The 57,671-nt window shown below is 71.7% G+C and carries 23 protein-coding genes (2 of these 23 cut by a window edge); 12 read left to right on the top strand and 11 right to left on the bottom strand.

Annotation, left to right across the window (positions count from 1 at the left end; all coding sequences use genetic code 11):
* From NOO62_RS34990 to NOO62_RS34980, 3 genes are all read right to left on the bottom strand, one after another.
* Nucleotides 1–288: the 5' portion of an ABC transporter substrate-binding protein gene (locus NOO62_RS34990; RefSeq protein WP_268774805.1), read on the bottom strand. 969 nt of this gene lie to the left of the window's left edge; 288 of the gene's 1,257 nt are visible here — the first part of the coding sequence; it begins with the start codon at nt 286–288; the stop codon falls past the left edge of the window.
* Nucleotides 289–354: 66 nt separating this feature from the next.
* Nucleotides 355–1,497 (bottom strand): ROK family transcriptional regulator, encoded by a 1,143-nt coding sequence (locus NOO62_RS34985; RefSeq protein WP_268774804.1) that lies wholly within the window; start codon nt 1,495–1,497, stop codon nt 355–357.
* Nucleotides 1,498–1,633: 136 nt separating this feature from the next.
* Complete coding sequence (locus NOO62_RS34980) at nt 1,634–2,734, bottom strand: amidinotransferase (RefSeq protein WP_268774803.1); 1,101 nt, start codon at nt 2,732–2,734, stop codon at nt 1,634–1,636.
* A 315-nt stretch (nt 2,735–3,049) separates the two neighbouring features.
* Between NOO62_RS34980 and NOO62_RS34975 the strand changes: the two genes are divergently transcribed.
* The 3 genes from NOO62_RS34975 to NOO62_RS34965 all read left to right on the top strand — a co-directional run bounded on the left by NOO62_RS34975 (nt 3,050) and on the right by NOO62_RS34965 (nt 6,282).
* The gene (locus NOO62_RS34975; RefSeq protein WP_268774802.1) at nt 3,050–4,138 is read left to right on the top strand and encodes a mechanosensitive ion channel family protein; all 1,089 of its coding nucleotides are present in this window, start codon (nt 3,050–3,052) and stop codon (nt 4,136–4,138) included.
* A gap of 80 nt (nt 4,139–4,218) precedes the next feature.
* The gene (locus NOO62_RS34970; RefSeq protein ID WP_268774801.1) at nt 4,219–5,145 is read left to right on the top strand and encodes a cation diffusion facilitator family transporter; all 927 of its coding nucleotides are present in this window, start codon (nt 4,219–4,221) and stop codon (nt 5,143–5,145) included.
* 147 nt (nt 5,146–5,292) lie between these two features.
* Nucleotides 5,293–6,282: an esterase/lipase family protein gene (locus NOO62_RS34965; protein ID WP_268774800.1), complete on the top strand. Its 990-nt coding sequence runs from the start codon at nt 5,293–5,295 to the stop codon at nt 6,280–6,282.
* Between the two features lie 22 nt (nt 6,283–6,304).
* Here NOO62_RS34965 and NOO62_RS34960 read toward each other — a convergent pair whose 3' ends face one another.
* Nucleotides 6,305–7,681: a phenylacetate--CoA ligase family protein gene (locus NOO62_RS34960; protein ID WP_268774799.1), complete on the bottom strand. Its 1,377-nt coding sequence runs from the start codon at nt 7,679–7,681 to the stop codon at nt 6,305–6,307.
* Between the two features lie 919 nt (nt 7,682–8,600).
* Here NOO62_RS34960 and NOO62_RS34955 point away from each other — a divergent pair.
* Together NOO62_RS34955 and NOO62_RS34950 are read left to right on the top strand one after the other, a co-directional pair.
* Nucleotides 8,601–9,416: a thioesterase II family protein gene (locus NOO62_RS34955; RefSeq protein WP_268774798.1), complete on the top strand. Its 816-nt coding sequence runs from the start codon at nt 8,601–8,603 to the stop codon at nt 9,414–9,416.
* Nucleotides 9,413–10,213, top strand: coding sequence for an AfsR/SARP family transcriptional regulator (locus NOO62_RS34950; protein WP_268774797.1), 801 nt, complete (start codon nt 9,413–9,415; stop codon nt 10,211–10,213). Before NOO62_RS34955 ends, NOO62_RS34950 begins: the two co-directional genes overlap by 4 nt.
* Nucleotides 10,214–10,295: 82 nt before the next feature.
* On the opposite strand, the gene NOO62_RS34945 is transcribed toward NOO62_RS34950, so the two are convergent.
* Nucleotides 10,296–11,546 (bottom strand): cytochrome P450, encoded by a 1,251-nt coding sequence (locus NOO62_RS34945; RefSeq protein ID WP_268774795.1) that lies wholly within the window; start codon nt 11,544–11,546, stop codon nt 10,296–10,298.
* A 314-nt stretch (nt 11,547–11,860) separates the two neighbouring features.
* On the opposite strand from NOO62_RS34945, the gene NOO62_RS34940 reads away from it, so the two are divergent.
* The 7 genes from NOO62_RS34940 (at nt 11,861) to NOO62_RS34910 (ending at nt 32,975) form a co-directional block, all read left to right on the top strand.
* Nucleotides 11,861–16,774, top strand: a complete 4,914-nt coding sequence (locus NOO62_RS34940; RefSeq protein ID WP_268774794.1) for a type I polyketide synthase — start codon at nt 11,861–11,863, stop codon at nt 16,772–16,774.
* 122 nt (nt 16,775–16,896) lie between these two features.
* On the top strand, nt 16,897–28,071 hold the full coding sequence (locus NOO62_RS34935) for a type I polyketide synthase (RefSeq protein ID WP_268774793.1): 11,175 nt from the start codon (nt 16,897–16,899) through the stop codon (nt 28,069–28,071).
* On the top strand, nt 28,068–28,502 hold the full coding sequence (locus NOO62_RS34930; protein WP_268774792.1) for a nuclear transport factor 2 family protein: 435 nt from the start codon (nt 28,068–28,070) through the stop codon (nt 28,500–28,502). Before NOO62_RS34935 ends, NOO62_RS34930 begins: the two co-directional genes overlap by 4 nt.
* A 78-nt stretch (nt 28,503–28,580) precedes the next feature.
* A complete protein-coding gene (locus NOO62_RS34925; RefSeq protein WP_268774791.1) occupies nt 28,581–28,994 on the top strand; it encodes a nuclear transport factor 2 family protein in 414 nt (137 codons plus the stop codon).
* Complete coding sequence (locus tag NOO62_RS34920) at nt 28,991–30,475, top strand: NAD(P)/FAD-dependent oxidoreductase (RefSeq protein WP_268774790.1); 1,485 nt, start codon at nt 28,991–28,993, stop codon at nt 30,473–30,475. Before NOO62_RS34925 ends, NOO62_RS34920 begins: the two co-directional genes overlap by 4 nt.
* A gap of 201 nt (nt 30,476–30,676) precedes the next feature.
* Entirely contained in the window at nt 30,677–31,894 is a 1,218-nt protein-coding gene (locus NOO62_RS34915; RefSeq protein WP_268774789.1) for a S1 family peptidase, read from the top strand.
* A 130-nt stretch (nt 31,895–32,024) separates the two neighbouring features.
* Nucleotides 32,025–32,975, top strand: coding sequence for a hypothetical protein (locus NOO62_RS34910; RefSeq protein WP_268774788.1), 951 nt, complete (start codon nt 32,025–32,027; stop codon nt 32,973–32,975).
* A gap of 277 nt (nt 32,976–33,252) precedes the next feature.
* Here the strand turns inward: NOO62_RS34910 and NOO62_RS34905 are convergent, their stop codons facing one another.
* The 6 genes from NOO62_RS34905 to NOO62_RS34880 form a co-directional block, all read right to left on the bottom strand.
* The gene (locus NOO62_RS34905; protein WP_268774787.1) at nt 33,253–33,648 is read right to left on the bottom strand and encodes a hypothetical protein; all 396 of its coding nucleotides are present in this window, start codon (nt 33,646–33,648) and stop codon (nt 33,253–33,255) included.
* 121 nt (nt 33,649–33,769) lie between these two features.
* Nucleotides 33,770–36,124, bottom strand: a complete 2,355-nt coding sequence (locus NOO62_RS34900) for a helix-turn-helix domain-containing protein (RefSeq protein ID WP_268774786.1) — start codon at nt 36,122–36,124, stop codon at nt 33,770–33,772.
* A gap of 269 nt (nt 36,125–36,393) precedes the next feature.
* A complete protein-coding gene (locus NOO62_RS34895; protein ID WP_268774785.1) occupies nt 36,394–37,023 on the bottom strand; it encodes an ATP-binding protein in 630 nt (209 codons plus the stop codon).
* Nucleotides 37,020–42,086, bottom strand: coding sequence for a type I polyketide synthase (locus NOO62_RS34890; RefSeq protein ID WP_268774784.1), 5,067 nt, complete (start codon nt 42,084–42,086; stop codon nt 37,020–37,022). The genes NOO62_RS34895 and NOO62_RS34890 overlap by 4 nt, the downstream gene beginning before the upstream one ends.
* 17 nt (nt 42,087–42,103) lie before the next feature.
* Nucleotides 42,104–54,442, bottom strand: coding sequence for a type I polyketide synthase (locus NOO62_RS34885; RefSeq protein ID WP_268774783.1), 12,339 nt, complete (start codon nt 54,440–54,442; stop codon nt 42,104–42,106).
* A gap of 49 nt (nt 54,443–54,491) precedes the next feature.
* On the bottom strand, nt 54,492–57,671 hold the final stretch of the coding sequence (locus NOO62_RS34880) for a type I polyketide synthase (RefSeq protein ID WP_268774782.1). 8,886 nt of this gene lie beyond the right edge of the window; only the last 3,180 of its 12,066 coding nucleotides appear in the window; the start codon falls outside the window, past its right edge; it ends in the stop codon at nt 54,492–54,494.

The raw sequence follows: 57,671 nt of genomic DNA, 5'->3' as shown, positions 1-57,671 counted from the left end.
GTTGACGGCGTTCATCCAGAACACGTCGGGTGCGGTGCCGCCGCGCATGGACGTCTTCAGGGTCGTCCAGTAACTCGCCCAGGGCGTCAGCTGGATCCGCACGGATATCTGCGGGTTCCGTTTCCGGAACGCGGCGATGATCTTCTCCATGCCCGGCAGCTGCGCCGGGTCCCACATGCCGTACGAGAGCGTGGTCCTGCCACCGCTGTCGGTGCCGCCACCCCCTCCGGAGCAGGCGGCGAGCAAGGGGGCCGCCACCGCCCCGCCGAGCAGAGTCCTTCTGCGCATGTGCGCCTTCGCCTCCCGATGAGTCGCCGGACGCCCCACGGCCCCGCCCGCACGGGCGGCAGGCCGTTACGACGCCTTGTCCGTGAGCAGGTCCTCCTCCACCCGGTCGAGCGCCTTGCGCACGGCGCCGATGGCCACGCCCCGCTCGCCGAGCGTGCTCAGAGCGATGCGCGGGACGTGCAGGGTCATGGGCTGCAGCCGCTCCTCGAGCAGCGGCAGCAGATGGCGGCCGACGGGGGTCGCTCCGCCGGTCAGCACGATCAGTTCCGGGTCGACGGCGAGCGCGAGCGCCGCGATACCCGGGGCGAGGCGGTCGGCGAAGCCCGCGACGGCGGCCAGCGCCCGCGGGTCCGCGCCGTCGGCCGCGCGGGCCAGCGCGGCGACCTCGGACTCGCCGGGGCGCCGCCCGTCGGAACCCTCGGGCCACTTCAGGGCTTCCTGCGCGGTGCTCATGCCGAGCAGGGGCAGCATGCCGAGTTCGCCCGCGCCGCCGCGCCCGCCCCGGTGCAGCCGCCCGCCGATGGTGAGGCTGCACGAGACGCGGTGCCCGGTCAGGACGCAGACGACGTCGTCCGCGAGGGTGGCGGCGCCCTGCCAGCGCTCGGCGAGCACCGCGAGGTTCACGTCGTTCTCGACGAGGGTGTGGCCCGGTCCGCCGTCCTGGAGCAGCCGTCCGAGGTCGACGCCGGACCATTCGGGCACCACGACGGAGGTCACGACGCCGCTCGTGTCGACGACGCCCGGCACGCCCACGCAGCGGGCGAGGACGGCGGCTCGGCGCGGGACGTGGGCGTCGAGGAAGGTCTCCGTGGTGTGGCGCAGCAGGTCGAGGCGGGCGCTGCCGCCGAGCTCCGGGTCGATGTCGCCTCGGTGGGCGGCCAGGACGGTGCCGCCCAGGTCGGCGAGGAGCAGCACCATTTTGTGCAGGCCTATGTCGGCGCCGAGGACGTGTCCGGCTTCGGTGCGGAAGCGGAAGCGGCGTGCGGGGCGGCCCGGCGCGCGCTCCCCCGTCTCCGCCGCGGACTCGCCGACGAGTCCCCGTTCGGCGAGTTCCTCGACGGCTGCTTCGACGGTGGGTCGGGAGAGGCCGGTGCTCGCGGCGAGTTCGGCGAGGGTGCGCGGGCTGCGGTGGTGCAGGGCGCGCAGCACGACGGTGGTGTTCAGCCGCCGCAGGGCGATCAGATCGTGCCCCCGAGCCGCGTTTCGCATCAGTCTTCACCCCGGGCCCGTGCGGCGGCAGCCCGGTTGACGGGCCACGACGTCCGACGCCGCACGGAATTAGGGAGGAGATTTGCATAACTGTCGCGCCGGGGGAACCCCTCCGGCAACGATCCGCCGGTCGAAGTCAGTCGACGTACGTTTCGAGCGTGCCGCGTCGCCGGACGTCGAGGGTCGCGCAGTGGAACGAGCCGCCGAACGGTGCGTAGTGGAGCAGGTCGCACGGGATCGGCTCGAACCCCCACGCTTCGAGCGCGCGCAGCATGCCGGTGTGGTGCCGCTCCGCGATGACCCGCTTCTCGTCGATCATCAGCACGTTCATGCTGAGCCACTTGCCGCACAGCGAGGTCATCTTCAGCAGCCGATCGTCGATCGGATCGGGCTCCGGGGCGACCAGGACGTCCCATGAGCCGAGCACGTCGGGGAGGCGGTCGACATCGACGTACTCGGGATTGACGAGCACCTTGCCGGGTGCGAGCAGGACGAACGTGGTGTCGATGTGCATGGGCGTACGGCAGCGGCTCTCGATCTCGTGGATGCGGTACTCCGGGCCGAGATGGCGGCGCAGCCATTCGATGCCCATCAGGTTGGTGACGTTGCTGCGCGTCACGAACAGGTCGCGGCCCGCGCGCATGAAGTCCGCGGCGTCGAAGACCGGTTCGAACTCGGTGAGGACGTAGCGCATGGGCTCGCCGTCCTCCGGGGGGCGGAAGTCCTTCTCGAACAGCGCGTCGGTCAGCTGTGGCTTCGGCGCGGACGTCCAGCGCGCGCCGCGCCGGAAGTAGTCCTTGAGGAGTTCGCGGTAGGAGTGCGTCTCGAAGTACCGGCACGGCCAGGCCATCGGCGTCTCGATGATCTCGTCGCCGACGACGAGCATGCCGTCCCGCGGGCAGGTGTTGCAGAAGCCGCGTGACTCCCAGTCAGGGGTGGCGAAGCGGTGCTTGTGCTCGACGGCGGCCGGGCGGGTGACGGTGACGCCGAGGGACTCCAGGAGCGCGACGAATCGGTCGAGTTCGTCCTGTGCCGGTTCGAGCAGGCGCTTCGGGTACGTGTGGCCCGCGGCGAGGCCTTGCAGGCGTGCCGCCCAGGGCGGGATGTTGCAGGCCACGACGGGGTGACTGGACGGGATGGTCGCGCCGTCGAGGCGGCCGACGACGACTTCCTCCAGCGGGTCCCACTCGTTGTGCGAACTGACGGGCGATACGAGCGTTTTGTGCACTTGCGCCATGCCCAATGCTCTACCACGCGTGGCCCGCGCCACTCGACAGACGTGGCCGATCTGTGAAGATCCAGGTAGGGGTACGCGCGCCTGCTGTGCCCGGATGGGGCAGGATGACGTCCGCGCCGGGCGGAGCTCGCGGAGGCAGTTGTCGTAGCTCCCGCCCCTGGCGTGACCGCACTCCCCGAATCGAGCAGGTACCCACGTGACGACACATCACATACGCAGCACACAGGCGCGTATGCAGGCGCACTCCCCCCGTACGACCCGTACGACCCGTATGAGCCGTGCAACCCGTACGACCCGTACGACGGGAGTGACCCGATGACCCGTGCGCTCACCCTGCACGACTGGATCGTGGCCGGCATCGCGGTGGCCGCGGGCGTCGTGGCCGGACTGCTGCTGCGCGCGCTCCTGCGGTGGCTGGGCGAGCGGGCCAGCCGGACGCGGTGGAGCGGCGACGACGTCATCGTCGACGCCCTGCGCACCCTCGTCCCCTGCGCGGCCATCACCGCCGGACTCGCCGCCGCGGCGGGCGCGCTGCCCCTCACGCCGCGCACCGGGCGCAACGTGACGACGGCACTCACCGCGCTGCTCATCGTGGCGGGCACGCTGACGGCGGCCCGGATCGTCACCGGCCTGGTCAGGAGCGTGGCGCAGTCCCGCTCCGGGGTGGCCGGGTCGGCCACCATCTTCGTGAACATCACGCGGGTCGTCGTACTCGCGATGGGCTTCCTCGTCGTCCTGCAGACCCTCGGCATCTCCATAGCGCCGCTGCTCACGGCGCTCGGCGTCGGCGGTCTCGCGGTCGCCCTCGCCCTTCAGGACACGCTCGCCAACCTCTTCGCGGGCGTGCACATCCTCGCGGCGAAGACCGTGCAGCCGGGTGACTACATCCAGCTCAGCAGCGGCGAGGAGGGGTACGTCGTCGACATCAACTGGCGCAACACGACGGTGCGCCAGCTCTCCAACAACCTCGTCATCATCCCCAACGCCAAGCTGGCGAGCACCAACATGACGAACTACAGCCGCCCCGAGCAGGAGCTGTCGATCACGGTGCAGGTCGGGGTGAGCTACGACAGTGACCTGGAGCAGGTCGAGAAGGTCACGACCGAGGTCGTGGACGAGGTGATGACCGACATCACGGGTGCGGTGCCCGACCACGAGGCGGCCATCCGCTTCCACACCTTCGGCGACTCGCGGATCAGCTTCACGGTGATCCTCGGCGTCGGGGAGTTCAGCGACCAGTACCGCATCAAGCACGAGTTCATCAAGCGCCTGCATCAGCGCTACCGCGCGGAGGGCATCCGGGTGCCCGCTCCGGCGCGCACGGTCACGGTTCAGCAGGGGGAGCTGCCGCCGCCGCTGGGGATTCCGCATCAACGGGACGGGTCCATGTCGACGCTGCACTGACCGGCCGTACGGATCCGCGGTGGGCCGAGTGGCCGACCGCTCGGTGGCGGGCCGCCGGGCCCCGTGTTCCACTCGCGGGCATGGGGCACGACCACGGTCCGTCCGCGGCGACGGCGGGCGGCACGCTCAGCGGCACGTACCGCGGCCGCCTGCTGTGGACCATCGGCATCAGCGCGTCGATCACCGTCATCCAGGTGGTCGGCGCCCTGCTGTCCGGCAGCCTCGCGCTGCTCGCCGACGCGGCGCACAGCCTGACCGACGCGGTCGGCGTGTCGCTCGCGCTCGGCGCGATCACCCTCGCCCAGCGCGCGCCGACACCGCGGCGCACGTTCGGCTTCTACCGCGTGGAGATCTTCTCCGCGGTCCTGAACGCGCTCCTCCTCGTCGCCATCTTCGTCTGGGTCCTGTGGTCGGCGATCGGCCGGTTCAGCGAACCGGTGGAGGTCAAGGGCGGCCTGATGTTCGTGGTCGCGGTGGGCGGGCTCCTCGCGAACCTGGTGGGTTTGTGGCTGCTGCGGGACGCCAAGGACAAGAGCCTCAACCTCCGGGGCGCGTATCTGGAGGTGCTCGGGGACGCGCTCGGCTCGGTCGCGGTGATCGTGGGCGGCCTCGTCATCCTCCTGACCGGCCGGCAGGCCGCCGACCCCATCGCCTCGATCGTCATCGGCCTGCTGATCGTGCCGCGCGCGTACGGGCTGCTGCGGGACTCCGTGCACGTCCTGCTGGAGGCGACCCCGCAGGACGTCGACCTCGACGAGGTGCGGCGACACCTGCTGGCGGAGCGGGGCGTGCTCGCCGTACACGACCTGCACGGCTGGACCGTCACCTCCGGGATGCCGGTGCTCACGGCGCACGTGGTGGTGACGGACGCGGCGCTGTCCGACGGGTACGGGGAGCTGCTCGGGCGGTTGCAGCGGTGCGTCGGGGGTCACTTCGACGTGGCGCACTCGACGCTGCAGCTGGAGCCGGAGGGACACAAGGAGGAGGGCGGGGCGCTGCATACGTGACGCACGCCGATGCCGGTGCCGTCCTCAGAGTCACCTCAACTCACGTTGCCCTTGGGGGCGTTGCGCACCCCGTGACGGTTGACGTTCGTGTGACCGCGTTTCAGGATGGAGGGCTCGCCCCCACCCCCCGCGGAGGTCACAGTGCGCTTGTCCTCATGGGTCGGTGGCCTCGCGGCCACCGTGCTCGCCCTGACCGTTCTCCCCCTCTCCGCCGCCCGCGCGGACACCGCCGAGCCCTCGCCGCCGCTGGAGATCCCCGCCGCCGAGCTCACCGAGGCCCTGCACTGCGGGACAGATCTGGGCGACCTGCGCGAGGCCAGTGACAAGCCGACCGTCCTCTTCGTTCCAGGCACCGGGCTCAAGGGCGAGGAGAACTACGCCTGGAACTACATGGCCGAGCTCAAGAAAAAGGGCTACCAGTCCTGTTGGGTGGACTCCCCCGGGCGCGGGCTCAGGGACATGCAGGAGTCCGTCGAGTACGTGGTGTACGCGACGCGCGCCATCCACGAGGCCACCGGCCGCAAGGTCGACCTCGTCGGGCACAGCCAGGGCGGGCTCCTGACGGCCTGGGCCCTGCGGTTCTGGCCGGATCTGCCGGAGCGGGTGGACGACATGGTCACGTTGGGCTCGCCGTTCCAGGGGACCCGGCTCGCCAGTGTCTGCCGGCCGATCGGCGAGGTCGCGGGCTGCCCGGCGTCGGTGTTGCAGTTCGCCCGTGACTCGAACTGGTCGAAGGCTCTCGGCGCCGACGGCACGCCGATGCCGGCCGGCCCCTCGTACACCACCGTCTTCTCCTACGCCGACGAGTCCGTGGTCGCCGACGGGCAGCCCCCGTCGCTGCCGTCCGCGCACCGCATCGGCGTCCAGGACATCTGCCCGGGGCGCCCGTGGCCGACGCACATCGCCATGGTCGTGGACCAGGTCAGCTACGACCTCGTAGCCGACGCGGTCGACCACCCCGGGCCCGCCGACGCCGCCCGCGTCGACCGCGCGCACTGCGTCAAGCCGATCATGCCGCTCAACAGCGAGGAGGCCGTCAACGCGCTGCCCGGCCTGCTGAACTACCCGATCGAGCTGCTGATCCACAGTCAGCCGTGGGTGAAGGAGGAGCCCGCGCTGCGCGAGTACGCGCGCTAGGGACTCTTCCGCCCCACTTCTCTCACACCGGCAGCGGAATGACCGTCCGGTACTTCCCGCCCGACGCCTGCTTCGGCGGCTCCTCCGCCCGCTCCACCGTGACGTTGTCCAGCTTGTTGTCGGCGAGCAGGTGGGTCAGGCCGTCGTGCGCCTTGCGCCACACGTGGTCCGCGTCGGCGCCGGGCGCCTTGACCATGCGTACCCGCAGTGTGGCCGGAGCGGTCTGCTCGATCTGGAAGAGCTCGACGCCCGGCATGCGGTCGAACAGGCTGCTGAAGGCCAGGGGGGTGAGCCGGACGTCGTGGTCGCCGCGGCCGGATGGGAAGGTGAGGATGTCACCGGCCCGGCCCTGGACGCGGATCGCCGGGGACGACGTGCCGCACGGGCAGGGGTCGGGGCGCAGCATGACGCTGTCGCCGAGGTCGTAGCGGAGGAAGGGCTGTACGCGGTTGGCGAGGTTGGAGATCAGGACCGTGTGCGAGAACTCGCCCGGCGGGGTGGGCCGGTGGTCCTCGTCGACGGGTTCGAGCACGGCCCAGTCGTCGTTGACGTGGTACCAGCCCTCGGCGCAGCCGTGGCTAAGGTAGGTGCACTCCGTCGCGCTGTACATCGTGCGCACCTTGGCGCCGAAGGCCCGCGCGATGCGGTCGGTGTCGCTGTCGGTCATCGTCTCGCCCGCGGGTTCGACCAGCACCGGGTCGATGTGCAGTCGGCCCGCCTCCTGTTCGGCGGTGAGCAGCATGATCGTACTCGCGTAGCCGATGACGAAGGCCGGTCGGTACTCGTTGAGTTGGGCGACCAGGTGTGACAGCGGTTCGTGCACGGAGAACGCCCGGAGCAGCTTGCTGCGGCCGCCGCCCTCCTGGGCCATGCGGGAGTATCCGGCGAAGCCCACGTAGTGCCCCTCGGTGGCGACGAGTTGGGCGAAGCGGCCGCCGTGGACCACGGCCCGGGCGATGCCGAGCGGACCGAGCCAGGAGGCGAGCACCCGGGAGGAGACGGCGGAGGACACGTTCATGTACCGGTCGTCGAGCACGAACAGGCCGCGCCTGCCGCTGGTCCCCGAGGTGGTGGCGACCAAATACCGGCCGAGGAAGCGGCGGCCGATCAGGCCGGGATCGTCGGTGAACGCGCGGACCTTGTCGAAGGTGATGTCCCGGTCGGTCGCCCAGTCGTCGAAGCGGTCCATCAGTTTCTTCTTGTCGGTGACCGGCAGCAGCGTCGGGTCGTCGACCCGCTCGGGCAGACCGCGGTAGAGCTCGCGGTAGTACGGCGACGCGGAGCGGGCGCAGGCCACCAGGTCCGCCAGTCGGTCGCCTCGACGCCGCGCGACCGCGGCCGCGCCCTGCTTGCGGGCCTTGCGGATGTCCCGCGTCAGCCACGCCATGCTCTCGCTCATCGTCCTGTGCTCCTTCGGTGGCAGCTCCGGCCCGCGGCCGGCTTGCCGGGGGGCAGCGGGCACCCATGCCACGACCTTCGCGGATGGGCCGCCGGACAGCACACCTTGAACAAGGCATAGTCACCCCAAAAGGTGACAACCCCGCCCCGCGGAGCTCGCGGTGGCCCGATGGTGACCCCGGAGCCCGCGGCGGCCCGCAAGTGCCCCCGTACTGATCGTGTGGCCAACTGCCGCCGGTTCACACGGGGCTGGTTCCGGCCACGCGGCACTCCTTCTTCGGCCCCGTCACCTCCCCCGCATCGGTGCCCCCACATGGGACGCGGGCGCTTCGAGGGCCCGGCTCAAGACCCGTCCCGACCGGTCCAGGCGGCAAGAAAACAACAAGCCAGAATCGGGGCACCGGTCTTTGGGCGCGGGTGTCCGGCAGGGGAAACCGACTGTTTCCTTTATATGGCGAGAAGGGGAAGGAATAGCGCAGGCCAGGGACGGTCGGAGGAGTCAAACCAATAGAGCGTAATGTTCCCGCAAAGGTTGTCGCGGCGTCGGTCGAGCTCGGTTCCAGGAGAGCTCCACCGGATCCGGAGCAGGGTCGGCGTCGACGCGCCCTGCAAGCCCACCGCTCTGACCTGCCACTATGTCCGATCCGACGTGCGTACGTCCGCATATGCCGACACCCCACGCCGAGCGAGGTCAGGGCTTTACCCGGTACGTCGTTAAGCATTCATATTGAAATTTACCCTAATCTTGCGGCCGGTGATTTGATCAAGCAAGTATCACTGCATAAAGCATGGGGAATGTCTCATTCCGCCCTGGTGCCGGTATATCGACGTTGCCCTTTAAACTTTGAGCTGTGCATGATCAGGAGCGGCTGTGCTATGCGGCGACACCGTTGTCAGCGCTCCTGGCGAAGGGATTGATCTTGCCTGTCTCCCCCCCACCCCATACATCGGACCCATGGATACGTCGTTTCCGGCCCCGGCCTGAAGCCGACGTACGCCTCGTCTGCTTCCCCCACGCGGGCGGCTCGGCCTCCTACTTCCACCCCCTCGCGCAATCCCCCACCCTGTTGCCCGACACCGAGGTCCTCGCGGTGCAGTACCCGGGACGGCAGGACCGGCGCAGAGAGCGGCTCCTGGACGGCGTCCCGGAGCTGGCCGACCTGATCACCGAGGCACTCGCCGCGTTCGACGACGACCGTCCGCTGGCGTTCTTCGGACACAGCATGGGCGCGGTGCTCGCCTTCGAGGTCGCCCAGCGGCTGCGGGAGGGCGCGGGCGGCGAACCCCGCGCGCTGTTCGTCTCGGGCCGCCGGGCCCCGTCCCTCTACCGGCGCGGCACCGTACACCTCCTGAACGACGCCGACCTGGTCGGTGAGCTGCGCAGGGCCGGAGGCACGGACCCGCGGTTCCTGGACGACGAGGAACTGCTCGCGGAGATCATCCCGGTCGTCCGCAACGACTACCGGGCGGTCGAGCTGTACCAGTGGACGCCGACGTCCCCGCTGAGCTGCCCCATCACCGCTCTGGTGGGCGACCGGGACCCGCAGGCCCCGGTCGCGGACGTGGAGGCCTGGCGGCAGCACACGGACGGGCCGTTCGACCTCAACGTCTTCTCCGGCGGGCACTTCTATCTCAACACGCACCAGCGGGGCGTCGCGGACGTCATCACCGAGGGCCTCAAGGCCCTCGCGGGCAGCGCGCAATGGCCCGCAACGGCAAGGGGGAATGCTCGGTGAGGTACGAGATGCTGGGCCCGCTCCGGATCAAGGACGGCACCGACTACGCCACCATCAACGCGCAGAAAGTGGAGATCGTCCTCACGGTCCTCCTCATCCGCGCCGACCAACTGGTCTCCCTGGAACAGCTGATGCGGGAGATCTGGGGCGAGGACCTGCCCCGGCGCGCCACCGCGGGGCTACACGTGTACATTTCCCAGCTCCGCAAGTTCCTGAAGACGCCGGGCGCGGCAGGCAACCCGGTCGAGACGCGCGCGCCGGGCTACGTCCTGCACAAGAGCCCCGAGGACCGGATCGACGCCCAGGACTTCCCCGAACTGGTCGACTCGGGAAGGACGTTGCTCCGCGAGAAGCGCTACGACGAGGCGGCTTCCTGTTTCGGGCAGGCGCTCGCTCTCTGGCGCGGCCCGATCCTCGGACAGGGCGGAAACGGTCCGGCCTCCAACGGCCCCATCCTCGACGGGTTCTCGACCTGGCTGACCGAGATCCGCCTGGAGTGCCAGGAGATGCTGGTCGAGTGCCAGCTCCAGCTCGGCCGTCACCGGGAGGCCGTGGGCATGCTGTACGCCCTCACCGCCGAGAACCCGATGTGCGAGGCGTTCTACCGCCAGCTCATGCTGGCGCTCTACCGCTCCGAGCGGCAGGCGGACGCGCTGAAGGTGTACCAGTCGGTGCGCAAGACGCTCAACGACGAGCTGGGGCTCGAACCCGGGCGCCCGCTGCAGGACCTGCAACGGGCGATCCTCTCCGGTGACATGCACCTGATGAGCCTACCGCTCGCGCTGTCCGGCCACTGACGGGGCGAGTGCGCCCGGCGGGTCGTACGTATGCGGAGGAGACGTACGTACTCAGAAGGCGCGCCCTGCAATGTGGCATGTGTCAGAAGGCGCATTGAAGGTGCTTGATGCCCTCGATGAAGCTGGAGTCCAGCCTGCGGGGCTGCCCCACGGCACGAATGTGGGGCAGCGCCGCGAGCAGTTCCCGGTACAGGACGGTGATCTCCATCCGGGCGAGGTGGGCGCCGAGGCAGACGTGCGGCCCCACCGCCCCGAAGGTCACGTGGTTGTTCGCGCCGCGCGTGATGTCGAAGCGGTACGGGTCCGGGAAGGCGCCCTCGTCCCGGTTGCCCGACCAGTAGAACAGGAAGATGCGGTCGCCCCTGCGGAACCGGTGGCCGTTCATCTCGCAGTCGCGGGCGGCGACGCGGCGCATCCAGTTGATGGGCGTGGAAACCCGGAGGATCTCCTCGACGGCGTCCTTCGCGTACGTGTCGAAGTCCGAGAGCAGCAGCTGCTTCTGCTCGGGGTGCTCGGTGAGCAGCACCAGGGCGTGCGAGATGGCGTTGCGGGTGGTCTCCATCCCGGCGATGACGAGCAGGATGAAGAACGACACGAGTTCCTGGCGGGTCAACTGTTCGCCGTCGGCCTGCACTTGGACGAGCTTGGTGATCAGGTCGTTGCCGGGCGCGGCGAGCCGCTCCTCGCGGAGCCCCGCGATGTAGTCGCCGAGTTCGCGGGAGGCCTCGATCACCGCGCGCTCGGAGTCGGCGCGGTCGGGCACGTAGTCCGGGTCGAGTGGTCCGACGATCGTGTTGGACCGGTCGAAGAGGAAGTCGTGGTCCGACTCCGGTATCCCCATCATTTCGCTCAGCACGGCGATGGGCATCTCCGCGGCGACGGGCCTGATGAAGTCGCCGGGCCCGCGCGCGACGAGGTCGGCGATGATGCGCCGCGCGGTGCGCGTCGCCACGGCCTCGAACTCGGGAACCATGTTGCGGCCGAACGAACGCGACACGATGCGGCGCAGCCGGGAGTGCTCCGGGTTGTCCATGTTGATCATCGAGCCGTAGTACTCGTCCAGCTCGGGCGGCAAGCCGACGATCGTGGTGGCACCGTTCGACGAGAAGTCCTGCGGCCGACGGCTGACCTCCGCGATGTCCGCGTACTTCACCAGCGCGTGATACCCGAAGGCGAACGGCACCCCGGGCATGCTCTGCTGGATGAACGCCGGATGCGGCATCCCGCGCATCTCCTCGAACAGCGCCACGCGTTCCTCGTACGGCCGCGCCCAGAACGACGGGTCGACCAGGTCGGGGAATGTGGCGGCCGGCTTGTTATCCGTGATGGGCACGATGCCTCGCTTCGCGTTGTCCGGACCGACACCGGGACACGTTGGCAGGGGGGTCTTAAGCGTTCCTAAGAAGCACATCCCGCCGCTCGGCCGCCCCTGCACTGCCCTGCCCCGGTCCGACCCGACCCGACCAGTGACGACGGCGCGGGGACGGCGCCGTACAGAGCCGAGTATTAGGAGGGCTTTAGCGTCGTCGACGAGTCTGCGGTCCGGCGGGGGCCCCGCCTGCCCGATGCTCACGCCGGTCGCCCGGCTGACCGGTCATCGGGTCAGGGGCTCTGCCGTTCTCGCGGAGAGGGGCGGTTGTCACCGGGATGGCGCACACCGAAGAGAAGCTTCTTGAATACCTCAAGCGTGTCACTGCGGACCTGCGTCAGACCGAACGCCGGCTCCAGGACGTCGAGTCGGCAGGCAGCGAGCCGATCGCCGTCATCGGCATGGCGTGCAGGCTGCCGGGCGGGGTCCGGTCTCCCGAAGAGTTCTGGGAGCTGATCTCCACGGGCGGCGACGCCGTCGCCCCGCTGCCCGGTAACCGCAACTGGGACCTCGACGCCCTCTACGACCCCGACCCGGAGAGCACCGGCACCAGTTACGTCCGCGAGGGCGGCTTCGTCTACGACGCCGGCGATTTCGACCCCACCTTCTTCGGCATCGGCCCCACCGAGGCCCTGGCCATGGCGCCGCAGCAGAGGCTCGCCCTGGAGACGGCCTGGGAGGCCATCGAGCGCGCCGGCATCGACCCGCTGAGCCTGCGCGCCAGCGCCACCAGCACCTTCATCGGCTGCGACGGCCTCGACTACGCCCTGGGCGCGTCGGAGGTGCCCGAGGGCACGGCGGGCTACTTCACCATCGGCAACTCCGGCAGCGTCACCTCGGGCCGCGTCGCCTACACCCTGGGCCTCGAAGGCCCGGCGGTGACGGTCGACACCGCGTGTTCCTCGTCGCTGGTCTCCCTCCACCTGGCCGCCCAGGCCCTGCGCACGCAGGAGTGCTCACTGGCCCTCGCCGGCGGTACGTACGTCATGTCGTCGCCCGCCCCCCTGATCGGGTTCAGCGAACTGCGCGGCCTGGCCCCCGACGGCCGCTGCAAGCCCTTCTCGGCGGGCAGCGACGGCATGGGCATGGCGGAGGGCACGGGTGTCGTGCTCCTGGAGCGCCTCTCCGACGCGCGCCGCAACGGCCACAAGGTTCTCGCGGTGATACGTGGTTCAGCGGTGAACCAGGACGGCGCGAGCAACGGTCTGACCGCCCCGAACGGCCCCTCACAGGAACGCGTCATCCGCGCCGCCCTCGCCAACGCCCGCCTCACCGCCGAGGACATCGACGCCGTGGAGGCCCACGGCACGGGCACGACGCTCGGCGACCCCATCGAGGCCGGGGCCCTGATCTCCGCGTACGGGCAGGAACGCCCCGAGGACCGGCCGCTGTGGGTCGGCGCCGTGAAGTCCAACATCGGGCACACGCAGATCGCCGCGGGCGTGGCGGGCGTCATCAAGATGGTCATGGCCCTCCAGAACGACCTGCTGCCCGCCATCCTCCACGTCGACGCGCCCTCGCCCCATGTGGAGTGGGACGGCAGCGGGCTGCGCCTGCTCACGGAGCCGGTGAAGTGGCCCCGCGGTGAACGCCCGCGCCGGGCGGGGGTGTCCTCGTTCGGCTTCTCGGGGACGAACGCGCATCTGATCTTGGAGGAGGCGCCGGAGGACGGGGTCTCGGCCGGTCGTGTTGCGTCGGTGCCGGACGGTTCGGTGGTGCCGTGGGTGGTTTCCGGGCGGACGCCTGATGCGTTGCGGGAGCAGGCGCGGCGGTTGGGTGAGTTCGTGGCCGGGGATGTGGAGGCGGCGCCAGGTGACGTCGGCTGGTCGCTGGCCACGACGCGGTCGGTGTTCGAGCACCGGGCCGTGGTGGTCGGTCGGGGGCGCGATGAGCTGGTGGCCGGGGTGGCGGCGCTGGCTGCCGGTGAGGTGTCGGCGGACGTGGTGTCCGGCGCGGTTGCCTCGGCCGGTGCGGGCCCGGTGCTGGTGTTCCCGGGGCAGGGGTCGCAGTGGGTGGGGATGGGGGCCCAACTGCTGGACGAATCACCCGTGTTCGCGGCGCGGATTGCTGAGTGCGAGCAGGCCTTGTCTGCGTACGTGGACTGGTCGTTGCGTGAGGTGTTGCGCGGGGAGGGGAGTGAGCTGGCGCGGGTGGAGGTCGTGCAGCCCGTGTTGTGGGCGGTGATGGTCTCGCTCGCCGCGGTCTGGGCCGATCAGGGGATCGTCCCGGCCGCTGTGATCGGGCACTCGCAGGGCGAGATGGCCGCCGCCTGCGTTGCGGGCGCGCTGTCGCTTGAGGATGCGGCACGGATCGTGGCGGTACGTAGTGACGCGCTGCGGCAGTTGCAGGGGCACGGCGACATGGCGTCCCTGGGGACCAGTGCCGAGCGGGCCGCGGAGCTGATCGGTGACCGTCCTGGTGTGAGTATCGCCGCCGTCAACGGGCCCTCCTCGACCGTCATCTCGGGGCCGCCCGAGCATGTCGCGGCCGTTGTCGCCGACGCGGAGGCCGCCGGGCTGCGCGCCCGCGTCATCGACGTCGGCTACGCCTCCCACAACCCGCAGATCGACGCACTCCACGACCTCCTCACCGAACGCCTCGCCGACATCCGGCCCGTGTCGACGGATGTGGCGTTCTACTCCACCGTCACCGCCCAACGCCTCGACGATACCCAAGTGTTGGACACCGACTACTGGGTCACCAACCTGCGCCAGCCCGTCCGCTTCGCCGACACCATCAACGCCCTCCTCGCCGACGGCTACCGCCTCTTCATCGAAGCCAGCCCCCACCCCGTCCTCAACCTCGGCATGGAAGAGACCATCGAGCAGGCCGCCGCCACCGCCACCGTCGTTCCCACCCTGCGCCGCGACCACGGCGACACCGCCCAGCTCGCCCGCGCCGCAGCCCAGGCCTTCACCGCGGGCGCCGACCTCGACTGGCGGCGCTGGTTCCCCGCCGACCCCACCCCCCGCACCGTCGACCTCCCCACCTACGCCTTCCAGCACCAGCACTACTGGCTCGAACACTCCACCAGCACCGGAAAGACCCTCGGTGCCGAGCACAGTGCGGCCGAGTCGCAGTTGTGGCAGGCGGTGGACGAGCTCGACCTCGGGCTGTTGGCGGAAGCGTTGCGGTCGGAGGAGGGCAGTGAGGAGGCGGTGCGGGCGCTGGAGCCCGCGTTGCCGGTGCTTCAGGGGTGGCGGCGGCGGCACCGGGAGCAGGCGACCATCGACTCCTGGCGCTACCGCGTCACATGGAAGCACAAGCCCGACGTCGCCACACCCCAACTGGGCGGCGACTGGCTCCTGTTCGTCCCGAACGGCGAGGCGGAACACCCGGCCGTACGGGCCACCGCCGAGGCCCTGAGTGAGTACGGCGCCGCCTCCGTCCGGCTGCACCCCGTGGAGACCGGACGGGTTCGGCGTGAGGCGCTGGCGGCCGTGGACACGTCAGGGCTCGCCGGGATCGTCAACCTGCTGCCCCTGGACGAGACCCCGCACCCCGAGCACGCAGCCGTGCCTGCCGGACTCGCGGCGACCACCGCCCTGATCCAGGCACTCGGCGACAACGGCACGACCGCACCCCTGCACACCGTCACGCAGGGAGCCGTGTCCACGAGCGCCACCGACCCGCTCACCCACCCCCTACAGGCCCACGTCTGGGGACTCGGACGCGTCGCCGCCCTTGAGCATCCCCGCATGTGGGGCGGGCTCGTCGACCTCCCGGCCCGTATCGACCAGCACACCCTCGCGCGCCTCGCCGCCGCGCTCCTCCCGCAGGACGAGGACCAGACCGCCGTCCGCCCCACCGGAACCCACACCCGGCGCCTCACTCACGCCCCCGCCACCCTCCCGGACAGCGGTGTGGGATGGCAGCCCCGCGGCACCACCCTCATCACCGGCGGCACCGGCGGAATCGGCGCCGTACTCGCCCGCTGGCTCGCCCGCGAAGGCGCGCCCCATCTGCACCTCACCAGCCGCCGCGGCCCCGATGCCCCCGGCGCACAAGAACTCGCCGCCGAACTCCACGAACTCGGCACCACCGTCACCCTCACCGCCTGCGACGTCAGCGACCCGCGGCAGCTCCGCGGCCTCCTCGACCGGACGCCGCCCGAGCACCCCCTGACCGCCGTCATCCACGCGGCGGGCATGAGCGATCTGACCTCGATCACCGATCTGACGACCGCGCGCCTGGACCAAGTGCTCGGGTCGAAGTCCGCTGCGGCCTGGAACCTGCACGAGCTGACGCGGGAGTCGGACCTCTCCGCGTTCGTCATGTTCTCGTCCGGCGCCGGTGTGTGGGGCAGCGGCCAGCAGGGCGCATACGGCGCCGCCAACCACTTCCTCGACGCGCTCGCCGACCACCGCCGCTCCCAGGGCCTGCCCGCCACCTCCATCGCCTGGGGACCCTGGGCCGAGGCCGGGATGTCCGCGGACCCGGAGTCGCTCTCGTACTTCAAGCGCTTCGGTCTGCTCCCGATCGGCCCGGACCTGTGCGTCAAGGCGCTGCACCAGGCGGTCGGCGCGGGCGACGCCACCCTGACCGTGGCGAACTTCGACTGGGCCAAGTTCACACCGACGTTCACCGCACAGCGGCCGAGCCCGTTCCTCGACGACCTCCCGGAGAACCAGCGCGAGGCCGAGCAGGGCGGTTCCGCGGCCGAGACCAGCGCGTTCCGCGAGGAGCTCGCGAAGACACCCGCGGCACAGCGGCACGGCTTCCTCGTCCAGCACGTAAGGACACACGCGGCCGCCACGCTGGGCCGCACGGCGGAGGACATCCCGGCGGCGAAACCGTTCCAGGAACTCGGCTTCGACTCGCTCACCGCCGTCCAGCTGCGCAACCAGCTCAACACCACGACCGGGCTCTCCCTGCCCGCCACGGTGATCTTCGACCATCCCACCTCTGAGTCCCTCGCCTCGCATCTGCGCGGGCAGCTGGGCGGCGACGGCGAGACCACCGGTGAGAGCGGCGTGCTCGCGGCGCTCGACAAGTGGGACGCGGCGTACGGCACGGCGGGGATGGACGAGGCGGCCCGCCGCCGCATCGTCGGACGGCTCCACGTGCTGGTCTCGAAGTGGAGCCCGGCGCAGGACGGGCCGGAGGGCGGCGACTCCGGCCACGCCGACCTGGAGACGGCGAGCGCGGACGACATCTTCGACCTCATCTCCAGCGAGTTCGGGAAGTCCTGAGCCTTCTGCACCTCCCGACCCACACCCCCCATCCCCCCCATCCCCCCATACCCGTCCTGTCACCCGCACCCCCGCCCGCAATCCTCCCCGATCACCACGTAGCGCCAAGGAGCCTGGGTCAGATGTCGAACGAGGAGAAGCTTCTCGATCACCTCAAGTGGGTCACCGCGGAGCTGCGCGAGGCCCGCCAGAAGCTCCGCGACAAGGAGTCGGCCGAGCCGGTCGCCATCGTAGGCATGGCCTGCCGCTTTCCCGGTGGCGCCCGGTCCGCGGAGGACCTGTGGCAGCTGGTGCGCGACGGGGGCGACGCCGTCGCGGGGTTCCCCGACGACCGGGGCTGGGACCTGGAGTCCCTGTACCACCCGGACCCTGAGCACCCGGCGACCAGCTACGTGCGGGACGGTGCGTTCCTGTACGACGCGGGCCGTTTCGACGCCGACTTCTTCGGCATCAGCCCGCGCGAGGCCGTCGCGATGGACCCGCAGCAACGGCTGCTCCTGGAAACCGCCTGGGAGGCGATCGAGCACGCGGGCCTGAACCCACAGGGACTGCAGGGCAGCGACACCGGTGTCTTCACCGGAGTCAGCGCCCACGACTATCTGACGCTGATCAGCCAGACGGCCAGTGAGGTCGAGGGGTACATCGGCACCGGCAACCTCGGCAGCGTCGTGTCGGGCCGCATCTCCTACACGCTGGGGCTCGAAGGTCCCGCGGTGACCGTCGACACGGCGTGCTCGTCGTCCCTCGTCGCGATCCACCTGGCGAGCCAGGCGCTGCGGCAGGGCGAGTGCTCGCTCGCACTGGCCGGCGGGTCGACCGTGATGGCCACGCCGGGTTCGTTCACCGAGTTCTCGCGGCAGCGCGGGCTGGCGCCCGACGGCCGCTGCAAACCGTTCGCGGCCGCCGCCGACGGCACCGGATGGGGCGAGGGCGCCGGAGTCGTGGCGCTCGAACTGCTCTCCGAGGCTCGCCGTCGCGGCCACAAGGTCCTTGCGGTGGTGCGGGGTTCGGCCGTCAATCAGGACGGTACGAGCAACGGCCTCGCCGCGCCGAACGGCCCCTCGCAGGAACGCGTCATCCGCGCCGCCCTCGCCAACGCCCGCCTGTCCGCCGAGGACATCGACGCCGTGGAGGCCCACGGCACGGGCACGACGCTCGGCGACCCCATCGAGGCCAACGCGCTCCTCGCCACGTACGGGCAGAGCCGCCCGGACGACCGGCCGCTGTGGCTCGGGTCGATCAAGTCCAACATCGGTCACACGCAGGCCGCCGCCGGTGTCGCCGGTGTCATCAAGATGGTCATGGCCCTGCGCAACGGGCTGCTCCCCACCTCGCTGCACATCGACGCGCCCTCACCGCACGTCCAGTGGGAGCAGGGCGGCGTACGGCTGCTCTCCGAGCCGGTCGAGTGGCGGTCGGAGCGGACGCGGCGTGCGGGGATCTCGGCGTTCGGCATCTCGGGGACGAACGCGCATCTGATCCTGGAGGAGGCGCCGCGGGAGGAAGCGGTTACGGAGGAGGCTGCCGCCGCGGCGCCCCCGGATTCCGTGGTGCCGTGGGTCGTTTCCGGGCGGACGGCCGACGCGCTGCGCGAACAGGCGCGTCGGCTCGGGGAGTACGCGGCAGGTGACTCGGCAGCTCATCCGACGGAGATCGGCTGGTCGCTGGCCACGAGCCGCGCGGTGTTCGAGCACCGGGCCGTGGTGGTCGGGCAGGACTCCGCCCGGGCGATCGCCTCACTGGAGGCACTGGCCTCGGGCGAGGCAACCGCGGATGTCATTTCCGGGGTCGCGGGCGATATGGGTCCTGGGCCGGTGCTCGTTTTCCCGGGGCAGGGGTCGCAGTGGGTGGGCATGGGCGCCCAACTGCTCGATGAGTCTCCCGTGTTCGCGGCACGTATCGCCGAGTGCGAGCAGGCCTTGTCCGCGTACGTGGACTGGTCGTTGCGTGAGGTGTTGCGCGGGGAGGGGAGTGAACTGGCGCGGGTGGAGGTCGTGCAGCCCGTGCTGTGGGCGGTGATGGTCTCGCTCGCAGCCGTATGGGCTGATCAGGGGATCGTCCCGGCTGCCGTGATCGGGCACTCGCAGGGCGAGATGGCCGCCGCCTGCGTTGCGGGCGCGCTGTCGCTGGAGGATGCGGCACGGATCGTAGCGGTACGTAGTGACGCGCTGCGGCAGTTGCAGGGGCACGGCGACATGGCGTCCCTGGGGGCCAGTGCCGAGCAGGCCGCGGAGCTGATCGGCGACCGTCCGGACGTGAGCATCGCCGCCGTCAACGGGCCCTCCTCGACCGTCATCTCGGGGCCGCCCGAGCATGTCGCGGCCGTCGTCGCCGACGCGGAGGCCGCCGGGCTGCGCGCCCGCGTCATCGACGTCGGCTACGCCTCCCACCACCCGCAGATCGACGCACTCCACGACCTCCTCACCGAACGCCTCGCCGACATCCGGCCCGTGTCGACGGACGTGGCGTTCTACTCGACGGTCACGGCCGAACGCCTCGCGGACACCGCGGCGTTGGACACCGACTACTGGGTCACCAACCTCCGCCAACCCGTCCGCTTCGCCGAGACGGTCGAGGCCCTCCTCGCCGACGGCTACCGCCTCTTCATCGAAGCCAGCCCCCACCCCGTCCTCAACCTCGGCATTCAGGAGACCATCGAGCAGGCCGGGGTCACGGCCACCACCGTTCCCACCCTGCGCCGGGACCACGGAGGCCGCACCCAGCTCACGCACGCCGCCGCGCAGGCGTTCACCGCGGGGGCCGCGGTGGACTGGCGGCGCTGGTTCCCCGCCGACCCCACTCCCCCTACCGTCGACCTGCCCACGTACGCCTTCCAGCGCAAGCACTACTGGGTGGAGCCGCCCGCGGCGGTGGCGTCCGGGGGCGGTGGGCACGATCCGGTCGAGGCCCGGGTGTGGCAGGCGATCGAGGATCTGGACATCGACGCCCTCGCCAGCAGCCTGGAGATCGACGGGCAGGCGGAGACCCTCGGGGCGCTGGAGCCCGCGCTGCCCGTCCTGTCGGCCTGGCGGCGCAGGCACCGGGAGCAGTCCACGGTCGACTCCTGGCGCTACCACGTCACTTGGAAGCATCTGCCCGACGCGGCGGCACCGGAGCTCGGCGGCACCTGGCTGCTGCTCGTGCCCGCCGCGCACACCGAGCACCCCGCCGTCCTTGCGACCGCACAGACGCTCGCCGCGCACGGCGGCGAGGTACGACGTCACGTACTCGACACGCGCGTCGTGGAACGTGCCGTGCTGGCCGAGGAGTTGCGGTCGGTGATGGGCGACGAGCCGCACGCAGGCATCGTCAACCTGCTGGCGCTCGACGAGGAGCCGCACCCCGAGTTCACGGCCGTACCCGCCGGGCTCGCCGCGACGACCGCTCTCGTCCAGGCCCTCGGCGACAACGGCACCGACGTCGTCCTGCGCACCCTCACGCAAGGCGCCGTCTCGACCGGCGCCGCCGATGCCCTCAGCCGCCCCGTGCAGGCGCAGGTCTGGGGTCTCGGGCGGGTGGCCGCGCTGGAGTATCCGCGGTTGTGGGGCGGGCTCGTCGATCTGCCCGCGCGCATCGACCACCAGTCGCTGACCCGTCTCGCCGCGGCCCTCTCCCCCGCGCCTGCCGCGCAGGACGAGGACCAGATCGCGATACGCCCTTCCGGCGTCCATGGACGCAGGATCACGCACGCGCCCGCCACCACCGCGAACGGCGGGGTGAGTTGGGAGCCCAGGGGCACCACCCTCATCACCGGCGGCACCGGCGGTATCGGCGCCGTACTGGCCCGCTGGCTCGCCCGTGAAGGCGCCCCGCGCCTGCACCTCACCAGCCGCCGCGGCCCCGACGCCCCCGGCGCGCAAGAACTCGCGGCCGAGCTGGAGGCATTGGGCACCCGCGTCACCGTCACCGCATGCGACGTCGGCGACCGCGAGCAGGTGCGCCGCCTCGTCGACGGCATACCCACCGAGCACCCGCTCACCGCCGTCGTGCACGCCGCCGGTGTCCCGAACTACATCGGCCTCGGCGAGGTGACGGGTGCCGAGCTGGACGAGGCGCTGCGGCCGAAGGCGCTCGCCGCGCTCCATTTGCACGAACTGACACGGGAGTTGGATCTCTCCGCGTTCGTGATGTTCTCGTCCGGCGCCGGTGTGTGGGGCAGCGGCCAGCAGGGCGCGTACGGCGCCGCCAACCACTTCCTCGACGCGCTCGCCGACCACCGCCGCTCCCAGGGCCTGCCCGCCACCTCCATCGCCTGGGGACCCTGGGCCGAAGCCGGGATGGCCGCCGACCAGGCCGCGCTGACGTTCTTCAGCCGCTTCGGCCTCCACCCGCTCAGCCCGGACCTGTGCGTCAAGGCGCTGCACCAGGCGCTCGACGCGGGCGAGACGACGCTGACGGTGGCGAACTTCGACTGGGCGCAGTTCACGTCGACGTTCACCGCACAGCGGCCCAGTCCGCTCCTCGCCGACCTGCCCGAGAACCGCCGCGCCAGCGCGCCCGTGGCGCAGGAGGACGCCTCGGAGACGTCGTCGTTGCAGCAGGAGCTGACCGAGGCGAAGCCCGCGCAGCAGCGGCAGTTGCTGTTGCAGCACGTGCGCTCGCAGGCGGCGGCCACGCTCGGGCACTCGGACGTCGACGCCGTGCCCGCGACCAAGCCGTTCCAGGAGCTGGGCTTCGACTCGCTGACCGCGGTGGAGTTGCGCAACCGGCTGAACAAGAGCACCGGTCTGACCCTGCCGACGACGGTCGTCTTCGACCACCCCACGCCCGACGCGCTCACCGACGTCCTCCAGTCGGAGCTGTCGGGCGACACGGCGTCCACCGAAGCGGCACGCGCCACCACCGCGGCCGCCGACGACGAGCCGATCGCGATCGTCGGCATGGCCTGCCGCTACCCGGGCGACGTCCGCTCCCCCGAGGAACTGTGGGACCTGGTCACGGCCGGCAAGGACGCCATGAGCGACTTCCCCGACGACCGGGGCTGGGACCTGGAGACGCTGTACGACCCGGACCCGGAGAGCCGCGGCACCAGCTACGTCCGCGAGGGCGGCTTCCTCTACGACGCGGGCGACTTCGACGCCGGTTTCTTCGGCATCAGCCCGCGCGAGGCCGTCGCGATGGACCCGCAGCAGCGGCTGCTCCTGGAGACCGCATGGGAGGCGATCGAACGCGCCGGGCTCGACCGTGAGGCCCTGAAGGGCAGTAACGCCGGGGTGTACACGGGCCTGACCATCTTCGACTACCTGGCGCTCGTCGGGGAACGGCCCACCGAGGTCGAGGGCTACATCGGCACCGGCAACCTCGGCTGCGTCGCCTCGGGCCGCGTGTCGTACGTACTCGGCCTCGAAGGCCCCGCGATGACCATCGACACCGGGTGCTCGTCGTCCCTTGTGGCGATCCACCAGGCGGCGCACGCGCTGCGGCAGGGCGAGTGCTCGCTCGCTCTCGCGGGCGGCGCGACGATCATGGCGACGCCGGGTTCCTTCGTGGAGTTCTCGCTGCAACGCGGGCTCGCCAAGGACGGGCGGTGCAAGCCGTTCGCGTCCGCCGCCGACGGCACCGGCTGGGCCGAGGGCGTCGGCCTGGTCGTCCTCGAACGCCTCTCGGAGGCCCGGCGCAACGGCCACAAGGTCCTCGCGGTGATCCGCGGCTCGGCCATCAACCAGGACGGTACGAGCAACGGGCTCACGGCACCCAACGGGCAGGCGCAGCAGCGGGTGATCCGCCAGGCCCTCGCCAACGCACGGCTCTCCGCCGACGACGTCGACGCGGTGGAGGCGCACGGCACGGGCACGATGCTGGGCGACCCCATCGAGGCGAGCGCGCTCGTGGCCACGTACGGCAAGGAGCGGCCCGAGGACAGGCCGCTGTGGCTCGGCTCGATCAAGTCGAACATCGGGCACGCGCAGGCGTCGGCCGGTGTCGCCGGGGTGATCAAGATGGTGATGGCGCTGCGGAACGAGCAGCTGCCCACCTCGCTGCACATCGACGCCCCCACGCCGCACGTGGACTGGGACGGCAGCGGAGTCCGGCTCCTGTCCGAGCCGGTGGCCTGGCCGCGCGGCGAACGCCCGCGCCGCGCCGGAGTCTCCGCGTTCGGCATCTCGGGCACGAACGCCCACCTCATCCTCGAACAGGCCCCGGACGCCCCGGAGCCCGCGCCCACTCCGTCGGACGTGGCCGACGCGCCTGCCGGAGTGGTGCCGTGGGTGGTGTCGGGACGCGGCGAGGAGGCGCTGCGGGCGCAGGCGGCGCTGCTGGCCGAGCGCGCGACGGCCGACCCGCAGCTGGCGTCGCCCCTGGACGTGGGCTGGTCCCTGGTCAAGAGCCGGTCGGTGTTCGAGAACCGTGCCGTGGTCGTGGGCAGGGACCGCGACGCGCTCCTCGCCGGGCTTCGCTCCCTGGCAGCGGGCGAGCCGTCACCGGACGTCGTGGAGGGCGCCGTACAGGGTGCCTCCGGCGCGGGGCCGGTGTTGGTTTTCCCGGGGCAGGGGTCGCAGTGGGTGGGGATGGGGGCTCGGCTGCTCGACGAGTCGCCGGTGTTCGCGGCGCGGATTGCTGAGTGTGAGCAGGCCTTGTCCGCGTACGTGGACTGGTCGCTGAGCGAGGTGTTGCGCGGGGACGGGAGCGAGCTGGCGCGGGTGGAGGTCGTGCAGCCCGTGCTGTGGGCGGTGATGGTCTCGCTCGCCGCCGTCTGGGCCGATCAGGGGATCGTCCCGGCCGCTGTGATCGGGCACTCGCAGGGCGAGATGGCCGCCGCGTGTGTCGCGGGCGCGCTGTCGCTTGAGGATGCGGCACGGATCGTAGCCGTACGAAGTGACGCACTGCGACAGCTGCAAGGACACGGCGACATGGCATCCCTGGGCACCAGTGCCGAGCAGGCCGCTGAGCTGATCGGCGACCGTCCTGGTGTGAGTATCGCCGCCGTCAACGGGCCCTCCTCGACCGTCATCTCGGGGTCACCCGAGCACGTGGCGGCCGTTGTCGCCGACGCGGAGGCCGCCGGGCTGCGCGCCCGCGTCATCGACGTCGGCTACGCCTCCCACAACCCCCAGATCGACGCACTCCACGACCTCCTCACCAAACGCCTCGCCGACATCCGGCCCGTCCCGACGGACGTCGCGTTCTACTCCACCGTCACCACCCAACGCCTCGACAACACCCAAGCGTTGGACACCGACTACTGGGTCACCAACCTCCGCCAACCCGTCCGCTTCGCCGAGACGGTCGACGCCCTCCTCGCCGACGGCTACCGCCTCTTCATCGAAGCCAGCCCCCACCCCGTCCTCAACCTCGGCATGGAGGAGACCATCGAGCGGGCCGACCTGCCTGCCACCGTCGTCCCGACCCTCCGCCGCGACCACGGCGACACGGCTCAGCTCACCCGTGCCGCCGCCCAGGCCTTCGCCGCGGGGGCCGACGTCGACTGGACGGGGTGGTTCCCCGCGGTTCCGTTGCCGCGGGTCGTGGATCTTCCGACGTACGCCTTCCAGCGGGAGCGGTTCTGGCTCGAGGGGCGCCGGGGGCTCGCCGGGGATCCGGCGGGGCTCGGGCTCGCCTCGGCGGGGCACCCGCTGCTCGGCGCCGCCGTGGAGCTCGCGGACGGCAGCAGCCATCTGCTGACCGGGCGGATCTCCCCGCGCGACCAGGCGTGGCTGGCCGAGCACCGGGTCATGGACACGGTGCTGCTGCCGGGGTCCGCCTTCGTGGAGCTCGCGATGCAGGCGGCGGTGCGTGCCGGCTGCGAGGCGCTCGCGGAGCTGACGCTGCACACGCCGCTCGCCTTCGGGGACGAGGGCACCGGAGCAGTGGATCTGCAGGTGGCGGTCGGTGCCGTGGCGGAGGACGGGCGGCGTCCCGTGTCCGTCCACTCACGGCCCACGGGTGAGGGCGAGGACTCCGTCTGGACCCGGCACGCCACCGGCACCGTGGCTCCCGCCGGGCCTGTCGCCGCGGACGGATCGTTGGGCGGTGCCTGGCCGCCGCCCGGCGCCACTCCTGTCGGCGGGCAGGATCCGTACGATGAACTCGCCTCGTACGGCTACGACTTCGGTCCTGGCTCGCAGGGCCTCGTCACCGCGTGGCGGCTCGGGGACGACCTCTTCGCCGAGGTGGCGCTGCCCGAGGCGGAGAGCGGCGGCGCCGACCGCTACCAGGTCCATCCGGTGCTGCTCGACGCGACTCTGCACGCGCTGATCCTGGACGCGGTCACCTTGTCCGCCGACACCGACCAGGTACTGTTGCCGTTCTCCTGGAGCGGATTGCGGGTGCACGCGCCGGGTGCGGACAGTCTGCGGGTACGCATCGCACGCACCGCGCCGGATCAGCTGGCCCTGACGGCCGTCGACGACGGTGGGGCGCCGGTCCTGACGCTGGAGTCGCTCACGGTGCGGCCGGTGGCCGCCCACCAGATCGCCGGTGCCCGTACGGCGGACCGGGACGCGCTGTTCCGGCTCGTGTGGACGGAGGCTGCCGCGCGGGCCGATGGGGGTGGCGCCGCCGTGCGGCCCGCTGTTGTCGCGCCTGCCGGGGAGCCGCTGGGTACTGGGATCGCCGACGCGTTGTCCGGTGCTCCCGTGCGGGAGACCTTCGCCGCGCTGCGGGAGGGTGTGGCGGGCGGGGGTGAGGCGCCCGATGTCGTGCTCGCCGTGTGCGCCACGCCCGGTGCGGGCGGCGCGAACGGGTTCGAGGAGGATGCGGCCGGGTACGCGCGGCTCGCTGCCGTGACCCTTCTGTCGCTGCTCAAGGAGTGGGTCGATGACCCCGCGTTCGCGGCGACCCGTCTCGTCGTCGTCACGCGGGGTGCGGTCGCGGCACGACCGGGCGAGGCGGTCGGTGATCTGCCGGGTGCGTCGCTGTGGGGTCTGGTGCGCAGCGCGCAGGCCGAGAATCCGGGACGCCTCACGCTGCTGGACGTGGACATGGACGTGGACATGGATGCGGCGGCGGTGGCGGGGGCGTTGGCCGCGCTGCCTGGCGTACTGGGGCTCGCGGAGCCGGAGTTGGCGTTGCGGGGCGGGCGGGCGTTCGTGCCGCGGCTCGTACGTGACGACGCCTCCGCGCGGCTCGCGCCGCCGGTCGGGGCGCCCGCGTGGCGTCTCTCCGGGAGCGAAGGGACGTCCGTGGGCGAGCAGTTGGCTCTGGTGGATGCTCCGGAGGCCCGGCGGGTGCTGGAGCCACACGAGGTGCGGGTCGCCGTGCGGGCCGCCTCGCCGGACCCGGGAACGCTCGGGGCGGCGGGCCAGGCCGTGGGTGCCGGTGTCGTGACGGAGGTCGGCGGTGCGGCCGGTCCGGTGGCCGTGGGGGACCGGGTCATGGGCTTGTTCGAAGCGGTGGGGCCGGTGGGCGTCACCGACGCGGCGCTGCTCACGACGGTTCCGGGCGACTGGAGTTGGACTGAGGCTGCCGGTTCGCTGGGCGCCTATGTGGCGGCGTACCACGTACTGACGGATGTCGTCTTGCCCAGCGGCGGGGGGCCACTGCACGTCGCGGTGGAGACGGGCGCTGTGGGGCGGGCAGTGACGCGGCTCGCGTCGCACCGGCGCGTGGACATCGTGGACGGTGCGGCCGACTTGGACGGTGCGGCCGACTGCACCCTCTATCGTGACGGGGCGTTGGTCGTCCGGCGAGCGGATTCTTCGGACGGGGGCCAGGTCGTCGCTCCGCCCGAGCCCGGCCGCGTACGGGAAATCCTCGCCGAACTGGCGGAGTTGCTGCGGCCCATCGGCCCGGCGGAGGACGTCGACGTGCGTCACGGCGGCCCCCTCGTACCGCTCGACGTCACCGCCTGGGACGTCCGGCAGGCCCCCGCCGCCGCGGCCGCCCCGCCCACCCCGGGCACGACGACCGTGTACACCCTGCCCGTCGCCTTCGACCCGGAAGGCACCGTACTCGTCACCGGCGGAACCGGAGCCCTCGGCGCCCTGACGGCCCGCCACCTGGTGGGACGCCACGGAGCCAGGCATCTGCTCCTGTCCAGCAGGCGTGGCGCCGACGCGCCGGGCGCCCTCGAACTGGCCGCCGACCTCTCCGCGCTCGGCGCGCACATCACGTTCGCCGCCTGCGACCCCGGTGACCGGGACGCGGCGGCCGCACTCCTGGAGTCGGTGCCCGCGGAACACCCGCTCACCGCCGTCTTCCACTGCGCGGGCACCGTGAGCGACGCGGTGGTGCAGAACCTCACCGCCGAACAGGTCGAGGAGGTCATGCGCGTGAAGGCGGACGCCGCATGGCACCTGCACGAGCTGACGCGGGACGCCGACCTCTCCGCGTTCGTCCTGTACTCGTCGGTCGCCGGGCTCCTGGGCGGCCCCGGCCAGGGCAGCTACACCGCCGCCAACGCGTTCCTGGACGCGCTGGCCCGGCACCGGCAGGACGGCGGTGCGGCCGCGACGTCCCTGGCGTGGGGGTACTGGGACCTGGACAGCGGGATGTCGGGGCGGCTCACCGACGCCGACCGGGCACGTCACGCCCGGGCCGGTGTGGTCGGGCTCGGCGCCGACGAGGGCCTCGCCCTGCTCGACACGGCCTGGGCCGGGGGCCTTCCGCTGTACGCGCCGGTCCGCCTCGACCTGGCCCGGATGCGACGGCAGGCCGAGAGCCACCCCGCGCCGGCGCTCCTCCAGGACCTGGTGCGCGGTGCGGGAAGCAGGGGCGGTGGCGGGACCACCGTATCGGCGGGCGCGACCGCGCTGCGCAAATCGCTCGGTGCGATGTCCGACGCGGAGCGGGAGGACGCGCTGCTCGACCTGGTGTGCACGCACATCGCGGCCGTGCTCGGATACGACGCGGCGACTCCCGTGAACGCGACCCAAGGGCTGCGGGAACTCGGCTTCGACTCGCTGACGGCGGTGGAGCTGCGCAACCGGCTCTCGACCGCGACGGGACTGAAGCTGCCCGCCACGTTCGTCTTCGACCACCCGAACCCGGCGGAGCTCGCCGCGCACCTGCGGCAGGAGCTCGCGCCGCGCGCGGCCGACCCGCTCGTGGACGTCCTCGCGGAGTTCGAGCGTCTGGAGAACTCGCTCCTGTCCGTCTCGTCGAAGGACGGCACGGCGAGGGCCGAGCTTGCCGGGCGGCTGCGCGCCACGCTGGCGCGGCTCGACGTGCCGCGGGAGACGGCCGAAGAGGTGGCCGAGGAGGCGGCGGTGGCGGCTCGGATCCAGGACGCGTCGGCCGACGAGATCTTCGCGTTCATCGACCGCGACCTCGGCAGGGGCAACGGCCACCGCAACGGCAACGGCAACGGGCAGAGCGACGGACAGGGCAACGGACAGGCAGTGGAGGGACAGCGATGAACGAGTTCGCCCGCAAGAAGCGTGCCCTGGAGCACAGTCGGCGGATCAACGCGGGGGATCTGGACGCGCTCGTCGAGCTGTACGCGCCCGACGCCGTCGTCGAGGACCCGGTCGGCCTGCCGCCCCTCGCCGGGCACGACGCGCTGCGCGCCCACTACGGGCCGCTCCTCTCCGCGCACCTGCGCGAGGAGGCGGCCGAGCCCGTCGCCGGTCAGGACGCGACGCACGCGCTGATCCAGATCACCTCCGTCATGGACTACCTGCCCCTGGGTCCCCAGTACGCCGAGCGGGGCTGGCTCAAGGCACCCGACGCCCCGGAGACGGCGCGCATCCGGCGCACGGCGATGCTCGTGATCCGCATGGACGCGGCCGGTCTCGTCCGGCACCTCAAGTCGTACTGGGGCACGTCCGATCTCACGGTCCTCGGCTGAAGCGCAGAACCGCGGGGCCGCAGAACCGCAGGACCGCGACGAGTTGCAAAAGGTCTGCCCACCCTTCCTGGAGGTGCCATGCCCGACGAGGCCGCGCGCAAGCAGATGGCCGTCGACTACGCCCAGCGGATCAACGCCGGTGACATCGAGGGCGTCCTCGACCTGTTCACGGACGACATCGTCTTCGAGGACCCGGTGGGGCGGCCGCCGATGGTGGGCAAGGACGACCTCCGCAGGCATCTCGAACTGGCCGTCTCCTGCGGTACGCACGAGGTGCCCGAGCCGCCGATGACGTCGATGGACGACCGTTTCGTGGTGACGCCGACGACGGTCACCGTGCAACGGCCGCGACCGATGACCTTCCGCATCGTCGGCATCGTCGAGCTCGACGAGAACGGGCTCGGCCGCCGGGTCCAGGCGTTCTGGGGAGTCACCGACGTGACCATGGACGGGCCCGCCGACACCACCCACCCCGAAGGGATCCGCGCGTGACCACCACCCGACCCGCACACGCCGTCGTGCTGGGCGCCAGCATGGCAGGCGCCCTCGCGGCCCACATCCTGGCCCGCCACGTCGACGCCGTGACCGTCGTGGAACGTGACGCCCTGCCCGAGGAGCCCCAGCACCGCAAGGGTGTCCCGCAGGGCCGCCACGCCCACCTGCTGTGGTCCAACGGCGCCCGCCTCATCGAGGAGATGCTGCCCGGCACCACCGACCGTCTGCTGGCGGCCGGGGCGCGCCGTCTCGGCTTCCCCGAGGACCTGGTGACGCTGACCGGGCAGGGGTGGCAGCACCGCTTTCCCGCCACCCAGTTCGCGCTGGTCGCCAGCCGCCCTTTACTTGACCTGACGGTACGTCAACAGGCTTTGACCGCACCGAACATCACCGTTCGGCAGCACACCGAAGCCGTCGAGTTGTCGGGCGGCCAGTCGTCGGGCAGCAACGTGTCGGGCGGCGGGATCCGGGTCACCGGTGTCGTCGTACGTGATGTGGACAGCGGTACGCAGGAGACACTCGAGGCCGACCTGGTGATCGACGCCACCGGGCGCGGCTCCCGTCTCAAGCAGTGGCTGTCGGCGCTTGGCGTGCCCGCACTCGAAGAGGACGTGGTGGACGCGGGCGTCGCCTACGCCACCCGCCTCTTCACGGCCCCGCCCGGCGCGACGACCCGCTTCCCCGCCGTCAACATCGCCGCCGACGACCGCGTCCGCGAGCCCGGGCGTTTCGGTGTGGTCTACCCCATCGAGGGTGGGCGCTGGCTGGCGACGCTGTCCTGCACGAGGGGCGCTCAACTTCCCAGTGGTGAGGCTGAGTTCCTGCCCTTCGCGGAGAACCTGAACCATCCGATCCTCGCCGAGCTCCTGCGTGACGCGGAGCCGCTCACCCCGGTCTTCGGCTCCCGTTCCGGCGCGAACCGCCGCCTGTATCCGGAGCGGCTCGCCGAGTGGCCCGACGGGCTGCTCGTCATCGGTGACTCGCTGACCGCGTTCAACCCGATCTACGGGCACGGGATGAGCTCGGCCGCGCGCTGCGCCGACACGATCGACCGCGAGTTCCGGCAGCATCCGCAGGGCGGCACGGGGTCCGCGCTGCGCCTCCAGAAGGCGATCGGCGCGGCCGTCGACGACCCGTGGATCCTGGCCGCCACCAAGGACATCGACTACGTCAACTGCCGGGTATCCGCGACGGATCCACGCCTCATCGGGATGGACACGGAGCAGCGTCTGCGGTTCGCGGAGGCCATCACGGCCGCGTCGATCCGCTCCCCCAAGGCGTCCGAGATCGTCACGGACGTGATGAGCCTCAACGCGCCGCAGACCGAACTGGGCTCCAACCGCTTCCTGATGGCGATGCGCGCCGACGAACGCCTGCCGGAGCTGACGGCTCCCCCACTGAGCCCGGAGGAGCTGGCCGTGGTGGAGCTGGATCCGGCCAAGATCACACCTGCGGCCGTCGGTCTTTCCCATCCGTAATAGCCGATGCGGGAGGGCACGGTTTTAACAGTTCCCTTGATGTTCTGTTAAAAGCTGCCCTTGTCACAGACCTTGTTGAAGGGCTGATCACTGGGCCAGAGTTCCAACCGCAGCGAGCCCCACGCTCGCTGCCAGGCAGGAACCCACCCCCCTTTTCTCGCTTTACGGAGAGTTCCTGCCTGCCATTCGGAAGGAATCAGTGTGTCGCATTCTCGTAGATACAGATTCGCCGCCGTGGCCGCTCTGCTCTCGGCATCAGTGGTCGTGGGAACCCAGGCAACGGCGCAGGCCCAGACGCCGGTGCGGGACGCCGCTCCGGCCGCGCGCTACCAGCCCGAGATGGTGCGGGCGCTCGCCGCTTCGCTCGGTGTGAGCGAGAAAGCCGCGACCGAGCGGCTGGACCGGCAGGACGCCCAGCAGGCCCGGCTCGCCGAGCTGAGGAAAAGCGGGATATCCGATGACGGGGCGTTCTTCGACGCCTCCGGCAGGCTGACCGTCAACGCCGACGGCAAGGCCGATGTCACCGCCATCGAGAAGGCCGGCCTCGACGCCCGCGTGCCGGCCCGTGGCGAGGACAAGCTCGACGGCATCAAGGCACGGCTCGACGCCGCGGCCGAACGGCGCGCCCCCGCAGGTGTCGTCGACTGGTCCGTGGACCTGGCGTCGGACAAGGTCACCGTCAAGGTCAACAGTGACCGAGGAGCGGCGGCGAAGGCGTTCCTCGCCAAGGCCGCGACGTACGGTTCCGCCGTCAAGGTCGTCCGGGACCAGGAGAAGCGCGCCCCGCAGGCCGCGATCGCCCCCGGCAGCAAGATGACGATCAACGACACCAACGGCTGGTGTTCCGTCGGCTACGGCGCCCACGACCGGTCCGGCAAGCAGTACCTCGTCTCCGCCGGCCACTGCGTCGCCGGTCTGCCCACCCTGCGCTACGGCGGCACCGCGTTCGCCAAGGGCACCCACACCCGCTTCGCGGTCGGCACGAACAGCGTCGACATGGGCGTCGCCGCCATCGGCTCCGGCCACTCGATCACGACCAAGGTCGGCACCTGGGGCCAGGCCGGCAACGTCGCCGTGAACGGCAGCCGCCGCGCCTCGTCCGGCGCCGCGCTCTGCAAGTCCGGCGCGACCACCGGGTGGACGTGCGGCAAGGTCGGCTCGTACAACGTCTCCGTCACCTACACGGACCAGAACGGCGGCCCCGACACGGTCGTCACGGGTCTCGCCACCTCCAGCGTCTGCACCGAGGGCGGCGACAGCGGCGGCGCGTACATCTCCGGCAACCAGGCCCAGGGCATGACCTCCGGCGGTCCGGTGAACCAGCAGTGCACCGGGGGTGTGAACTCGCGCGGCTCCTCCTACTTCCAGCCGCTCGACGACGCCCTCTCGTACTACGGGCTGACGCTCAACACCAACTGACCGGCCTTCGAGGGAAGACCAGGGGCCGCCCACCGGCTAAGGTGGGCGGCCCCTGGTCGCCTGTGTGGCCTGAAACCGTCGCTGAGCCGCCCTCATCGGGGCGAGGGACTCCCGCCCGCCGAAAGACGCCATGCCGAACTCCCCCCACGCCGAAGGGCCCGACACGCGCTCCGAAGGGCCCGACACGAGCACCGAAGGCCCCGATACGACCTTCGCGACCGTGTTCCGCCGGGCCCTCCAACAGCGTGGGCTGCCCTTGGAACGCATACGCGACCACCTCAGGGCCCAGCAGATCACCGTCAGCCTCGCCACGCTCAGCCACTGGCAGCGCGGACGCAGCCAGCCGGAGCGCGCCCAGTCCCTGCGCGCCGTCGACGCGTTGGAGCCGCTCCTCAACCTGCCCACCGGCACGTTGCGCTCCCTGCTCGGCCCGCACCGGCCGCGCGGCGGCGCGCCTCCGGTCGACCCGACCGTCGCCCGCACGGTCTACGGCGAGAACTCGGACGTGGAACAGGCTCTCGGTGACGCGTTCCCGCAGTTCAACGAGGGTTTGCGGCCGCTGACCATCCAGGAGACGGTGTGCCTGGACGAACACCGGTCCATCCACGAGACGTCCATCACGACCGTGGTGCAAGCCGTCCGCGACGACGTCAAGCACCTGACCGTCGTCCACTTCCTCGACTCCCCGAAGGCGGGCACGGTCGACCTCGCCGTCCCCTACGGGCCACCGCCGCGCACCCGTTTCCTGCCGGAGCTCGGGTGTGTGGCCGCCGACATTCCGCTCGGGCGGCAACTGGCCAGGACCGAGACCGCGGTCGTCGCCTACACGCTCCGGGCCGCGTCGGACGTCTCCCACCAGCACGAGCGCCGCGTCATCACGCCCCTGCGGGCCTACCTGCTGCACGTACGCTTCCACCCCCTTGCGCTGCCCACCGGCTGCTGGAGTTATCAGCGCGAGCAGATCGGCGCCGAGCCGCGTCACCGCCGCCGCACCGCGCTCGACTCCTTCCACACGACCCACCTGCTCCCCACGCACTGCAAGCCGGGCATCTACGGGATCGAGTGGGAGTGGCCCGACTGACGCGGCAGGCAAGCTGCTGCGCTCCGAAAGACCTGGACCCGCTTGATCGAGGAGTCGCAGACGTGGTGGGTGAAGACGACATCTGACGACCACCGCCCCCCCGGCCGCCTCTCCCGGCCACCGCATCGGCGAGAACGGCGGGGGCCGGGGCCATCGTCCTCGCGAGCCATGACCGCTGGTTGCGGCGGCGGTGGGAGATGCGCACGCTCCGGCTGACGGCGTAGGACGACGTGGGACCGGCGTAGGCCCGACGTAGGCCCGACGTAGGGGAAGGTCGTCAAGGTCGCCGCGTACCGCGCGCGGAAACGGGCCGGGGAGTGTCGCGCGCCGTCTTGAGGTGACGGTCCAGGACTGCCGTGAGCCCCGCCATCGCCGCGGCGGCCAGGGCGAAGCTGCCGCAGACGAGGCTCACGGATTCGACCCAGGGGGCGGGCCTGTCGAACTGCGACGCGGAGAGCCGGATCCCCGCGCCGAGCGCACCCGCTCCGGCGGCGAGCAGCCACGTGCCGGGGGTGAGCGCGCTCCAGACGTCACCGGCGGCCGCGGACCGCGCGATGCGCAGGACGACGCGCCCGGCGAGCACCACGCCGGCGAGGGGCGCGACGATGGCCGCCCCCAACAGGAACAGCACGGGCAGAACCCACAGACCGGGGTCTTCGGAGGCAACGATCATGCCTGCATGACTGCCCGGGCAGCGGGAAGGTTGCACGGTCCGCGGTTTCCACCTGCCGGTCCGCTTGTCCTCTCAGCGCTGTTTGCTCTCCGAGCGCCGTCTATCCTCCTGGGGCCGTTTGTCAGCCCAGCACCGCTTGCAGGTCCAGCCGTTTGACGTCGAGTTTCCGGTAGATCCTGGTCAGGTGCTGTTCGACCGTACTGACCGTGACGTACAGCTTGCGGGAGATCTCCCGGTTGGTGAACCCGTCGGCGGCCAGCTCGGCGACGCGGCGTTCGGCTTCGGTCAGTTCGGCGTCCGGCTCGGGGTGGCCGCCGGGCAGGGGCGGTGACGCGGGGGTTGTCGTAGTCGTGGTCGTGGGCGGGGGTGTACTGCCCCCGCTCCTGCCCCAGCGGCGCGCCAGGAGCTGGGCCTTTCTGGCGAGCAGCCGGGCGCGTTCCGGCTCGCCCCCTTCCCGTACCGCCTCACTCTGCTCGGCCACGGCCCGGGCCAGCTCGAAGACATCACCGGCACCCCTGAGCACGGTGACGGCCTCGTCGAGCAGCTCGGTGCGGTCCGGGGCGGGCGAGGTGGCGGCCCGCAGCCGCAGCGTCATGCCCCAGGTGCGCCCGTCGGTCGGCGCGGCCAACTTGGTTTGTTCATCCACGAGTTGGCGGGCCAGGAGGGACTCACCGAGGGCCAGGTACGCTTCGGCGGCGCCGAGCCGCCACGATTCCAGTGCGGGCAGGTCGACGCCCCAGCTGCTCATCCGCGTACCGCAGGCGTAGAAGTCGCACAGGGCGGCGTAGTGGCAGCCGGTGGCCAGGTGGTAGCGGCCGCGTGCCGCCAGATAGTGCAGTCCTGTGCGGGCCTGGAACACTGTCTGCGGCACGGGGCGTTCGAGGAGGGCCGCCGCGCCGTCGACGTCTCCGACGGCGGCCTTCGCCTGTACGGCGGCCGCGAGCGGAAGGCCGATCGCGGCGCCCCACCCCTTGGGGCCGAGCATGTCGAGCGCGGCGTCGGCGCGCTGTTGTGCCGCGGCCGGGTCGCCCTGGCGCAGGTGGATGAGGGCACGCCACGCCGTGAACCATGCCTGCCAGGTGGGGCTGTTGCGTTCGCCTGCCTGGGCGATGAGCCCGTCGCACCAGGCGGCTGCCCGATGCGGCCGGTCGCGGTAGGTGAGCGTGGCGAGGGCGGCGGTCTGGACGGCGACGGTGCGGGGGCCGAGGCGGTAGCGGTTGAGGGTGCGTTCGGCCGCGTCGATCGCGTCGGGTGGGCGGGTCAGGTCGGCCGGATCGGCCCGATCGGCCGGGTGGGTCGGATCGGCCGGGTGGGTCGGGTGGCTCTCGCCGCCGTGCAGCAGGTCGTGCATCAAGGTACCCGCGCCCTGGAGTTCGGGGGTGACGGCGGGCGGGGCCGCGCGTTGCGCGGACAGTACGCCGGAGCCGAGGCGTTCCTTGACGTGTCCGGGGTAGAGGTAGGCGCCCCAGAGCCACGGGGTGTCGAGGTCCGCGGCGTTCATGGGCGGTGCGCCGGCCGGGTTCGGTCCGGTGAGCGCACTGATCGCGTCCAGGCCTTCGTCGACCCGGCCGTGCCAGAGGAGGTGGGTGGGGAGGGAGAGGGGTACAGGGGTGGTGGTCCTGGTGGCTGCGGTGGGCGGGGTGGTTCGGTCGGGGAGGTGGCGCAGGACCTTCGCGGGGTCCAGGCGCCACTCCGCGTCGGCGAGCGCGCCCACGACCGCGGTACGCCGTACGACGTCACGGCACCGCTCATGTGCCGCCCGCAGGTAGTCCACCCCCGTCTCCACCCGATCGCCGTCCAGGGCGAGTTGGGCCGCCTCCTCGAACACGGGCACCGCCCACGGCGTGTCCGACGGGTCGGCGGCGACGAGGTGGGCGGCCACGGTGTCCGCCGGGGCGCCCTCCTCGTGCAGGAGGGCGGCCACGCGCCCGTGCAGCGCGCGACGCTCGTCCGTCGGCATTCCGTCCAGGACCGCCGCTCCGAACGCCGGATGGCACAGGCGCCCTTCGTGCAGCACCTCCGCGAGGGTCAGCTGGTGCACGGCGCGGTCCACGGAGGCCGCGTCCACGTCGAGGAGCCGGCCGACCAGGGCCGGGGCGGCCTGTTCCCCCAACACGGCGACGGCGCGGGCGACTTCGGTCACCGGGGCCTCGTGCCGGTAGAGGAAGCCGAGCACGGCCCGCCCGAACGCCTCGTCGGCGCGGCCCGTCGACCGGAGGTCGTCGGCCAGTGCCCGTACGAGGAGCGGGTGACCCGCGCTCATGCCGTGGACGACGGGCGTGAGGTCCTGGGCCGCCTCCTGGTCGAGGTGCCGGGCGAGCACGGCTTCCACTCCGGCCTTCGACAGCGGCTCAAGGCGGATCCTCCGCAGCGTGGGCTCGTGCGGGAACTCGCTGCCGAGCAGGGCGTTGTCCGCTTTCTGATGGACGTACTCGGTGAACAGCACATGGAGCCGCGCCGAGCGCAGCCTGCGCATCAGGTACAGCAGGCACTGGAGTGAAGCCGCGTCGGCGTGGTGCGCGTCGTCGACGGCGATCAGGACAGACCGCTCGGCACCCAGCCCGCGCAGCGCCTCGCAGAGCCCGCGCAGCGCGGGCGAGACTGGGGAAGGCGGGGTCGGGGCCGGGGGCAGGGACGGGGTCGGGGGCGGGCGGGGTCGGGGGGGGGCGGGGTCGGGGGGGGGGGAGGGGCGGGGCGGGTCGGGGGGGAGCGGGGTCGGGGGGGGGGGGACGGGTCGGGGGCGGGTCAGGGGGGGCCGGGGGCGGGGGGGGGGGCAGTGGGGGGGGGCGGGGGGGCGAGGGCGGGGGGCGGGTCGGGGGCAGGGGGGGGCAGGGGGGAGGTCAGGGGCAGGGGCAGGGGCGAGGTCAGGGATAGGCGCAGGGGCAAGGGCGAGGTCAGGGACAGGGGCAGGGGCAAGGTCGGGGACGGGGACGGGGACGGAGCCAGGGGCAGGGGCAGGGGCGGGGACGGGGACGGGGACGGGGACGGGGACGGAGCCAGGGTCAGGGACGGGGGCGGGGTCAGGGACGGGGGCAGTGGCGCGGGTGCGGTGGCGGCTTCGTCGCACCACGCCAGCGTGCGTTCCGCTGTCGCGGCGGGCAGTTCCGGGCAGCCGCGCACCAGTTGCTCCAGGACTCCCAGGGGCAGATCGCGCTCGGCCCGGCAGGCGGTGGCGGTCAGCACGAGCGCGTCGGGCGCGACCCGCTCCGTCCACGCCCGCAGCAGCGCGGTCTTGCCGGTGCCGACCGCTCCGCCGATCACCACCACGCTGCCGCGCGTATCCGCGTCGCCCTCGTACGCGCCCTGCAAGGCGGCCAGTTCCTCGTCCCGTTCGACCAGGTCGACCGCTCCGTGCTCGGCGGCGCGTCGTGTCACTGTGTGCCCCACTCGCGGTCGATCAGCGCGAACATGTCGTCGGCGCTCGCGGTCGTCAGGTCATCCGTCGAGCCCTGTTCGTCCTCGTCCTCGCCCTTGGCAGCGGGGAGTTGGGGCACCGCGGTGTCCGGCTGTTTCCACAGCAGTGTCTGGAGGCGCCGGATCAGGCCCTTGCGGCGCGGGTCGTCCACCGCGAGTCCGCCGAGGGCCTCCTCCAGGTCGTCCAGATGCCCGGCCACGGGGAGCTCGCCCGCGCCGCCGTCGGGCAGGACCCTGTCCAGGAGGTGTTCGGCCAGGGCGCGGGGCGTCGGGTAGTCGTAGACCAGGGTGGCGGGCAGACGCAGCCCCGTGGCGGCGCGCAGCCGGTTGCGCAGCTCCACCACGACGAGGGAGTCGAAGCCGAGGTCCTTGAAGGCCTTCTCCGGCTCCACCTCCTGCCCCGGCTCGTACCGCAGCACGCCGGCGACCTGCTCGCGGACCACGTCGAGCAGCCTTCCGGTCCGCTCCCGCACGGGCAGCGCGGCCAGCTCGCGTCGCAGCGCGGAGGCGTTCTCGGTGCTCTCGGCGGTATCCGAGGCGGCGTCGAGGATCTTCTGGGCCGCGGGTACCTCGTCGAGCAGGCGGGTCGGACGGGCCAGGGTGAACAGCGGCGCGAACCGCTCCCATTCGATGTCGGCGACCAGACTGTGCCCCCGGCCCGCGTCGAGCACGGAGTGCAGCGCGCCCAGCGCCAACTGGGGTTCCAGGGGCGGCAGGCCCTGGCGCCGCGACAGCCCGGCGGCGCCGCGCGCGAGGTCCCCGTCGTCCGGCAGATCCCAGATGCCCCATCCCACGGAGACGGTTCGGGGCCCCTCGCCCTCGGTGCCGTGCTGCTGTGCCAGCGCGTCGAGACAGGCGTTGGCGGCGGCGTACGCGCCGTGTTCCCTGCTGCCGAGCGTGGCGGCTACGGAGGAGAAGTACAGCACGGTGTCCACCGAGCCGCCGCCGGATCCGACAGCGGCCGTCAGTTCTCCCAGCTCCATGGCCGCGGCCGTGGCCGCGTCGAGCGCGTCGGGCGTGACCTCGGCGAGGGGCGCGAGCTCGCCGGGCAGGGAGGTGTGGATGACGGTTCGTATGTCTACGTCCGTGAGAGCGGCGTCCGTGAGGGCGGCGAGTGCGCGGCCGCGGCTCTGGTCCTGGCTGTTGCTTCCGTGCGGGACGGAGAGTGCGGTGAACCGGGCTCCCAGCGCGTCGACTTCGGCGGCGAGCTCGCCGCTTCGGCCGTTCCGATGACTGTCGCGACCGTCGTCAGGGGCCGTGTCCAGCAGTACGACGTGTTCGGCGCCGGACACGGCGAGCCACCGTACGACCTGTTCCGTCAGTGGGCCGACGCCGCCCGTGACCAGGACGGCACCTTCCGGGCGCCAGGTTGCGGCCGCCTCACCGCCGGCCGGCGCGTCGGGCACCAGGCGTCGGCCGAGGACCCCACCGCGTCGCAGGGCCACCTGGTCCTCGCCGCTGTCGCCGCACAGCACCGCGTACAGCGCGGCGGGGTCGAGCGCGGCCGGGTCGGCGGGCAGGTCCAGGAGCCCGCCCCACAGCTCGGGGTGCTCCAGGGCTGCCACGCGGCCGATGCCCCAGACGGTGGCTTGCTCCGGAGCGACGACCGGATCGGCGTCGCCGCACGACACCGCGCCCCGGGTGGCACACCAGAGCGGCACCTCGACTCCGGCGTCGAGGAGGCCGTGGAGCAGGGTCAGGGCGGTGCCGTCCGTACCGTCGCCGAGCGCCAGCAAGGAGAGCACCCCGCGGAGGGGTGTGCCGTCGCCTGGGTATGTGTCGGCGCCGAGGGGGGTGTCATCGCCGAGGGATGCGTCGTCGTCCGCGTACGTCGACTGCCACGAGCGGATCAGGTCGGCGAGCTCGGCACGGCCGCAGCCCGGCCCGACCTCGACGAGACGTACCGGCGCACCAGCCTCCTCCAGCGTCCGTACGCACGCACGCGACCAGGCCTCAGCCCCGCCTTCGGGGGTCACGACCAGCCAGGCCCCGGTCCCCGGCGCGGGCGTCGGGAGGTCTGCGCGCCGCCAGTCGACGCGGTACCGCCAAGCGTCGACGGTCGACCGGTCACGCCGCTCACGCCGCCACGCGGAGAGGGCCGGGAACACCGTCTCCAGTGCGGTCCGGTGTGTGTCGTCCTTCAGATGCAGGGTGTCGCAGAGGGCCTGGACGTCCTCGCCTTCGACAGCCGCCCAGAACCCGGCCTCTTCGCCGTCCGCCACGGAGGCGGCGGTGGGCACGGCGACGTCCGCCAGCCAGAAGCGCCGCCCTTGGAAGGGGTAGGTGGGCAGGTCGACGGTGCGGGGCGGAGGGTCGGCCGGGAACCAGCCGGACCAGTCCACGGCGACCCCAGCCGTGTGGAGACGTGCCATGGCCTGCGCGAAGGCGACGTCGTCCGGCAGGCCCGCGTGCAGGGAGGCGGTGACGACGGGCTCGAACCCTCCTTGCGGGTCGGCGACGGCGTCGAGGGTGTGCTGGGCGGCGGTGGCCAGGACGGGGGCGGGGCCCAGCTCCACGAACACGCCTGCCCGGGCGGCGACTTGGGCGATGGCGGGCTGGAAGAGGACCGCCTGCCGCACATGCTTGGCCCAGTACTCCGGAGCGGTGATCTCAGCCCCCGCCTCCGTACCGGAGACGTTGCTCAGCAACGGAATCTTCGGCGCCGCGAACTCCACCCCACGTATCGCCTCGGTGAACTCCGCCAGCATCGGCTCCATCAAGGCGGAGTGGAACGCATGGCTGACCGAGAGCGCTTTGGTCTTACGCCCCCTCTCCCGCCAGAGCGCAGCAACCCTCTCCACCTCGCCCTTAGAGCCCGAAATAACAGTGGAGTCAAGAGTGTTGACCGCCGCGACACTCACACCGGAACCCTCAAGGTCCGCCGCCAGCTCCTCCCGCGTGGCCTGCACCGCACACATCGCACCGCCCTCGGGCAACGCACCCATCAACCGCGCCCGCGCACCCACCACCCGGCACGCATCCGCCAAACTGAAGACCCCCGCAACATGCGCCGCCGCGATCTCACCGACCGAGTGCCCGACCACCACATCCGGCCGCACCCCCACCGACACCCACAACCTCGCCAAACCCACCTGCAGCGCGAACAACCCCGCCTGCGCCCACACCGTGTGATCCAACCGCTCCCGCGGCCCCCCGAACACCACCTCCCGAACCGAACCACCCAACTCCACATCCAGCAGCCCGCACACCTCGTCAAAGGCCTCCGCGAACATAGGGAACCGCTCATACAACCCGGCCCCCATCCCCACCACCTGACTGCCCTGACCACTGAACAACCAGACCGTGTCCCTGCCCCCACCGACCGGCGCCGGAGGCGGTCCCACCAGTGCCGGGTACGGCTCCTCCGCCGCCAGCGCCGCAAGTCCCGCCACCAGCTCGGAGCAGTCCGCGCCCACCACCACGGCCCGCCGCTCGTGCAGCGCACGCGCCTTCAGGAGGGTCCAGCCGACGTCGACGGCGGTATCCGACCGGTCGTCTTCGTGGGCTCGCTCGGCGAGTGCGCGGGCCTGCGCCCGTAGCGCTTCCCGGCTGCGTGCCGAGACCACCCACGGCACCACGAGGTCCTGTCGGGGCGGCTCGGAACCTTCGGCGGCGGACGGTGCGGGAGCTTGTTCCACGATCAGGTGGGCGTTGGTGCCGCTGATGCCGAAGGAGGAGACACCCGCCCGGCGGGGGCGGTCGGTACGGGGCCACGGGACGGGGGCGGTGAGGAGCTGCACTCCCCCGCCCTCCCAGTCCACGTGGGCCGTGGGGCGGTCGATGTGGAGGGAGGCGGGCAGCTCTCCGTGGCGCATCGACATGACCATTTTGATGACGCCCGCGACGCCCGCGGCGGCCTGCGTGTGGCCGATGTTCGACTTCACCGAGCCGAGCCACAGCGGCCGGTCCGCCGGCCGGTCCTTCCCGTACGTCGCGAGGAGCGCGTTGCCCTCGATGGGGTCGCCGAGCGTGGTGCCGGTGCCGTGCGCCTCCACGGCGTCGACGGCGTCGGCGGTGACGCGGGCGTTGCTGAGGGCCTGGCGGATCACCCGTTCCTGGGCGACGTCGTTGGGGGCGGTGAGGCCGTTGCTGGCGCCGTCCTGGTTGACGGCGGATCCGCGTACGACGCCGAGTACCTGGTGTCCGTTGCGGCGGGCGTCGGAGAGGCGTTCCAGGAGGATCAGGCCGACGCCCTCGGAGAACCCCGTGCCGTCGGCGGCTTCCGCGAACGGCTTGCAGCGGCCGTCCGGGGCCAGGCCCCGCTGGCGTGAGAACTCCACGAAGGCCGTGGGCGTGGACAGGACGGTGACGCCGCCCGCGAGGGCCATGCCGCAGTCTCCTTGGCGCAGCGCCTGGCAGGCCAGGTGGATCGCCACCAGCGATGCCGAGCACGCCGTGTCGAGCGTCACCGCCGGGCCCTCGAGGCCGAAGGTGTACGCGATGCGGCCGGAGATGACGCTGGCCAGGGTGCCTGTGGTCGCGTATCCCTCGACCTCCGGCGGTACCTGCTCCCCCGACATGTGGTCCTGGCTGGAGACCCCCGCGTACACGCCGGTGAGCGTGTCCCTGAGTGTGCCGGGGTCGATGCCCGCCCGTTCGAACAGCTCCCACGCCACTTCGAGGAGTACGCGCTGCTGCGGGTCGGCGGCGAGCGCCTCACGCGGGTTGACTCCGAAGAAGTCGGCGTCGAAGCGGGCGGCGTCCCGGAGGAACCCGGCTTCGCGTACGTAGGTGGTGCCGGGGTGGTCCGGGTCCGGGTGGTAGAGGCCGCCCAGGTCCCAGCCGCGGTCGGTGGGGAACTCCTCGATGGCGTCGCCCTGCGAGGACACCAGGTCCCAGAGCTGTTCCGGCGAGGCCACGCCGCCCGGGTACCGGCAGGCCATCGCGACGATGGCGATCGGTTCCCGCTGCCGCTCCTCTGCGTCGCGCAGGCGCTGCCGGGTCTGCCCGAGATCCGCCGTCACGCGCTTCAGGTAGTGGCGAAGCTTGTCCTCCGTACCCGGCATGTCTTTCCCACCCGGCATGTCTTCTCCACTCCTGGTCAAGAGGGCAGTTCTCGGTCGATCAGCTCGAAGAGCTCGTCGTCCGACGCGGATTCGAGGTCGTGGTCGTCGCTTTCGGCAGCGTCCCCGCCGGTGTCGCCCGCCGCGCTCGCGGTGTCGTCCAGGCGCCACAGCAGGCTCTGCAGGCGCGTCACGAGGCGGCCGCGCGTGTCCTCGTCGTGCGCGTGCCCGACGATCACGGTCTCCAGCTTGTCCAGCTCGCCGAAGAGCGGCGCCGACGGGTCGGCGCCCGCCGGGCACAGCTGTGTGCGCAGCTCTTCGGCGATGGCCGACGGGGTGGGGTGCCGGAAGATGAACGTGGCGGGCAGGCGCAGGCCGGTGGCGGCGGACAGCCGGTTGCGCAGTTCGACCGCGGTGAGGGAGTCGAAGCCGAGGTCCTGGAAGGGGGCGTCGGCGCGGACGGCGTCGGTCCCGGCGTGTCCGAGGACGGCCGCGGCGTGTGTCCGCACCAGGTCGAGCAGGGTGCGGTGCTGTTCTTCCGTGGTGAGCGCGGACAGTTTGCCCGCCCAGTCGATGTTCTGCCGGGCCGCGGTGGTGGCGGTCGGCCGCGCGGATCCCCGGCCGCCCGCGAAGGCGCGGAGGAGCGGGGGGAGGGCGGCGGCGGGTTTGCCGGCGAGTGCGCGGGGGTTGAGGTCGGCGGCCACCAGGTGGGGGCGGCCGTGGCGGTGGGCGGCGTCGAGGAGGGCGAGGCCGTGGGCGGTGGTCATTGCCTTGACGCCGATGCGGGCCATGCGGGCGACGTCGACGTCGCTGAGGGCGCCGGTCATTCCGGCGACCATTTCGCTGGGCATCCCGCCGGTCATACCGTCGGTCTCGCCGGTCTCTCCGATCCTTGCGGCCGTCTCACCGATCCTTGCGGCCGTCTCACCGGCCCTTCCGGCCGTCTCACCCGTCCTTCCGGCGGTCTCGCCGCGCGTCTCGTTGCCGCTCTTGTCGTGCGAGGCCTCCCAGAGGCCCCATCCGACCGAGAGTCCTGCCTGGCCATGGGCCCTGCGGTGCTGCATCAGCGCGTCGCAGTACGCGTTCGCCGCCGCGTAGTTGGCCTGTCCCGGACTGCCGAGTGTCGCCGCCGCGGAGGAGAACACGACGAACAGACCAAGGCGCAGGTCACGGGTCGCCTCGTGCAGATTCACCGCCGCGGTGGCCTTGGCCGCCCACACACGCCCCAGCCCGTCCCTCGTCTGCGCGGTCACCACCGCGTCCTCCAGCACACCCGCGGCGTGAACGACGCCTGTCAGCGGATGTGAGGGGTCCGTCTTGCCGACGAGCTCCGCCACCGACACCGGATCACCCACGTCAGCCGCAGCGAGGGTCACTTCAGCACCCAACTCAGTAAGTTGAGCGACCAGTTCGTGAGCCCCCGGCGCATCGGGACCCCGTCGGCTCGCCAGCAGCAGATGCCGTACGCCCCACTCCCGCACCAGGTGCTCCGCCACGACCTGCCCCAACGCGCCGGTGCCACCGGTGATCAGCACCGTGCCCTCGGGGTCGAGAGCAGGCGGGATCTCCAGCACCAGCTTGCCCGTGTGCTTCGCCTGACTCATGAACCGGAACGCCTCACGTGCCCTGTCCAAGGGCCAGGAACGTATGGGCAGAGGGGCCAGGGCCCCTGACGTGAACCTCTCGCCGAGGTCTCGCATCATGGCTTCGATGAGGCCCGGCCCGGCGTCGGTGACGAGGTCGTAGACGGTGTACGTGACGCCCGGGTACTCGCCGCCCACCTCCTCCGGCACCCGCAGGTCGGTCTTGCCCATCTCCAGGAAGCGGCCGCCGCCCTCCCCCAGCAACCGCAGGGAGGCGTCGATGAACTCGCCGGTGAGGCTGTTGAGTACGACGTCCATGCCTCGGCCGTCGGTGGCCTGCCGGAACGTGTCCTCGAAGGCGAGGTCCCGGGAGGACGCGCGGTGGGCGGCGTCGATCCCCATCTCCTCCAGGACGGCGTGTTTCGCCGGACTGGCGGTGGCGAACACCTCAGCACCGAGGTGCCGGGCGATCTGCACCGCCGCCATCCCCACGCCACCCGTGGCGGCATGGATCAGCACGCGCTCGCCCGCCTTCAGACCGGCCAGCTCGACCAGGCCGTACCAAGCCGTCAGATACGCGACCGGCATCCCGGCTGCCTGCCGCATGTCCCAGCCCCTCGGGACCGGCGCGACCATCCGCGTGTCCGCGACAGCCGTCGGACCGAAGGAACCGTGGAGTACGCCCATCACGCGATCGCCCACCGACAGATGCGTCACGTCGGGGCCGACCTCCGTCACGACACCGGCGCCCTCGCCGCCCAGGCCGATCTGTCCCGGCACCATGCCGAGGCTGACCAGGACGTCGCGGAAGTTGATGCCCGCGGCGTGGACGCCGAGGCGCACCTGACCCGGGCCCAGCGGCTCCAGCACCTCGGGGTACGCGACCGGCGCCACGCTTTCCAGCGTCTCGGCGCTCCCCTTGTCCAGGCGCCAGGCGCGGTCATGGGGCAGGGCGATACTGTCGCCCCCGCTTGAGCGAACGAGTCGCGGGATCAGGAGTGTTCCCTCACGGAGGGCGAGTTGGGGCTCGTCGAGGTCTTCGACGGCTTGGCGCAGCAGAGACTGCGGCAGCACCACGCCGGGGTCGTCCGCACGCAAGTCGTCATCGATGTCGAGCAGGACGAAACGGCCCGGGTTCTCCGACTGCGCACTGCGCACAAGCCCCCACACCGCAGCCGCGGACGCGTCCACATCGCCGTCACCACTCGTGTCGACAGCAGAGCGGGTGACGACGAGGAGCCGAGACTCTTCCAACTCGGGCACGGCCAGGAACTCCTGCACCAACGACAACACACCCTCGGCAACCCTCAACCCATCACCACCACCGGAGGCATCAACAGGCGCCAGTACCGCCCACGGCGCCACGTCACCCACCACCGACACCACACCGGCCAGGCCGCCGCCCTCGCCCGAGAGCGCAACCCAACCACCACTGTCGGGCATCTCTGCCCGCGGAGCCGGAAGCGGCGTCCAGTCGACCGTGAACAGGCCGTCGTCCTGCGTCTGCGCGGACTGCAACTGCTTGAGATCGGCGGGCCGCATCTTCACCGATCCCACGCTCAGGACGTTCGCCCCGGTGGTGTCGGTGACCATGACCTGTACGTCCCGCTCGGCCTCATCGTGCTCGCCGTGCTCGCCGGGCGACAGCCGCACACGTACAGTGCCGGCCCCCGCGGCCCACAGGGACACCTGGTTCCAGGTGAAGGGCAGCCAGACCTTGCCGTCGCCCTGCGGCTGCCCGTCCGACCAGTCGAGCAGCAGGGCCGGGTGGAGGGTGGCATCGAGGAGGGCGGGGTGGATGCCGTAGCCGTCGTGCGTACCGGCGGCCTCCGGAAGGGCGACCTCGGCCAGCAGATCCTGGCCGTCCCGCCACACGGCCTGGAGGCCCCGGAACGCCGGGCCGTAGGCATAGCCCGCGTCGGCCACGCGCTCGTAGAAGCCTGCCAGGTCCACCGGCACGGCGCCCACTCCGGGCCACATTCCGGCTGCCGATCCCTCGACGGTTACGGACTCGGGTTCGGGGGCGAGTAGGCCGGTGGCGTGGCAGACCCACGAGTCGTCACCGTCCAGCACCGTGGAGGCGTCGACGTCCGGGCGACTGTAGACGTGTATGCCGCGCCGCCCATCCTCACCCGCCTCGTCCACAACAACCTGCACACGCAGCCCGGCCGTCTCCGGCACCACCACAGGCGCCTGCAACATCAACTCATCCAGCGTCGCACAACCGACCTCGTCACCGGCCCGCAACGCCCACTCCACCAACGCCGCACCCGGCACCAGCACAGCCCCGCCGACCTCGTGATCAGCAAGCCACGAGACCCCGGAACGCGACAGCCGACCCGTCAACAGGCAACCACCCCGGTCGGCGAACTCCACCGCCGCACCGAGCAACGGATGCCCCGCCGCCACCAAACCCAGCCCCGCCGCATCCCCACTCCCCGAACGCCCCGCCAACCAGAACCGCTCCCGCTGGAACGCATACGTGGGCAACTCGACCGTGCGAGGCGCCGGGTCAGCAGGGAAGAAGGCCGCCCAGTCCACGGCGACCCCAGCCGTGTGGAGACGGGCCATCGCTGCCATGAACGCCTGCTCGTCGGGGCGTTCACCGGCGAGTGAGGAGACGAGTACCGGCTCCGGCGCTTGCGGGTCGACGAGGTCGTCCAGGGTGTGCTGGGCGGCGGTGACGAGTACGGGGGCGGGGCCCAGCTCCACGAACACGCCCGCGCGAGACGCCACCTCGGCGATCGCGGGCTGGAAGAGGACCGCTTGCCGCACATGCTTGGCCCAGTACTCCGGAGCGGTGATCTCAGCCCCCGCCTCCGTACCGGAGACGTTGCTCAGCAACGGAATCTTCGGCGCCGCGAACTCCACCCCACGTATCGCCTCGGTGAACTCCGCCAGCATCGGCTCCATCAACACCGAGTGGAACGCATGACTGACCGAGAGAGCTTTGGTCTTACGCCCCCTCTCCCGCCACAGCGCAGCAACCCTCTCCACCTCACCCACAGGGCCCGAAATAACGGTGGAATCAGGGGTATTGACCGCCGCGACACTCACACCGGAACCCTCAAGGTCCGCCGCCAGCTCCTCCCGCGTGGCCTGCACCGCGCACATCGCACCGCCCTCGGGCAACGCACCCATCAACCGCGCCCGCGCACCCACCACCCGGCACGCATCCGCCAAACTGAAGACCCCCGCAACATACGCCGCCGCGATCTCCCCGACCGAGTGCCCGACCACCACATCCGGCCGCACACCCACCGACACCCACAACCTGGCCAAACCCACCTGGAGCGCGAACAACCCTGCCTGCGCCCACACCGTGTGATCCAACCGCTCCCGCGGCCCCCCGAACACCACCTCCCGAACCGAACCACCCAACTCCACATCCAACAGCCCGCACACCTCGTCAAAGGCCGCCGCGAACACAGGGAACCGCTCATACAACCCAGCCCCCATCCCCACCACCTGACTGCCCTGACCACTGAACAACCAGACCGTGTTCCCGCTCGGGGCCAGCGTGCCCTCTGGGGTCCGCGTCAAGGTCGGATGTGCCTCACCGGCGGACAACGCATCGAGTCCCGCAAGGAGTTCGGGGCGCTCGGACCCGATCACCACAGCGCGCTGCTCGAACGATGAGCGCGACCGCAGCAGCGACCAGCCCACGTCACGTACCGCCGCAGCCGCGTCATCCGTCACTGCCTCGCGCAGGCGGCGTGCCTGGTCGCGCAACGCCCGCGGGCTCCGCGCCGACACCAACCACGGCACGAGCGCACCGCCATCAACTCCCCCAGCCCCCGGCGACGGCACCACATCCGCAGGCCCAGGCTCAGGCTCAGGAACGTACTCAACAATCACATGTGCATTGGTCCCCGACGCACCGAACGACGACACACCCGCACGACGCACCCCACGATCAGCATCCGGCCACGGCACCGCCTCCCCCGCCAACCGCACCGCACCCGAACCCCAATCCACATGCGGCGTCGGCTCATCCACATGCAAACTCGCCGGCACCACACCATGCCGCATCGCCATCACCATCTTGATGACACCCGCAACACCCGCAGCCGCCTGCGTATGACCAATATTCGACTTCACCGACCCCAACCACACCGGCCGATCCACCGAACGCCCCTGCCCATACGTCGCCAGCAACGCCTGCGCCTCGATCGGATCACCCAGCGTCGTCCCCGTCCCGTGCCCCTCCACCACATCCACATCAGCAGCCACCAACCGGCCACTCGCCAACGCCTGCCGAATCACCCGCTCCTGCGACGGACCATTCGGCGCCGTCAGACCATTACTCGCACCGTCCTGATTCACCGCAGAACCCCGCACCACCGACAGAACCCGATGCCCATTCCGGCGCGCGTCCGACAACCGCTCCAGAAGCAGCACGCCGACACCCTCGCCCCAGCCCGTGCCGTCCGCCGCGGCCGCGAACGGCTTGCAGCGGCCGTCGGGGGCCAGGCCGCGCTGACGCGAGAAACCGGTGAAGACCTCGGGGGTCGCCATGACGGTGACGCCGCCCGCGAGGGCGAGACTGCACTCGCCCTGGCGCAGCGCCTGGGCCGCCAGGTGGATGGAGACCAGCGACGACGAGCACGCCGTGTCGACCGTCACCGCAGGGCCCTCCAAGCCCAGGGTGTAGGAGACCCGGCCGGAGACCACGCTGCCGGAACCGGCGAGCATGGAGTAGCCCTCCAGCTGGGCGTCCTGGGCCAGGCCGGCCGCGTAGTCGTGGTACATGACACCGACGTACGTGCCGGTCAGGCTGCCCTTGAGCGTCGTCGGGTCGATGCCCGCACGCTCGAACACCTCCCACGACGCCTCCAGCAACAGACGCTGCTGCGGATCCATCGCCAACGCCTCCCGCGGATTGATCCCGAAGAACGCCGCATCGAAATCACCCGCGTCGGGGAGGAAGGCGCCTTCGTCGGCGTAGCTGGTGCCGGGGTGGTCCGGGTCGGGGTGGAAGAGGCGTTCCAGGTCCCAGCCGCGGCCGGTCGGGAACTCGCCGACCGTGTCCACGCCCGCCGCGACCAGGTCCCAGAGTCCTTCGGGCGATGCCACGCCGCCCGGGTACTTGCAGGCCATGGCGACGATCACCACCGGGTCGTCCGTCGTGGCGGCGGGCAGCGCGACCGGCGCGGCGGGGGCCGCGGTCACTCCGCCCAGGCGGGTGCAGAGGTAGGCCGCGAGAGCCTGGGGGGTGGGATGGTCGAAGGCGAGTGTGGCGGGCAGGCGAAGGCCGCTGGCCGCCGAGAGGCGGTTGCGCAGCTGGACGGCAGTGAGCGAGTCGAAGCCCAGGTCCTTGAAGTTGGCCTCGGTCCGTACGTCTGAGAGCGACCTGTGGCCCAGCACCGCCGCCACGCACTCACGTACGACATCGGTGACGGCGGCCCGGCGCTCCGTGTCGTCCAGGCCCGCGAGCCGTCGCTCCAGCGCGCCCTTGTCCACGGCGGAGTCGGCCGCGGCCTTCCGGCGGGCCCGGCCCGTGAGGTTGCGCAGGATCGCCGGTACGTCATCGGTGGACAGTTCGCGTACGTCGATGCCCGCCGCGACCAGCAGCGAGGTGCGCGTCGCGGCTGCGCGTGCCGCGTCGAGGAGGGCGAGGCCCTGCTCGTCCAGCAGCGGCTTCACACCACTGGCGCGCAGCCGCGCGAGGTCGGCGTCGTCCAGGTGGCGGGTCATGGCGCTGCCGCGCGCCCACAGGCCCCACGCGATCGACAGGCCCGGCAGGCCTGCCGCGCGGCGGCGAGCTACCAGGGCGTCGACGAAGGCGTTGGCGGCGGCGTAGCCGACCTGGCCCGCGTTGCCGAGTACACCGGCCGCGGAGGAGAACATGAGGAAGAGACCGAGCGGCAGGTCCGCGGTGGCCGCGTCCAGGTTGGCGGCGACGGAGGCCTTGGCCGCCCATACCCTCGCCAGCTGCTCGGTGGTCTGTGCCGTGACCACGGCGTCGTCCAGGACACCGGCGGCGTGGATCACACCGGTCAGCGGGTGCGCGGGGTCGACCGACGCGACCAGGTCGGCGGTGGCTCGCGCGTCCGTCAGGTCGGCCGCGACGATGTGGACGGCGGCGCCGAGAGCGGTGAGCCGGTCGGCGAGTTCGCGGGCGCCGGGGGCGTCGGGGCCTTGTCGGCCGACGAGCAGGAGGTGCCGTACCGACCATGCGCTGACCAGGTGCTCTGCGACGAGGCCGCCCATCATTCCGGTGCCACCGGCGATGAGGACGGTGCCGTGGGGGGTGAGGGGTGGGGTCTTCGGTGCGTCGGATGCGGAATCATCGCCGGTGGCGGTGGCGGTTGCGGTTGCGGTTGCGGTAGCAGTAGCTCGGGCCAGGCGGGGGGCCAGTGCGACTTCCCCCCGCACGGCCAGCTGGGGCTCGCCGGTCGCGAGGGCTGCGGCGACGACGGCTGCATCCGCGCCCATCGTGTCCGCCGTCTCGGACGTCTCGGACGTCTCGGACGTGGCCAACGTGTCCAACAGGACGAAGCGGTCCGGGTGTTCGGCCTGCGCGGCGCGTATCAGGCCCCATAGCGCGGCCGCGGGAACGTCGATGGCCCCGGGGTCGGGGTTGCGGTCGTCCTCAGCGTCGGCCGTCGGAATCGACGCCGGTACGGACACAGGCACCGCGCCATGGGTGACCAGTACGAGCCGGGTCTCGGCGAGACGCGGCTCGGCGAGCCACTCCCGGAGCAGGCTCAGGACGTGCTCGGCGGCGGCCCGCCCTTGCGCGTCGACCGTCCCGGAGGCGGAGGCGGAGACGGCGGCCTCGACCAGGACGGTCGCGGGAGCCTGCGTCCCCTCTTCCGAGGAGGCCGAGGAGGCCGAGGAGGCCAGGGAGGCCAGCAACGCCGGTAGATCGGCGTATTGAGGGGTGTCCGGATGCGCCCAAGCAGGCGCCTCCTGACCGAGCACCACCCACCCGTCGCCGCTCTCCCCCGCAACTGCCGCCGAAGGCGCCGAGGGCACCAGTGGCAGCACGTTCCACTCCACAGTGAACAGGTTGGGGATGACGCCACCCACCCGGCCCGCCGAGCGCAGCACCTCGGGGTCGGCCGGGCGCAGCGCCAGGGAGTCCACGCTGAGCACGGGCTCACCCGTGGCATCGGCGACGGTCACGCGCAGCGAGCCACCGCCTTCACCCTCGTCCCCGTCTCCGTCCCCGCCTCCGTACGGGGTCAGCCGCACCCGTACGGTGGCGGCGCCCGTCGCCCACAGGGACACCCCGTTCCACGCGAACGGGAGATCGGGGGTCCGGTTCGCGTCGGAGGAGGTGTCCCCGGCGAGGAGCAGCGCCGGGTGCAGCGCGGCGTCCAGCAGGACGGGGTGGATGCCGAAGCCGTCCGTCGAGCCCGCCTGTTCCGGCAGCTGTACCTCGGCGAGCAGGTCATCCCCCTGCCGCCATACGGCACGCAGGCCTTGGAACGACGGCCCGTACTCGTACCCTGCCGACGCGGCCCGCTCGTAGAGATCACCGATCTGTACCGGTTCGGCGTCCGTCGGCGGCCACTGTCCGCTCAGCCCATCGTGTACGTCACCGGGGTCGGGGCTCAGCACACCGGTCGCGTGGCACAGCCAGTCCCCGTCCCGGCCCGACCCACCATCGAACGCGCCCGCGCCCGCGCCCGCGCCCGCGCCTGCGGATTCGGATTCGGATTCGGATTCGGTGCGCGAGAAGACCCGTACCTCCCGTCGGCCGCCCTGCTCGTCGGCCGCGCCCACGACGACTTGGACCTGAAGGCCTCCGGTACCCGGCAGCACCAGGGGTGCCTGGAGCGTCAGCTCCTCCAGGGTGGGGCAGCCCGCCTCGTCGGCGGCCTGGAGAGCCCACTCGACCAGTGCGGCGCCGGGGACGAGCGTCGTGCCCGCCACGGCGTGGTCGGCGAGCCAGTCGGCACCACCGGTCGCCGAGAGCCGTCCCGTCAGTACGAGCGCACCGTCGGCGAGCCCGAGCGCGGCGGGCAACAACGCGTGTTCCAGCCGCCGCAGCCCCGCGGAACGCACATCCCCGACGCCGTCGACCGGCAGCCAGTAGCGTCGGCGTTGGAAGGCGTACGTGGGCAGGTCCACGGTACGAGGTGTCGGCCCGGCCGGGAACCAGCGCCGCCAGTCGACCTCCGCACCCGCCACGAACGCCTGCGCGGCAGCACGGGTCAACTGAGCGACATCACCGTGATCACGCCGCAAAGTCGGAACCACCGTGGCGGACACATCCGCCCGCTCGATCGTCTCCTCCATACCAAGACCCAGCACCGGATGGGCGCTGGCCTCGATGAACAACCGGTAGCCATCGGCAAGCAGCGCCTCCACCGTGTCGGCGAAACGGACCTGCTGACGGAGGTTGGTCACCCAGTAGTCCGTGTCCAACGCCGCGGCGTCCGCGAGGCGTTCGGCCGTGACCGTCGAGTAGAACGCCACGTCCGTCGACACGGGCCGGATGTCGGCGAGGCGTTCGGTGAGGAGGTCGTGGAGTGCGTCGATCTGGGGGTTGTGGGAGGCGTAGCCGACGTCGATGACACGGGCGCGCAGCCCGGCGGCCTCCGCCTCGGCGACAACGGCCGCCACGTGCTCGGGCGGCCCCGAGATGACGGTCGAGGAGGGCCCGTTGACGGCGGCGATGCTCACGTCCGGCAGGTCGCCGATCAGCTCCGCGGCCTGCTCGGCACTGGTCCCCAGGGACGCCATGTCGCCGTGCCCCTGCAACTGCCGCAGCGCGTCACTACGTACCGCCACGATCCGCGCCGCATCCTCCAGCGACAGCGCGCCCGCAACGCACGCGGCGGCCATCTCGCCCTGCGAGTGCCCGATCACAGCGGCCGGGACGATCCCCTGATCAGCCCACACCGCAGCGAGCGACACCATCACCGCCCACAACACAGGCTGCACGACCTCGACTCGGCAGAGTTCGGACCCGTCCCCGCGCAGCACCTCACTCAGCGACCAGTCCACGTACGCGGAAAGCGCCTGCTCGCACTCGGCGATACGTGCCGCGAACACGGAAGACTCATCCAGCAGTTGGGCCCCCATCCCCACCCACTGCGACCCCTGCCCCGGAAACACCAACACCGGTCCAGGACCCACATCACCGGACGCCACCCCCGACACCACATCGGCGGACACCTCGCCCGCGGCCAGCGCCGCGACCCCGGCCACCAGCTCATCCCGGTCCCGGCCCACCACCACAGCCCGGTGCTCGAACACCGACCGCGCTATGGCCAGCGACCGGCCAACCTCTCCGGGCGGCGCCGCCTCCACATCCCCGGCCACGAACTCACCCAGCCGCCGCGCCTGTTCGCGCAACGCCTCTTCGGACCGTCCGGAAACGACCCACGGCACCACCGCACCCGGCGCCGTTTCCGGCGGCCGCACCGCCTCCGAGTCCTCGGCTGCCTCGGCCGACTCCGCGGGCGCCTCCTCCAGGATGACGTGCGCGTTCGTGCCCGAGATGCCGAAGGAGGAGACGCCGGCGCGGCGTGGGCGGTCGCCGCGCGACCACGGCACGGGCTCGGTGAGGAGGCGTACTCCGCCGCCGTCCCACTGGACGTGCGGGGTCGGCTCGTCGACGTTCAGGGTGGCGGGCAGCAGCTCGCGTCGCAGCGCCATCACCATCTTGATGACACCCGCCACGCCCGCCGCGGCCTGCGTGTGACCGATGTTGGACTTGACCGAGCCGAGCCACAGCGGACGGTCGTCCTCGCGCTCCTTGCCGTACGTGGCGATGAGCGCCTCGGCCTCGATGGGGTCGCCGAGTTTGGTGCCCGTGCCGTGTGCCTCGACGACGTCGATCTCCGACGTGGACAGGTTGGCGCCGGCGAGTGCCTGGCGGATGACGCGGCGCTGCGAGGGGCCGTTGGGTGCGGTGAAGCCGTTGCTGGCGCCGTCCTGGTTGATGGCGGAGCCGCGGATGACCGCGAGGACGTTGTGGCCGTTGCGGCGGGCGTCGGAGAGGCGTTCCAGGAGGATCAGGCCCGCGCCCTCGCCCCATCCGGTGCCGTCGGCCGCTGCCGCGAACGGCTTGCAGCGGCCGTTGGGGGCCAGACCGCGCTGGCGCGAGAAGCCGGTGAACACCTCCGGGGTGGACATGACGGTGACGCCGCCCGCCAGGGCCAGATCGCACTCGCCCTGGCGCAGCGCGTTGGCCGCCAGGTGCATCGCCACCAGCGAGGAGGAGCAGGCTGTCTCGACGGTCACCGCCGGGCCCTCCAGGCCGAGCGTGAAGGAGACACGGCCCGAGAGGACGCTGGGTGCGGTGCCCGCGTAGCCCTCCGTCGCCCTGCCCCCCGCGTCGCCCTGGGTCTGGTTGCCGGTGGTGGCGGCGCCGACGTAGACGCCGGTGGGGCTGCCCTTGAGCGAGGCGGGGTCGATGCCCGCCCGTTCGAGTGCCTCCCAGGACGTCTCCAGGAGCAGTCGCAGTTGCGGGCTGCTGGCCAGCGCCTCGCGCGGGCTGAACCCGAAGAAGTCGGAGTCGAAACGGTCGGCGGCGGTGAGGAAGCCGCCTTCGCGGACGTAACAGGTTCCGGGGTGGTCGGGGTCCGGGTGGTAGATGCCCTCCAGGTCCCAGCCGCGGTCGGTGGGGAAGGGTTCGATGGCGTCGTCACCGGCGGCGACCAGGTCCCACAGGCCTTCGGGGGTCTCGATGCCGCCGGGGAAACGGCAGGCCATGCCGACGACGGCCACCGGCTCCTGCCTGCGGTCCTCCACCTCACGCAGACGTTGCCGGGTGTCGTGCAGTTCGGCGGCGACCCGCTTGAGGTAGTCGACCAGTTCCTCTTCACTCGCCATGAGAGTTCACCCAGCCTTCAGCGTGGTTGTCGCGCCGTGCACGGTCGTTTCACACACCCAGTTCTTTGTCGATGAAGTCGAGGACCTGGTCGGTCGTGGCAACCTTGAGCTGCTCCTTCGTACTGCCCGAGCCGGGCACCGCACTGGCCGACTTCCACTTCGACAGGAGCGATTCCAGCCGGGACGTGACCGCGTCGGCGTCGAGGTGTTCGACGTGGGCGGAGGACAGGGCGTGCTCGAGTTTCGCGAGGTCGCGGAGGAGCGGGTCGGTGGCCTCCTGCCCTCCGGTGGGCGTGTCGCCGTCGGGGGCGAGCTGCGCGCCGAGGTGTTCCGCGAGGACGTCGGCGTCCGGGTGGTCGAAGACGAGCCCGGAGGGAAGACGGAGGCCGGTGGCGGCGGACAGTCGGTTGCGCAGTTCGACCGCGGTGAGGGAGTCGAAGCCGAGTTCCTTGAAGGTGCTGCCCGGGGTGAAGCTGTCGGGGTGGTGCCCGAGGACGGTGGCGGCCTGCTCCCTGATGAGCCGCACCAGGGTGTGGTGCCGGTCGGTGGGCGGCAGGGCGGCCAGTCGGCCTGCCAGGTCCGCGGGCTGCCCGCCCGCCGTCGCGGTGGGCCTGTTCGCTCCGCCCGTGGTGGGGGCGGCGAGGCCGCGCAGCAGGGCCGGCCTGGTCTCCACGGGGTGCGTGGCGAGGGTGCGCAGGTCGAGGTTGAATCCCACCAGGTGGGGGCGGCCGTTGCGGTACGCGGCGTCGAGCAGGGCGAGGCCGTGGGCGTCGGTCATGCCGTTGACGCCGATGCGGCTCATGCGGGCGATGTCGGTGGAGGTGAGTCCGCCGGTCATACCGCCGGTCATACCGTCTGTCACTCCGCCTGTCTTTCCGCCTGCCCCTGCGCCCGTCGTGCCGTCCGTAGCGTTGCCCGTCTTTTCGTGCGTGGATTCCCAGAGGCCCCATCCGACCGAGAGTCCTGCCTGGCCATGGGCCCTGCGGTGCTGCATCAGCGCATCGCAGTACGCGTTCGCGGCCGCGTAGTTGGCCTGTCCCGGACTGCCGAGTGTCGCCGCCGCGGAGGAGAACACGACGAACAGTCCGAGGCGCAGGTCGTGGGTCGCCTCGTGCAAGTTCGCCGCCGCGGTGGCCTTGGCGGCCCACACACGCCCCAGCCCGCCCCGCGTCTGCGCGGTCACCACCGCGTCCTCCAGCACACCCGCGGCGTGAACGACGCCTGTCAGCGGATGTGAGGGGTCCGTCTTGCCGACGAGCTCCGCCACCGACACCGGATCACTCACATCAGCCACGACGATGTCGGCCGTTGCACCCAACTCCGCGAGCCGAGCGACCAGTTCGGTACTTCCCGGCGCACCGGGACCGCGTCGACTCGCCAGCAGCAGATGCCGTACGCCCCACTCCCGCACCAGGTGCTCCGCCACGACCTGCCCCAGCGCGCCGGTGCCACCGGTGATCAGCACCGTGCCCTCGGGGTCGAGGGCAGGCGGGATCTCCAGCACCAGCTTGCCCGTGTGCTTCGCCTGACTCATGAACCGGAACGCCTCCTGCGCCTTGCCCAGCGGCCAGGAACGTACCGGGAGGGCCTTAAGCCGGTCTGAGGCGAACAACTCGCCGAGCTGGTCCAGCATGCGGCCGACACGTTCGGGCCCGGCATCGCCGACCAGGTCGTAGACGGTGTACGTGACGCCCGGGTACTCCGCGCCCACCTCCTCAGCAGCCCGTACGTCGGTCTTGCCCATCTCCAGGAACCGACCCCCGTCCTCCCCCAGCAACCGCAGGGAGGCATCGATGAACTCTCCGGCGAGGCTGTTCAGTACGACATCGACACCTCGGCCGTCGGTGGCCTGATGGAACACGTCCTCGAAGGCGAGGTCCCGGGAGGAAGCACGGTGGGCGGCGTCGATCCCCATCTCCTCCAGCACGCCGTGCTTGGCCGGACTCGCGGTGGCGAACACTTCAGCACCGAGGTGCCTGGCGATCTGCACCGCCGCCATCCCCACACCACCCGTAGCGGCATGGATCAACACGCGCTCGCCCGCCTTCAACCCGGCCAGCTCGACAAGCCCGTACCAAGCGGTGAGGAACGCCGCCGGCATACCGGCCACCTCCCGCATGTCCCAGCCCCGCGGCACCGGCGCGACCATCCGCGCATCGGCGATCGCCACGGGCCCGTACGCGCCCTCGAACACGCCCATCACCCGGTCGCCGACCGACAGGTGCGTCACGCCGGGCCCGACCTCCGTCACGACACCGGCGCCTTCACCACCCATGGCTCCGTACGCGGGGACCATGCCCAACGCGACGAGCACGTCACGGAAGTTGATGCCCGCGGCGTGCACCGAGAGCCGGACCTGTCCGGACGCCAGGGGTTCGAGCACCTCCGGGCAGGCGACCGCCGCGAGGTCGTCCAGCGAGCCGTCGTTCACCATCCGCAGACGCCAGGCCGCCTCGCCGGGCGGAGCGACGATGCCGGAGGAGCGGCGCGCCCGGGTGAGGCGAGGGATGTGCAGTACCCCGTCACAGAGGGCGAGTTGGGGCTCGCCGAGGTCTTCGACGGCCTGACGCAGCAGAGACTGCGGCAGTACCACGTCGGGATCGTCCGCGCGCAAGTCGCCATCGATGTCGAGCAGGACGAAACGGCCCGGGTTCTCCGACTGCGCACTGCGCACAAGCCCCCACACCGCAGCCGCGGAAGCGTCCACATCGCCGTCACCAGACGTATCGACAGCAGAGCGGGTGACGACGAGGAGCCGAGACTCTTCCAACTCGGACGCGGCCAGGAACTCCTGCACCAACGACAACACACCCTCGGCAACCCGCAACCCATCACCACCGGAGGCATCAACAGGCGCCAGCACCGCCCACGGCGCCACGTCACCCACCACCGACACCACACCGGCCAGGCCGCCGCCCTCGCCCGACAGCGCGACCCACTCACTGCCAACTCCCGCGCCCTCCAAGGACGACGGAAGCATCAGTGGCGTCCACTCCACCGCGAACAGCCCGCGTACGTCGCGCTGTTGGGCGGCGACGAGCTGCCCTCGCTGCACGGGACGTGTCTGCAAGGCATCGGCACTCAGGACGAGACCGCCGGTCGCATCCGTGACCGTCACGCTCACCCCGTGCTCGGCGCTCTCCCCGGCCGGGCGCAGGCGCACACGGACGGTCGTGGCACCCACGGCCCGCAGAGACACCCCGGTCCACGCGAACGGCACGTAGAGCTG

This window comes from Streptomyces sp. Je 1-369, from assembly GCF_026810505.1.
Taxonomy (GTDB): Bacteria; Actinomycetota; Actinomycetes; order Streptomycetales; family Streptomycetaceae; genus Streptomyces.
This window is presented reverse-complemented; position numbering and strand designations above follow the sequence as displayed.

Bases quoted from the DNA above. Each gene is read 5' to 3' on its own strand.
- NOO62_RS34970 (WP_268774801.1), top strand. From the start codon at position 4,219: ATGGGGCACGACCACGGTCCGTCCGCGGCGACGGCGGGCGGCACGCTC.
- NOO62_RS34940 (WP_268774794.1), top strand. From the start codon at position 11,861: ATGGCGCACACCGAAGAGAAGCTTCTTGAATACCTCAAGCGTGTCACT.
- NOO62_RS34900 (WP_268774786.1), bottom strand. From the start codon at position 36,124: ATGCGCAGGCTGCGCTCGGCGCGGCTCCATGTGCTGTTCACCGAGTAC.
- NOO62_RS34980 (WP_268774803.1), bottom strand. From the start codon at position 2,734: ATGGCGCAAGTGCACAAAACGCTCGTATCGCCCGTCAGTTCGCACAAC.
- NOO62_RS34975 (WP_268774802.1), top strand. From the start codon at position 3,050: ATGACCCGTGCGCTCACCCTGCACGACTGGATCGTGGCCGGCATCGCG.
- NOO62_RS34985 (WP_268774804.1), bottom strand. From the start codon at position 1,497: ATGCGAAACGCGGCTCGGGGGCACGATCTGATCGCCCTGCGGCGGCTG.
- NOO62_RS34890 (WP_268774784.1), bottom strand. From the start codon at position 42,086: ATGCCGGGTGGGAAAGACATGCCGGGTACGGAGGACAAGCTTCGCCAC.
- NOO62_RS34905 (WP_268774787.1), bottom strand. From the start codon at position 33,648: ATGATCGTTGCCTCCGAAGACCCCGGTCTGTGGGTTCTGCCCGTGCTG.
- NOO62_RS34935 (WP_268774793.1), top strand. From the start codon at position 16,897: ATGTCGAACGAGGAGAAGCTTCTCGATCACCTCAAGTGGGTCACCGCG.
- NOO62_RS34930 (WP_268774792.1), top strand. From the start codon at position 28,068: ATGAACGAGTTCGCCCGCAAGAAGCGTGCCCTGGAGCACAGTCGGCGG.
- NOO62_RS34960 (WP_268774799.1), bottom strand. From the start codon at position 7,681: ATGAGCGAGAGCATGGCGTGGCTGACGCGGGACATCCGCAAGGCCCGC.
- NOO62_RS34910 (WP_268774788.1), top strand. From the start codon at position 32,025: ATGCCGAACTCCCCCCACGCCGAAGGGCCCGACACGCGCTCCGAAGGG.
- NOO62_RS34885 (WP_268774783.1), bottom strand. From the start codon at position 54,442: ATGGCGAGTGAAGAGGAACTGGTCGACTACCTCAAGCGGGTCGCCGCC.
- NOO62_RS34925 (WP_268774791.1), top strand. From the start codon at position 28,581: ATGCCCGACGAGGCCGCGCGCAAGCAGATGGCCGTCGACTACGCCCAG.